Annotated in this window: 51 protein-coding genes (2 of these 51 cut by a window edge); 27 read left to right on the top strand and 24 right to left on the bottom strand. The window is 57.2% G+C overall.

Annotated features, from left to right (window positions below):
• From A6013_RS12780 to A6013_RS12770, 3 genes are all read right to left on the bottom strand, one after another.
• A protein-coding gene (locus A6013_RS12780) for a DMT family transporter (protein WP_069733190.1) crosses the window boundary here: on the bottom strand, positions 1–277 show its start. It extends 683 nt beyond the left edge of the window; the window shows 277 of its 960 coding nt (coding positions 1–277); its start codon is at positions 275–277; its stop codon lies off the left edge, out of view.
• 75 nt (positions 278–352) lie between these two features.
• On the bottom strand, positions 353–1,177 hold the full coding sequence (locus A6013_RS12775) for an AraC family transcriptional regulator (protein ID WP_047366988.1): 825 nt from the start codon (positions 1,175–1,177) through the stop codon (positions 353–355).
• 80 nt (positions 1,178–1,257) lie between these two features.
• Positions 1,258–2,106, bottom strand: coding sequence for an SDR family oxidoreductase (locus tag A6013_RS12770; RefSeq protein ID WP_069733189.1), 849 nt, complete (start codon positions 2,104–2,106; stop codon positions 1,258–1,260).
• Positions 2,107–2,190: 84 nt separating this feature from the next.
• Here A6013_RS12770 and A6013_RS12765 point away from each other — a divergent pair, with 84 nt between their 5' ends.
• Positions 2,191–2,577 carry a helix-turn-helix domain-containing protein gene (locus A6013_RS12765; RefSeq protein WP_028015279.1) on the top strand — a complete coding sequence of 129 codons (387 nt, stop codon included), beginning with the start codon at positions 2,191–2,193 and terminating at the stop codon, positions 2,575–2,577.
• A 40-nt stretch (positions 2,578–2,617) separates the two neighbouring features.
• Here A6013_RS12765 and A6013_RS12760 read toward each other — a convergent pair whose 3' ends face one another.
• Entirely contained in the window at positions 2,618–4,561 is a 1,944-nt protein-coding gene (locus A6013_RS12760) for a bifunctional 2',3'-cyclic-nucleotide 2'-phosphodiesterase/3'-nucleotidase (RefSeq protein ID WP_047366991.1), read from the bottom strand.
• A 190-nt stretch (positions 4,562–4,751) separates the two neighbouring features.
• Here A6013_RS12760 and cysQ point away from each other — a divergent pair, with 190 nt between their 5' ends.
• Positions 4,752–5,492 carry a 3'(2'),5'-bisphosphate nucleotidase CysQ gene (gene cysQ / locus A6013_RS12755; RefSeq protein ID WP_028015281.1) on the top strand — a complete coding sequence of 247 codons (741 nt, stop codon included), beginning with the start codon at positions 4,752–4,754 and terminating at the stop codon, positions 5,490–5,492.
• Here the strand turns inward: cysQ and A6013_RS12750 are convergent.
• The gene (locus A6013_RS12750) at positions 5,486–6,043 is read right to left on the bottom strand and encodes a YtfJ family protein (RefSeq protein WP_028015282.1); all 558 of its coding nucleotides are present in this window, start codon (positions 6,041–6,043) and stop codon (positions 5,486–5,488) included. The genes cysQ and A6013_RS12750 overlap by 7 nt on opposite strands.
• Before the next feature lie 324 nt (positions 6,044–6,367).
• Here A6013_RS12750 and A6013_RS12745 point away from each other — a divergent pair, with 324 nt between their 5' ends.
• Positions 6,368–6,574 (top strand): DUF1107 domain-containing protein, encoded by a 207-nt coding sequence (locus A6013_RS12745; RefSeq protein ID WP_008501430.1) that lies wholly within the window; start codon positions 6,368–6,370, stop codon positions 6,572–6,574.
• 75 nt (positions 6,575–6,649) lie between these two features.
• Here the strand turns inward: A6013_RS12745 and A6013_RS12740 are convergent, their stop codons facing one another.
• Positions 6,650–7,987 (bottom strand): hemolysin family protein, encoded by a 1,338-nt coding sequence (locus A6013_RS12740; protein WP_028015283.1) that lies wholly within the window; start codon positions 7,985–7,987, stop codon positions 6,650–6,652.
• Positions 7,988–8,198: 211 nt separating this feature from the next.
• Complete coding sequence (msrA, locus tag A6013_RS12735; protein WP_028015284.1) at positions 8,199–8,840, bottom strand: peptide-methionine (S)-S-oxide reductase MsrA; 642 nt, start codon at positions 8,838–8,840, stop codon at positions 8,199–8,201.
• Positions 8,841–9,063: 223 nt separating this feature from the next.
• On the opposite strand from msrA, the gene tamA reads away from it, so the two are divergent.
• The 3 genes from tamA to A6013_RS12720 are packed head-to-tail and all read left to right on the top strand — an operon-like array spanning position 9,064 to position 14,917.
• On the top strand, positions 9,064–10,797 hold the full coding sequence (gene tamA, locus A6013_RS12730; protein WP_045259622.1) for an autotransporter assembly complex protein TamA: 1,734 nt from the start codon (positions 9,064–9,066) through the stop codon (positions 10,795–10,797).
• Positions 10,794–14,570 (top strand): autotransporter assembly complex protein TamB, encoded by a 3,777-nt coding sequence (gene tamB, locus A6013_RS12725; RefSeq protein WP_069733188.1) that lies wholly within the window; start codon positions 10,794–10,796, stop codon positions 14,568–14,570. The genes tamA and tamB overlap by 4 nt, the downstream gene beginning before the upstream one ends.
• A gap of 2 nt (positions 14,571–14,572) precedes the next feature.
• The gene (locus tag A6013_RS12720) at positions 14,573–14,917 is read left to right on the top strand and encodes a gamma-glutamylcyclotransferase (protein ID WP_008501424.1); all 345 of its coding nucleotides are present in this window, start codon (positions 14,573–14,575) and stop codon (positions 14,915–14,917) included.
• Positions 14,918–15,231: 314 nt separating this feature from the next.
• Here A6013_RS12720 and A6013_RS12710 read toward each other — a convergent pair whose 3' ends face one another.
• From A6013_RS12710 to ppa, 3 genes are all read right to left on the bottom strand, one after another.
• Complete coding sequence (locus A6013_RS12710) at positions 15,232–15,702, bottom strand: hypothetical protein (protein ID WP_047366994.1); 471 nt, start codon at positions 15,700–15,702, stop codon at positions 15,232–15,234.
• Positions 15,699–16,283 (bottom strand): hypothetical protein, encoded by a 585-nt coding sequence (locus A6013_RS12705; protein WP_028015288.1) that lies wholly within the window; start codon positions 16,281–16,283, stop codon positions 15,699–15,701. The genes A6013_RS12710 and A6013_RS12705 overlap by 4 nt, the downstream gene beginning before the upstream one ends.
• Before the next feature lie 219 nt (positions 16,284–16,502).
• Entirely contained in the window at positions 16,503–17,033 is a 531-nt protein-coding gene (gene ppa / locus A6013_RS12700) for an inorganic diphosphatase (protein WP_041911466.1), read from the bottom strand.
• Between the two features lie 309 nt (positions 17,034–17,342).
• Between ppa and ytfQ the strand changes: the two genes are divergently transcribed.
• From ytfQ to A6013_RS12675, 5 genes are all read left to right on the top strand, one after another.
• Positions 17,343–18,299 (top strand): galactofuranose ABC transporter substrate-binding protein YtfQ, encoded by a 957-nt coding sequence (gene ytfQ / locus A6013_RS12695; protein WP_021240696.1) that lies wholly within the window; start codon positions 17,343–17,345, stop codon positions 18,297–18,299.
• A 65-nt stretch (positions 18,300–18,364) separates the two neighbouring features.
• Positions 18,365–19,867, top strand: coding sequence for a galactofuranose ABC transporter, ATP-binding protein YtfR (gene ytfR, locus A6013_RS12690; RefSeq protein ID WP_069733215.1), 1,503 nt, complete (start codon positions 18,365–18,367; stop codon positions 19,865–19,867).
• A gap of 10 nt (positions 19,868–19,877) precedes the next feature.
• Positions 19,878–20,903 (top strand): galactofuranose ABC transporter, ATP-binding protein YtfT, encoded by a 1,026-nt coding sequence (gene ytfT / locus A6013_RS12685; RefSeq protein ID WP_162196517.1) that lies wholly within the window; start codon positions 19,878–19,880, stop codon positions 20,901–20,903.
• On the top strand, positions 20,890–21,891 hold the full coding sequence (gene yjfF, locus A6013_RS12680; RefSeq protein WP_021240694.1) for a galactofuranose ABC transporter, permease protein YjfF: 1,002 nt from the start codon (positions 20,890–20,892) through the stop codon (positions 21,889–21,891). The genes ytfT and yjfF overlap by 14 nt, the downstream gene beginning before the upstream one ends.
• A 93-nt stretch (positions 21,892–21,984) precedes the next feature.
• Complete coding sequence (locus A6013_RS12675; protein ID WP_045631253.1) at positions 21,985–23,556, top strand: methyl-accepting chemotaxis protein; 1,572 nt, start codon at positions 21,985–21,987, stop codon at positions 23,554–23,556.
• Here A6013_RS12675 and A6013_RS12670 read toward each other — a convergent pair.
• Entirely contained in the window at positions 23,528–23,884 is a 357-nt protein-coding gene (locus A6013_RS12670) for a LysR family transcriptional regulator (protein ID WP_049138563.1), read from the bottom strand. The two genes, A6013_RS12675 and A6013_RS12670, sit on opposite strands and share 29 nt — an antisense overlap.
• Positions 23,885–24,032: 148 nt before the next feature.
• The gene (gene fbp, locus A6013_RS12665) at positions 24,033–25,031 is read right to left on the bottom strand and encodes a class 1 fructose-bisphosphatase (RefSeq protein WP_028015293.1); all 999 of its coding nucleotides are present in this window, start codon (positions 25,029–25,031) and stop codon (positions 24,033–24,035) included.
• 197 nt (positions 25,032–25,228) lie between these two features.
• On the opposite strand from fbp, the gene mpl reads away from it, so the two are divergent.
• On the top strand, positions 25,229–26,602 hold the full coding sequence (gene mpl / locus A6013_RS12660) for a UDP-N-acetylmuramate:L-alanyl-gamma-D-glutamyl-meso-diaminopimelate ligase (protein ID WP_069733187.1): 1,374 nt from the start codon (positions 25,229–25,231) through the stop codon (positions 26,600–26,602).
• A gap of 74 nt (positions 26,603–26,676) precedes the next feature.
• Here the strand turns inward: mpl and yjgA are convergent, their stop codons facing one another.
• Positions 26,677–27,228, bottom strand: a complete 552-nt coding sequence (gene yjgA, locus A6013_RS12655) for a ribosome biogenesis factor YjgA (protein WP_028015295.1) — start codon at positions 27,226–27,228, stop codon at positions 26,677–26,679.
• Between the two features lie 95 nt (positions 27,229–27,323).
• Here yjgA and pmbA point away from each other — a divergent pair, with 95 nt between their 5' ends.
• Both pmbA and cybC read left to right on the top strand, forming a co-directional pair.
• Positions 27,324–28,676, top strand: a complete 1,353-nt coding sequence (pmbA, locus tag A6013_RS12650; RefSeq protein ID WP_032644960.1) for a metalloprotease PmbA — start codon at positions 27,324–27,326, stop codon at positions 28,674–28,676.
• 40 nt (positions 28,677–28,716) lie between these two features.
• Entirely contained in the window at positions 28,717–29,103 is a 387-nt protein-coding gene (gene cybC, locus A6013_RS12645) for a cytochrome b562 (RefSeq protein WP_028015297.1), read from the top strand.
• A gap of 70 nt (positions 29,104–29,173) precedes the next feature.
• Here cybC and A6013_RS12640 read toward each other — a convergent pair whose 3' ends face one another.
• Positions 29,174–29,329 carry a Hok/Gef family protein gene (locus tag A6013_RS12640; RefSeq protein WP_041911460.1) on the bottom strand — a complete coding sequence of 52 codons (156 nt, stop codon included), beginning with the start codon at positions 29,327–29,329 and terminating at the stop codon, positions 29,174–29,176.
• Positions 29,330–29,746: 417 nt separating this feature from the next.
• On the opposite strand from A6013_RS12640, the gene A6013_RS12635 reads away from it, so the two are divergent.
• The 10 genes from A6013_RS12635 to A6013_RS12590 are packed head-to-tail and all read left to right on the top strand — an operon-like array spanning position 29,747 to position 38,321.
• Complete coding sequence (locus A6013_RS12635; protein ID WP_026080657.1) at positions 29,747–30,085, top strand: PRD domain-containing protein; 339 nt, start codon at positions 29,747–29,749, stop codon at positions 30,083–30,085.
• Positions 30,086–30,095: 10 nt separating this feature from the next.
• A complete protein-coding gene (locus A6013_RS12630; RefSeq protein ID WP_023293430.1) occupies positions 30,096–30,458 on the top strand; it encodes an SFCGS family glycine-rich protein in 363 nt (120 codons plus the stop codon).
• 2 nt (positions 30,459–30,460) lie between these two features.
• Complete coding sequence (locus A6013_RS12625) at positions 30,461–30,760, top strand: DUF4312 family protein (RefSeq protein WP_008501409.1); 300 nt, start codon at positions 30,461–30,463, stop codon at positions 30,758–30,760.
• 22 nt (positions 30,761–30,782) lie between these two features.
• Positions 30,783–31,559, top strand: coding sequence for a DUF4311 domain-containing protein (locus A6013_RS12620; protein WP_023310182.1), 777 nt, complete (start codon positions 30,783–30,785; stop codon positions 31,557–31,559).
• A gap of 13 nt (positions 31,560–31,572) precedes the next feature.
• On the top strand, positions 31,573–32,214 hold the full coding sequence (locus tag A6013_RS12615; protein ID WP_003856081.1) for a DUF4310 family protein: 642 nt from the start codon (positions 31,573–31,575) through the stop codon (positions 32,212–32,214).
• Positions 32,215–32,256: 42 nt separating this feature from the next.
• The gene (locus A6013_RS12610) at positions 32,257–33,390 is read left to right on the top strand and encodes an amidohydrolase/deacetylase family metallohydrolase (RefSeq protein WP_069733186.1); all 1,134 of its coding nucleotides are present in this window, start codon (positions 32,257–32,259) and stop codon (positions 33,388–33,390) included.
• The gene (locus A6013_RS12605; RefSeq protein WP_069733185.1) at positions 33,374–34,492 is read left to right on the top strand and encodes a DgaE family pyridoxal phosphate-dependent ammonia lyase; all 1,119 of its coding nucleotides are present in this window, start codon (positions 33,374–33,376) and stop codon (positions 34,490–34,492) included. The genes A6013_RS12610 and A6013_RS12605 overlap by 17 nt, the downstream gene beginning before the upstream one ends.
• Complete coding sequence (locus tag A6013_RS12600; protein WP_041911457.1) at positions 34,489–35,229, top strand: KDGP aldolase family protein; 741 nt, start codon at positions 34,489–34,491, stop codon at positions 35,227–35,229. Before A6013_RS12605 ends, A6013_RS12600 begins: the two co-directional genes overlap by 4 nt.
• Positions 35,230–35,254: 25 nt before the next feature.
• On the top strand, positions 35,255–36,391 hold the full coding sequence (locus A6013_RS12595; protein ID WP_069733184.1) for a lactonase family protein: 1,137 nt from the start codon (positions 35,255–35,257) through the stop codon (positions 36,389–36,391).
• 19 nt (positions 36,392–36,410) lie between these two features.
• Entirely contained in the window at positions 36,411–38,321 is a 1,911-nt protein-coding gene (locus A6013_RS12590) for a transcription antiterminator (protein ID WP_048999489.1), read from the top strand.
• Between the two features lie 31 nt (positions 38,322–38,352).
• On the opposite strand, the gene nrdG is transcribed toward A6013_RS12590, so the two are convergent.
• The 5 genes from nrdG to A6013_RS12565 all read right to left on the bottom strand — a co-directional run bounded on the left by nrdG (position 38,353) and on the right by A6013_RS12565 (position 45,990).
• Positions 38,353–38,817: an anaerobic ribonucleoside-triphosphate reductase-activating protein gene (nrdG, locus tag A6013_RS12585; RefSeq protein WP_059357787.1), complete on the bottom strand. Its 465-nt coding sequence runs from the start codon at positions 38,815–38,817 to the stop codon at positions 38,353–38,355.
• Positions 38,818–38,902: 85 nt separating this feature from the next.
• The gene (gene nrdD, locus A6013_RS12580; RefSeq protein WP_069733183.1) at positions 38,903–41,041 is read right to left on the bottom strand and encodes an anaerobic ribonucleoside-triphosphate reductase; all 2,139 of its coding nucleotides are present in this window, start codon (positions 41,039–41,041) and stop codon (positions 38,903–38,905) included.
• 369 nt (positions 41,042–41,410) lie between these two features.
• Positions 41,411–41,983: a fructose PTS transporter subunit IIA gene (locus A6013_RS12575; protein WP_048960128.1), complete on the bottom strand. Its 573-nt coding sequence runs from the start codon at positions 41,981–41,983 to the stop codon at positions 41,411–41,413.
• 1 nt (position 41,984) lies between these two features.
• Entirely contained in the window at positions 41,985–44,582 is a 2,598-nt protein-coding gene (locus A6013_RS12570) for a glycoside hydrolase family 38 C-terminal domain-containing protein (RefSeq protein WP_069733182.1), read from the bottom strand.
• Between the two features lie 10 nt (positions 44,583–44,592).
• Positions 44,593–45,990: a PTS fructose transporter subunit IIC gene (locus tag A6013_RS12565; protein ID WP_072058717.1), complete on the bottom strand. Its 1,398-nt coding sequence runs from the start codon at positions 45,988–45,990 to the stop codon at positions 44,593–44,595.
• 179 nt (positions 45,991–46,169) lie between these two features.
• On the opposite strand from A6013_RS12565, the gene A6013_RS12560 reads away from it, so the two are divergent.
• Positions 46,170–46,829, top strand: a complete 660-nt coding sequence (locus A6013_RS12560) for a MurR/RpiR family transcriptional regulator (protein WP_069733181.1) — start codon at positions 46,170–46,172, stop codon at positions 46,827–46,829.
• Positions 46,830–46,837: 8 nt separating this feature from the next.
• On the opposite strand, the gene A6013_RS12555 is transcribed toward A6013_RS12560, so the two are convergent.
• From A6013_RS12555 to treR, 4 genes are all read right to left on the bottom strand, one after another.
• Complete coding sequence (locus A6013_RS12555) at positions 46,838–47,584, bottom strand: oligogalacturonate-specific porin KdgM family protein (RefSeq protein WP_069733214.1); 747 nt, start codon at positions 47,582–47,584, stop codon at positions 46,838–46,840.
• Between the two features lie 135 nt (positions 47,585–47,719).
• Positions 47,720–49,375, bottom strand: a complete 1,656-nt coding sequence (gene treC / locus A6013_RS12550) for an alpha,alpha-phosphotrehalase (RefSeq protein ID WP_069733180.1) — start codon at positions 49,373–49,375, stop codon at positions 47,720–47,722.
• 51 nt (positions 49,376–49,426) lie between these two features.
• Entirely contained in the window at positions 49,427–50,845 is a 1,419-nt protein-coding gene (gene treB, locus A6013_RS12545; RefSeq protein ID WP_028015311.1) for a PTS trehalose transporter subunit IIBC, read from the bottom strand.
• 127 nt (positions 50,846–50,972) lie between these two features.
• A complete protein-coding gene (gene treR, locus A6013_RS12540) occupies positions 50,973–51,920 on the bottom strand; it encodes a trehalose operon repressor TreR (protein ID WP_028015312.1) in 948 nt (315 codons plus the stop codon).
• Positions 51,921–52,310: 390 nt separating this feature from the next.
• Between treR and mgtA the strand changes: the two genes are divergently transcribed.
• On the top strand, positions 52,311–55,019 hold the full coding sequence (gene mgtA, locus A6013_RS12535) for a magnesium-translocating P-type ATPase (protein WP_045259608.1): 2,709 nt from the start codon (positions 52,311–52,313) through the stop codon (positions 55,017–55,019).
• A 178-nt stretch (positions 55,020–55,197) separates the two neighbouring features.
• Positions 55,198–57,582, top strand: a complete 2,385-nt coding sequence (locus tag A6013_RS12530; protein ID WP_069733179.1) for a beta-N-acetylhexosaminidase — start codon at positions 55,198–55,200, stop codon at positions 57,580–57,582.
• A gap of 85 nt (positions 57,583–57,667) precedes the next feature.
• Here the strand turns inward: A6013_RS12530 and gbpA are convergent, their stop codons facing one another.
• Positions 57,668–57,671: the final stretch of an N-acetylglucosamine-binding protein GbpA gene (gene gbpA, locus A6013_RS12525; protein ID WP_069733178.1), read on the bottom strand. Its footprint extends 1,448 nt past the window's final position; only the last 4 of its 1,452 coding nucleotides appear in the window; its start codon lies beyond the right edge, outside the window; it ends in the stop codon at positions 57,668–57,670.

The raw sequence follows: 57,671 nt of genomic DNA, 5'->3' as shown, positions 1-57,671 counted from the left end.
CCGGCGCTCCGGTTCGCTGAATGGCGCTTGCCAGGCAGACGTAATAGATGAGATTGCCCATCATGGTCAGCGCCAGCGCGGTGCCCCAGTCGTGACGGCTGAGCTGTCGCAAGCGCGTACGCCCCAGCCATGCCAGAGGAAGGGCAATCAGCCCGAGCGCCAGATAACGTCCGGTAGACTGCAATATCGCCGGGTATTCCGGCACGATCAGAGGGCCGACAAAGATCAGCCCCCACATCAGACCTGCAAGCAGGGCATACAACACGCCGCTAATCATTTTTCCATCCACATTGATTTACTCTGCACTCAGTCTAGAAGGGGGAAACGCGCGCGTATTGTATGAGATTGCGCATTAGCGCCGGGTGACCTGTTTCTGGTAGCGCACGGGCGTAATGCCGTAGCGGCGGGTGAAGGCGCGGGTTAAATGCGACTGGTCGGTCAGCCCCGTTGCGGCGGCGACTTCGGCGGCGGGCATACCGTGGGTGAGAAACGCCTTGGCGCGCCACAGGCGGATGGCCATTAACATCTGGTGCGGCGTAACGTGAAAATGGGCTTTGAACTGGCGCTGGAAATGGTACGGGCTGAGCGAGACAACGTTCGCCAGTTCGTCCAGCGTCAGGGCGTGCATATAGTTGTCGTGCAAATACTCGCGCACGCGCTCGAAACGGTGTGCGCCTTCCTGAACCACCGGCGCGTGATGGGCTAGCGGCTGAAAGGTCTCGATCAGATCCAGCAATAAGCCTTTTTGCGCCAGCGGATCGTCCGTATGCCACAGGCCGTAAATTAGCCTGCCGATCTGCTGAGAGCGCTGCGGGTCGTAACGGGTTACGTCGCTGAACCACCAGTGGCGCAGGCCGGTTACCTCTTCCAGAAGATCGGGTTCGATGTAGACCATCCGGTAGCGCCAGCCGTCTTCGGTCGCGGACTCCCCGGTATGGATCTCGTCCGGGTTCATGGTAACAACGGATTTTTCAGGTGCGAGATGCTGGGTGCCGCGATAGCGAAAGCGTTCGGCGCCGGTTTCGATGGTGCCGATGCCGAAGGCTTCATGGGTGTGGGGCTCAAAGGCGTAGTCAGAGATATGCGCGTGATAGAGTTCAAGGCCCGGCAGCTGCGCCAGATGGCGAAAGCGTGCGCTGTCTCTCTCATCAATAAACTGTTCCGGTACGCCTTGCACGGTGAGCCTCCTCTGGGTCATCGCTTCATTATCAGAGATGACCCGAGGGGATGCCACAAAAAATAACCAATCCGTAACAATTACAGAATGGCTTTGACGCTCTCCGCCAGCGGTGTGGTCGGGCGGCCAATCAGCTTGCTCAGGGTACGGCTGTCGTCAAACAGGCCGCCTTTGGACGCGCCCACGTCGGAGTCCGCCAGCATATCCGCCAGCCCGGCGGGTAAACCCACGCTCTTCAATGCGGCTGCAAAGTCCGCTTCGCTCAGGTTTTGATACGCCACAGGTTTACCGCTCTGCTTGCTCAGTTCCGCCGCCAGCTCGCTCAATGTCCAGCCGTGGTCGCCTGCCAGTTCGTATACCTTGCCCGCATGACCCTCTTCAGCGATCACTTTGGCGGCCGCCGCGGCGTAGTCTGCACGCGTCGCGGAGGCAATTTTGCCTTCGCCTGCGGCACCAATGAATACGCCGTGTTCCAGCGCAGGCGGCGCGCTCGCCAGGTAGTTTTCGGTGTACCAGCCGTTGCGCAGCAGGGCATAAGGAATGCCGGACGCCGCCAGCGCTTTTTCAGTGGCGACATGTTCAACGTGCAGACCCAGCGGTGATTTATCCGCGTGCAGCAGGCTGGTGTAGGCGATAAATTTCACGCCTGCCGCTTTGGCGGCGTTGATAACGTTATGGTGCTGGGTCGCGCGCTGGCCCACTTCGCTGGAGGAGATGAGCAGCAGCTTTTCCACGCCGCTCAGCGCGGCAGTAAAGGCGGCCTTATCGGTGTAATCCGCCTGACGAACCACAATACCCTGATTGCTTAACGCTTCAGCTTTCGCCGGGTTACGAACAATGGCAACAATCTGGTTTGCTGGAACGGTTTTCAGCAGTTCTTCAATAACGTGCTGGCCAAGCTGGCCGGTAGCGCCGGTAATCGCGATCATGATAAATCTCCTTCGTGTTTGTCTGGTGTTGTGGCACACTATCACCATAGCTAACTTTTAGTAAGTACGTACAAAAAGGTAAGTATGAAAAAAACGATCCCAACGCTCAGCGAGCAAATGCGCGATGGCAATCTCTTCGCGGAACAGTGCCCCTCACGGGAGGTGCTTAAACACGTTACCAGCCGCTGGGGCGTGCTGATCCTGCTGGCTCTGCGCGGAGGAACGCACCGTTTTAGCGAGCTGCGCCATAAAATGGGCGGGGTGAGCGAAAAGATGCTGTCCCAGTCGCTTCAGGCGCTGGAGCAGGACGGGTTTGTCGATCGCGTGTCGTATCCGGTCGTGCCGCCGCACGTCGAGTATAGCCTGACACCGATGGGCATCGAGGTGAGCGAGAAAGTCGCCGCGCTGGCGGACTGGATTGAAGTCAATACGCCGAAGGTGATGGCGAATCGGGATGAGCGTGCGGCGTAAAAGCCGGGTGGCGGTTTCGCCTTACCCGGCACAATCACCGCTACCTGCTTAAATCCACCTGATAAATCGCGAACCCGATATCATCCGTCGCAACCTTCTTCATCGGATACTGCGCCTTATCCTTAATAAACGCGGCTGCTTTATCGGACGGTGACGTTTCAAAGCGGATATCCAGTTTCGCATCGCTGTGGATTGGCGCAAGACGCCAGTTGTTATCCACCGCCGGGTGAATTTCGCCCGCCTTCTTCGACTCCGCGCCGATCCACGCCGCCAGCACCGAGCGGTTCTCGTCCGGCGAGGCAAAGGCGATGTGGCTATCTCCCGTACCGGCAAACTTACCGCCGTAGGCACGGTAGTTATTGGTTACCACCAGGAAGGTGGCATTCGGGTCGATCGCCTTGCCGTTGAACGTCAGGTTTTTGATGCGTTCGGCCTGCGGGTTAATCGCCTGGCACTCGCCGTCATATTTCGCCGGCTGGGTGACGTCAATCTGGTAATTTACGCCGTCGATCACGTCGAAGTTGTAGGTGCGGAAGCCGTCCCAGTTAATCAGCGGCTGTGGTTTACTGCTCTTCGGGTCGATCTGGTTAAACTGCCCGGCGGAGCACTCCAGCCACTCCTTCACCTCTTTCCCCGTGGCTTTAACCACCACCAGGGTATTCGGGTAGAGATAGAGATCGGCGGCGTTACGGAAGGTGAGCTGGCCTTTTTCGACCTCAACATAGCTTGCCGGGTCGTTCTTGCGTCCGCCCACTTTGAATGGCGCAGCGGCAGACAGCACCGGCAGTTTTGCCAGATCCGGATCGCCCTGAACAAAGTGTTCGGCATAAGCTTTCTGGGCCATGTTGACTACCTGAACGGTCGGATCGTCCTGCACCAGCGCCAGGAAGCTGTACATGTTGTCGGCGGATTTGCCGATCGGCTTGCTGACGAATTCGCGGGTGGCGTCGTGGTCGTGCTTCAGCACGTCGACCAGCTTTTTATCTTCCGCGGCCAGGGATTTTTTAGCCGCCGCGTCGTAAATCGGGCGCGCTTCGGCTTTTGACTGCGTCACCTTCCAGCTGCCGCTGTCGTTATTTAGCACCAGATCCACCACGCCAAGGTGGTCGCCCCACATGCCCGGCATCACCGACGGCACGCCGTTGAGCGTCCCTTTCTCGATATCCGCCCCTTTAATGCTGGCAAAATCTTTGCCCGGGAAAACGGCGTGAGCGTGGCCGAACAGGATCGCGTCAACGCCCGGGACTTCGCTCAGATAGTAAACGGAGTTCTCCGCCATGGCCTGATACGGATCGGCGGAGAGACCCGAGTGGGCGACAATCACCACCAGATCTGCGCCTTTCGCGCGCATTTCCGGCACGTACTTGCGCGCGGTTTCGGTAATGTCATTAACGGTCACTTTGCCGTCGAGGTTGGCTTTATCCCAGGTCATGATCTGCGGCGGTACGAAGCCGATATAGCCGATTTTCAGCGTCTGCTTTTTACCGTCCCGATCGACAACTTCACTCTCTTTAATCAGGTAAGGGGTAAAGAGCGGCTTTTGCGTCTTAACGTCGATGATATTGGCGTTAACGTACGGGAACTTCGCGCCGGCCAGCGCATCGTGCAGGTATTTCAGGCCGTAGTTGAATTCGTGGTTGCCCAGGTTGCCGACGGCATAGTCCAGCGTGTTCATCGCTTTATAAACCGGATGGATCTCGCCTTTCTTCAGACCTTTCGCCGCCATGTAATCGCCAAGCGGGCTGCCCTGAATGAGATCGCCGTTGTCCACCAGCACGCTATTTTTGACTTCACCCCGCGCGGCGTTGATCAAACTTGCTGTACGTACCAGTCCGAATTTTTCCGTAGGGGTATCTTTGTAGTAATCGAAGTCCATCATATTGCTGTGCAGATCGGTCGTTTCCAGAATACGCAGATCTACCGTCGCCGCCTGCACGCTCGCTGCAATCAGCGTCGCCAGAAGCGTTGCACTAAACTTAATCATCAGAGGAGTCCTTTTTTCGATCCGTTCCACAAAAGAGTATGTATCTATCGTTTGTTGCTTACAGAAATGTGAATCCTGACAGAAAAAAGCGACCTGAAACCGGAATTGCTTCACAGATAGCGGAATTGTTCACATTACGATATAACTAAAACAAAGAGTTAACCTCACTGCGTTAACAAAGAGGTGGAAAATGCTAGATAAGATTTGTCAGCTCGCACGGGATGCGGGAGATGCCATCATGCAGGTGTATGACGGTGTAAAACCGATGGAGGTCGTCAGCAAGGCGGACGACTCCCCGGTCACGGCGGCCGATATCGCGGCGCATAAGGTGATCCTGCAAGGTCTGCAGGCCTTAACGCCGGATATCCCCGTTCTGTCTGAAGAAGCGCCGCAAAGCTGGGACGAGCGCCAGCACTGGCAGCGCTACTGGCTGGTCGATCCGCTGGACGGTACAAAAGAGTTCATCAAGCGCAACGGTGAGTTCACCGTCAATATTGCCCTGATTGAGAAGGGTAAAGCGGTGCTCGGCGTGGTCTACGCGCCGGTAATGAAGGTGATGTATAGCGCTGCAGAAGGGAAGGCCTGGAAGGAGGAGTGCGGCGTACGCAAGCAGATCCAGGTGCGCGATGCCCGTCCACCGCTGGTGGTGATTAGCCGCTCGCACAGCGACAGCGAGCTGGAGGAATACCTGCAACAGCTGGGTGAACACCAGACCACCTCGATTGGCTCGTCGCTGAAATTCTGCCTGGTGGCGGAAGGTCAGGCGCAGCTCTATCCGCGCTTTGGGCCAACCAACGTCTGGGATACCGCGGCAGGCCATGCCGTTGCCGCGGCCGCCGGGGCGCATGTCCATGACTGGCAGGGCAAGCCGCTGGACTATACCCCGCGCGAATCATTCCTCAACCCCGGCTTCCGCGTCTCTCTTTACTGAGCCAGCAGTTTGTGCAGCAGGGCGACAACCTGCTGCACCTCTTCCTGAGTTAACGCGCCGTCTTTCACCCACTGCACGCGGCCGTCCTTATCCAGCACGACAATCGCGGAGCTCTCTTCCTCAAGCTGCCAGGCCTTACGCGTCACGCCGTTGCTGTCGACGATAAACTGCGACCACGGGTAGAGCTTTTTATTGCTCTCAAGGCTTGAGCGCACAAACATCCCGGAGCCAGGAATGGCATCATCGGTGTTCACAATCGTGGTGGTCTGGTAGCGGTCATGAGGGAATTTTGCGGCCTTGATCGCCTCCACCAGGCTGGCATTTTTTTCTTTTGCGGATGTACGACCGGCAATATGTTGTACAACTCTCACTTTGCCCGCGAGCTGCGCGCTATTCCAGGCTTTATAGCTAAACTTATCATTGTCGAGAATCAATTCTCCCCGGTCAGCAATGCCGACTGGCGGTACACGTTGTCCTTTTTCAATGCTGTGAGCGGAAGCCCACAGGGGCAGCAGCAGGCAGGCTGCCGCAAGGATGTTACGTAGGGTCATGGCGTTTCCTTATTGTTTGCAGGTGATCCGACCACTTGGTCATACGCTTTTAATCATAAGTGCGATCAATGTGGTTTTCCCGCAATCCCAGTGCCAGTTTGCGGGTGAACGCACATATCCATGAAAAAACGACGGCTTATACTGCTCTCTATCACGCTTTGCAAAGATTATTCTGAATAATTGTAATCAAACGGTAAATAAACTTATGCACACTGGGTAACACCGTAGTTCTGGTCTATAGTCATTGGGCATCAAAATTTGCGCTCAGGACAGTCGGGCCGATTGTGGCACCGCAAGAGCGTATGATTCGCAGGAGATACAAGAATGAAAATTTTCCAACGCTACAACCCGCTTCAGGTGGCGAAGTACGTGAAGATCCTGTTCCGTGGACGGTTGTACATCAAGGATGTTGGCGCTTTTGAGTTTGATAAGGGCAAGATCCTTGTCCCAAAAGTGAAGGACAAACAGCACCTGTCTGTGATGTCCGAAGTCAACCGTCAGGTTATGCGTCTGCAAACTGAGATGGCTTAACCAACGTGCTATGCAGTAGGTAGTTAAAAAGACGGCTCCCGATGGGAGCCGTTGATGTTTGTGGGGGCAGGAACGTTACGCCGACACCTTCTCTTCCGCGTCCGGCAGCTTCGGCACCAGTACGGTCGGCTTATTGTCAATACGCGTCACCAGCAGCTGGTCGATGCGATAGTTATCAATATCCACCACCTCAAACTTGTAGCCGGAGAACTTCACCGAGTCGGTGCGTTTCGGGATTTTACGCAGCATAAACATCATAAAGCCGCCGATGGTTTCGTAGTTACCGGACTGCGGGAACTCGTCGATATCCAGCACGCGCATGACGTCTTCAATCGGCGTACCGCCGTCGATCAGCCATGAATTATCGTCACGCTGAACAATCTGCTCTTCCAGTCCCTGGCCAACCAGGTCTCCCATCAGCGTGGTCATCACGTCGTTCAGCGTGATGATACCCACAACCAGCGCGTATTCATTCATGATCACCGCGAAGTCTTCCCCGGCGGTTTTGAAACTTTCCAGCGCTTCGGAGAGCGTCAGGGTGTCCGGCACAATCAGGGTATTGCGGATCTGCACGCCGCTGTTGAGCGCCAGGCTCTGGTTTGCCAGCACGCGGTTCAGCAGGTCTTTGGAGTCGACGTAACCGATGATGTGGTCGATATCTTCATTACAGACCAGGAACTTGGAGTGAGGATGCTGCGCTACTTTGTTCTTCAGGCTCTGCTCATCTTCATGTAAATCGAACCAGATAATGTTTTCGCGGCCCGTCATGGAAGAGGGCACGGTACGGGATTCCAGTTCAAATACGTTCTCAATCAGCTCGTGTTCCTGCTTACGCAGCACTCCGGCCAGCGCGCCGGCTTCCACCACCGCATAAATGTCGTCAGAGGTGATGTCGTCTTTACGCACCATTGGCAGCTTAAAGATGCGGAAAATCACGTTCGCCAGGCCGTTGAAGAACCACACCAGCGGACGAAACACGTACAGACAGAAGCGCATCGGGTTGATGATACGCAAAGCTACAGCTTCTGGCGCAATCATACCGATGCGTTTCGGGGTCAGGTCTGCAAAGAGGATGAACAGGCCGGTTACCAGCGAGAAGGAGAGAATAAAGCTCAGCTGTTCGGCAAGCTCAGCGGACATGTATTTGACAAAGAGGCTATAAAACGCTGGAGAAAAGGCCGCATCGCCCACGATACCACCGAGAATGGCGACCGCGTTAAGGCCAATCTGCACCACGGTGAAGAACATGCCGGGGTTTTCCTGCATTTTCAGGATGCGGGTGGCATTGATGTTGCCCTCGTCGGCAAGCAGCTTCAGTTTGATTTTACGGGACGCGGCCAGCGAGATCTCAGATATCGAGAAAAATGCACTGACGGCAATAAGACAAAGTATTACTAAAATACTGTTTAACATAGTTTATCCGGCTTCTCGCCAGATCCTCAGAAGGGGAGTTGATACCATTTGTGTGAAAACACGTAGAACGTCAGCTCGTAGCGTTGAGCCGATTATTTCAGCGGTAGTATAGCGTAAAGAGATGTAAATCTGCCAGAGGTCACATTTTTGGCATAAAACAGACCGGACAGCGTGCGCTGTCCGGTACGGGTGACGATTTAACGGTTAATAATCAGGCCAGCTGTGGCGGCAGGCAGACGCCGATGCCCCCGATGCCGCAGTAGCCGTACGGGTTTTTGTGCAGATACTGCTGATGATCGTCCTCGGCATAGTAGAACGGCTTCGCGGTGGCGATTTCCGTGGTCACCTCGCGCGTATCGCCTGCTTCACGCATGGCCTGCTGGAACCGCTCAAGGCTGGCGCGCGCGGCGGCGTCCTGCTCAGGCGTGAGCGGATAAATGGCCGAGCGATACTGTGTGCCGTGGTCGTTGCCCTGACGCATGCCCTGCGCCGGGTCGTGGTTTTCCCAGAAGACCTGCAGGAGCTGTTCGTAGCTGATGACCGTCGGGTCATATACCACGCGGACCGCTTCCGCATGACCGGTTTCGCCGGAGCAGACTTCGCGGTAGGTTGGATTCGGCGTATAACCGCCCGTGTAGCCGGCCGCGGTGCTGTAAACGCCGGGCAGCTGCCAGAAGAGGCGCTCAACGCCCCAGAAGCAGCCCATGGCGAACAGGGCGATTTCCATTCCATCAGGAACGTTGGTCATTGAATGGTTATTGACGGCGTGTAAGGTCGCCACAGGCATAGGGGTGTTGCGTCCCGGTAATGCATCAGCTTGTGAAACCAGATGCTTCTTGTCGAATAAACTCACGATGGGGCCTCCCGGGGTGCGATGTTTCGGTTAAGGTTGTCACGAAGCGTTTAATTGAACACAATAAATGCGCTGAATGAGACTAGATTTAATCATAAGAAATATTTGGGTGTTACACCCGTTTTCAACCCACGATTTGGGTTTTTGGCTTCCAGGCCGTATTTTGCCGCACGGCGGCGCTTCATTTGCTTCCAGGGTGGAAAAGGGATATTCAGGAGAAAACGTGACAAAAATCCGCCAGTTATGTTTAGTCAGTGTATTGCTGACAAGCGGGGTTGCCAGCGCGGCGAATGTCCGTTTGCAGGTTGAGGGGTTATCCGGGACGCTGGAAAAAAACGTGCGTGCGCAGCTGTCGACCATCCAGAGCGATGAGGTGACGCCGGACCGGCGTTTTCGCGCGCGCGTGGATGACGCGATCCGTGAAGGGCTAAAAGCGCTGGGGTATTACGAACCCACCATTGATTTCGATCTCCGCCCGCCGCCAAAGAAGGGGCGTCAGGTGCTTATTGCCCGCGTCTCGCCGGGCGAGCCGGTGCTGATTGGCGGCACGAACGTCATCCTGCGCGGCGGCGCGCGTACCGACCGCGACTACCTGGACCTGCTCAGCACGCGGCCGAAAATCGGCACCGTGCTCAACCACGGTGACTACGACCACTTCAAAAAAGAGCTGACGAGTGTCTCCCTGCGCAAGGGCTACTTCGACAGCCAGTTCAATAAAAGCCAGCTGGGCATCGCGCTGGAGCGACGTCAGGCCTTCTGGGATATTGACTACGACAGCGGCGAACGCTACCGCTTTGGCGATGTAACGTTTGAAGGTTCGCAAATTCGTGAAGAGTATCTGCAAAACCTCGTGCCGTTTAAAAAAGGCGATTACTACCAGTCGAGCGATCTGGCGGAGCTGAACCGTCGCCTCTCCGCTACCGGCTGGTTTAACTCCGTGGTTGTCGCACCGGAATTTGATAAGTCTCGCAAAACCAAGGTGTTGCCGCTGCATGGCGTTGTCTCGCCGCGCACCGAGAACACCATTGAGACCGGTGTTGGCTACTCGACAGACGTCGGTCCGCGCGTGAAGACCTCCTGGAAAAAGCCGTGGATGAACTCCTACGGCCACAGCCTGACCACCAGCGCCAGCATTTCCGCACCGGAACAGCAGCTTGATTTCAGCTATAAAATTCCGCTGCTGAAAAACCCGCTTGAGCAATATTACCTGGTGCAGGGCGGCTTTAAGCGTACCGATTTGAACGATACCGAGCAGGACTCGACAACGCTTGCGGTTTCACGCTTCTGGGATCTCTCCAGCGGCTGGCAGCGCGCCATTAACCTGCGCTGGAGCCTTGATCACTTTACCCAGGCAAACGTCACCAACACCACTATGCTGCTTTATCCGGGCGTGATGATCAGCCGCACCCGTTCGCGCGGCGGCCTGATGCCAACCTGGGGTGATTCACAGCGTTACTCTATCGACTACTCCAATACGATGTGGGGCTCTGACGTCGACTTCACGGTGGTGCAGGCGCAAAACGTCTGGATCCGCACGCTGTATGACAAACACCGCTTTGTGATGCGCGGCAATCTCGGCTGGATTGAGACGGGTGATTTCGAGCGCGTTCCGCCGGACCTGCGCTTCTTCGCCGGGGGCGACCGCAGCATTCGCGGGTATAAGTACAAATCGATCTCACCTGAAAACGAAAAAGGCCAGCTGACCGGGGCATCCAAACTGGCGACCGGATCGCTGGAGTATCAGTACAACGTCAGCGGCAAGTGGTGGGGCGCCATGTTTGTTGACGGCGGTGAAGCGGTGAACGATATCCGCCGCAGCGACTTTAAAACCGGTGCAGGCGTGGGCGTACGCTGGCAATCACCCGTCGGGCCCATCAAGCTCGATTTCGCCGTGCCGGTGGGCGACAAAGATGAACACGGATTACAGTTTTACATCGGTCTGGGGCCTGAATTATGAGTTTATGGAAGAAAATAAGCCTCGGGGTGCTGATTTTTATCGTGCTGCTGCTCGGTACGGTGGCGTTTCTGGTGGGAACGACGACCGGGCTGCATCTGCTGTTTAACGCCGCGAACCGTTGGGTGCCGGGGCTGGAAATTGGTCAGGTAACGGGCGGCTGGCGAGACCTGCGTCTGAAGAACATCCGCTACGAGCAGCCGGGCGTGGCGGTCAACGCCGGGGAATTCCATCTCGCGGTGAAGCTGGGCTGCCTGCGGGACAGCAAGCTCTGCGTGAACGATCTGTCGCTAAAAGACGTCAACGTGGCGATAGACTCAAAGAAAATGCCGAAGTCTGCGCCGGTTGAGGAAGAGGACAGCGGCCCGCTGAATCTCTCCACGCCGTACCCGATTGCGCTCTATCGGGTGGCGCTCGATAACGTCAATATCAAAATCGACGACACCACCGTTTCGGTGATGGATTTCACCTCCGGCCTGCGCTGGCAGGAGAAAAACCTCACCCTGACGCCAACCTCGCTGCAAGGGTTGCTGATCGCGCTGCCGAAAGTGGCGGACGTGGCGCAGGAAGAGATCGTCGAACCGAAGATCCAGAACCCGCAGCCGGAAGAGAAGCCGCTGGGCGAAACGCTGAAAGAACTCTTCTCGAAGCCTGTCCTGCCTGAAATGACCGACGTGCATCTGCCACTGAACCTCAACATTGAGGAGTTCAAAGGCGAGCAGCTGCGCCTGACCGGCGACACCGATCTGACGGTCTTTAACATGCTGCTGAAAGTCAGCAGCATTGACGGCAACATGAAGCTCGACGCGCTGGATATCGATACCAACCAGGGCTCGGTGAACGCGTCAGGCAACGCCCTGCTGCGCGACAGCTGGCCGGTGGATATCACCCTCAATAGCGCCCTGAATATCGACCCGCTGAAGGGCGAAAAAGTGAAGGTTAAAGTGGGCGGGGCGCTGCGCGAGAAGCTGGATATCGGGGTGAATCTCTCCGGCCCGGTAGACATGGCCCTGCGCGCGCAAACCCAGCTGGCGGAAGCTGGGCTGCCGCTCAATCTGGAGGTTGTCAGCAAGCAGCTTTACTGGCCGTTTACCGGCGAAAAACAGTATCAGGCCGACGATCTGAAGCTGAAGCTGAGCGGCAAGATGACCGACTACACGCTCTCGTTCCGCACTGCGGTGAAGGGGCAGGGCGTGCCGCCCGCGACCATCACGCTGGATGCAAAAGGCAACGAACAGCAGGTTAACCTCGACAAGCTGACCGTCGCGGCGCTGGAAGGCAAAACGGAACTGACCGCGCTGCTCGACTGGCAGCAGGCGATCAGCTGGCGCGGCGAGCTGAAGCTGACGGGAATTAACACCGCCAAAGAGGTGCCGGACTGGCCGTCGAAGCTGGACGGGCTGATCAAAACCCGCGGCAGCCTCTACGGCGGCACGTGGCAGATGGACGTGCCGGAAATCAAGCTCACCGGGAACGTGAAGCAGAACAAGGTGAATGTTGAAGGCTCGGTGAAGGGCAACAGCTACCTGCAGTGGATTATCCCGGGACTGCACGTGGCGCTGGGCCGCAACACGGCGGATATCAAAGGCGAGCTGGGGGTAAAAGATCTCAATCTTGACGCCACCATCGACGCGCCGAATCTGGATAACGCCCTGCCGGGTCTGGGCGGTACGGCGAAAGGACTCCTGAAAGTGCGCGGCACCGTGGACGCGCCGCAGCTGCTGGCAGATATCACCGCCAACAATCTGCGCTGGCAGGAGCTGAGCATTGCCCGCGTCCGCGTGGAAGGGGATGTGAAATCCACCGATCAGATCGGCGGCAACCTGAACCTGCGCGTGGAGCGCATTTCCCAGCCGGACGTGAACATTAGCCTGGTGACTCTGGACGCCAAAGGGAACGAGAAGCAGCACGACCTCCAGCTGCGCGTGCAGGGCGAGCCCGTCTCCGGCCAGCTTCACCTGACCGGCAGCTTCGACCGGAAGGAAACGCGCTGGAAAGGAACGCTGGACAACACCCGCTTCAACACCCCGGTGGGGCCGCTGGCGCTGTCGCGCTCCATTGCGCTGGACTACCGCAACGCCGAGCAGAAGATCAGCATCGGGCCTCACTGCTGGACCAACCCGAACGCGGAGCTGTGCGTGCCGCAGACCATTGATGCGGGGGCGGAAGGGCGCGCGCAGATCAACCTGAACCGCTTCGATCTGGCGATGCTGAAACCGTTTATGCCGGACACCACGCAGGCCAGCGGCGTCTTCAGCGGGAAAGCCGATGTCGCCTGGGATACCACCAAAGAGGGGCTGCCGCAGGGCAGCGTCACGCTTTCCGGGCGCAACGTGAAGGTAACGCAGGAGGTGAACGACGCGCCGCTGCCGGTGGCCTTCGACACCCTGAATGTGAGTGCAGACCTGCATAACAACCGTGCGGAGCTGGGGTGGCTTATCCGTCTGACCAACAACGGCCAGATGGACGGGCAGATACAGATTACCGATCCGCAGGGGCGGCGCAATCTGGGCGGCAACGTCAATATTCGTAACTTCAACCTGGCGATGGTCAACCCGATCTTCGCCCGCGGGGAAAAAGCCGAGGGCATGGTGAATGCCAACCTGCGTCTGGCAGGCAACGCGCAAAGCCCTCAGCTGTTCGGTCAGCTGCGGCTCAGCGGTGTGGATATCGACGGTAACTTCATGCCGTTTGATATGCAGCCCAGCCAGATTGCGATGAACTTCAACGGCATGAGCTCGACGCTGAACGGCTCGGTATTAACTCAGCAGGGGCAAATCAACCTGAGCGGCGACGCGGACTGGAGCCAGCTCGACAACTGGCGCGCCCGTATTGCCGCGAAAGGCAGTAAGGTGCGCATCACCGTACCGCCAATGGTGCGCCTGGACGTCTCGCCGGACGTGGTCTTTGAGGCGACGCCAAGCCTCTTCACCCTGGATGGTCGCGTGGACGTGCCGTGGGCGCGCATCGTGGTTCACGAGGTGCCGGAAAGCGCGGTCGGCGTCTCCAGTGATGAAGTTATGCTCAATGAAAATCTGAAACCTGCCGAAGAGAAGAGCGCTGGTATACCGATTAATAGTAACCTTATCGTGCACGTGGGAAATAACGTGCGGTTGGATGCGTTTGGGCTGAAGGCGAGGCTCACGGGCGACCTGAAAGTGGCGCAGGATAAACAAGGGCTTGGCCTCAATGGGCAGATCAATATTCCTGAAGGGCGTTTCCATGCCTATGGTCAGGATCTGATTGTCCGTAAAGGCGAGCTGCTGTTCTCCGGCCCACCGGATCAACCGCTGTTGAACATCGAAGCGATTCGTAACCCGGAAGCGACGGAAAACGACGTCATTGCTGGCGTACGCGTCACCGGCTCTGCCGACGAACCGAAGGCGGAGATCTTCTCCGACCCGGCGATGTCGCAGCAGGAAGCCCTCTCTTATCTGCTGCGCGGACAAGGTCTGGACAGCGGACAAAGCGACAGTGCGGCGATGACCTCAATGTTGGTCGGTCTGGGGGTTGCACAAAGTGGGCAGGTTGTGGGTAAAATCGGCGAGACGTTCGGCGTAAGCAATCTGGCGCTGGACACCCAGGGCGTGGGTGACTCCTCGCAGGTGGTGGTCAGCGGCTATGTACTGCCGGGTCTGCAGGTAAAATATGGTGTGGGGATCTTTGACTCACTGGCAACACTCACGTTACGCTATCGCCTGATGCCTAAGCTATATCTGGAAGCAGTGTCCGGCGTAGACCAGGCACTTGATCTGCTCTATCAGTTTGAGTTTTAGCAATGCGAATATTTGTCTACGGCAGTTTACGAACCAGGCAAGGCAACAGTCACTGGATGACCAATGCCCAGCTACTGGGGAATTACAATATCGAGAACTACCAGTTGTACAGCCTGGGCCACTATCCAGGCGCGGTTCCCGGCGAAGGAACAGTACAGGGTGAAGTTTATCGTATTGATAATGCTACACTTGCCGAACTTGATGCCTTGCGCACCAGGGGCGGTGAATACGCTCGCCAGTTGATCCAGACACCGTACGGAAGCGCGTGGATGTATGTCTACCAGCGTCCGGTCGACGGGTTAACGCGGATTGTAAGCGGTAACTGGTTAGACAGAGACCAGTACTGAAAAACGACAACGCCACCGTGAGGTGGCGTTGTTTTTTTCACTTTCAATTCTCTTCTGTATCCCTGCGTCGGGTTAAAAAAAGAGGAACGAACAGCATGATGTATGGGGCAATAAGCCATAAAAAACACAAGGCGCGTGAACGGCCATAGTAGTTTATGCACCGCGTATTGCTTGATATGACGGGCAGGAAAAACAGTAAAAACAGCAAAATCGCATAATCGCTTCGATAAGGGATCCATAAGTAAAACAAAAACCAGGCAAGTTGGAATGTCAGGATGCAGAGATACTGCCATTTGCTGTCTTTGCCGTAACAGTCAAACGCCTTTATGTAGCCCATCTTTATGCTTTGAAGAAAGAAACTTAGCATGTATAACGCTCACGATCGCGACGGTCAGAAGCGTGCTCGTCAGCAACGCTCCTAAAAAATAGCTGTGGGTGATATCAGTAGCACCCGAGCTTAAAGTATGTAATTTACTATATCCTCTATCTACTGCAACAAAAAGCGTATATAGCCCGATGTTAATACAGAACTGAAGCAGACAAGAAGTGACAATATTCGCTGGAATTCTTTTTAATAGAGTGAGTAACGTATAAATAATACTTGCTGAAAGAGCGAAGTAAAGCCCGTTAAATAAACTGGATAGTAAGGAGCTGTTTATTTCGCTGAATATTAAATTATCGCTTCCATAATACCATGCCAGATATTGAGTATACGTACTTCTGCCAAAGATAAAGGAGGCAATAATAATGACGAGTAGACTTACGATATGGATTTTCTTACTCATAATTTTGCTCCCTTAGAAAGCAGTTCCTTCATCGTTTTACTGGCCTCCAGCTGATCTTTGATTATGGCAAGGTCACGATTGTTGTGATTATATTTTGCAATAGCGGTTGGCGTTCCTTTACCACCATTGTCCATAAAGAAGACAATATCCTTACGACCATAAAGAAGGACCTGTGGGATGGGATCACGCCCATAGCTCACCGCCTGAGGAAGGGAGTGAATAGACTCTGTCGTGAGGAAGCGAGGAATATTTTCATGCTCAATATTGCCTAAAGGTGTAGTGGCTACAAGAGAGCCGATAAAATCAGTCGTATACACTAACGTATCTGTATCTTTGGTCGTTACTTTCGAGCCCGTAAGATATTTTATCTGTTGCCAAAGTGTAATATCTTTTGGGGTAACCTTAACACCATCCATAAACATATCTTGCTTGCGTTTTAGCTGAATGACAGTGCGGTGTACCTGTGTCAAAGAGGGGCTGATTTCCCCAACGGAAGGCATAAGTCCATCGCGGGAATATAGCCTTTCAATAATAAAGTAAATTCCAGTTGGGCGGGCAACATCAATGTTAATGGATGACACATGAATCCTGTAATCAATGGGGATTAATGCTCATTATGACAGTATGTGATTAATTGACAGCCTATTCAACCACTCCCACCATAAATGAGAGGGTGTCTTTGTTGTATTAACATGAAAGCCAAATGGAATGGGATTTATCTTAAAAGCTAATGTATGCTGCTTTTAACAAAGATAAAAAAAGCCCCAGTATGCGGGGCTTTCATCAATCGACAGTAAGAATTACTTCTTAGCAGCGCGTTCGAAGGAGGCGATGATTTCTGCTTTCGCCGCTTCTGCGTTGTCCCAGCCGTCAACCTTAACCCATTTACCTTTTTCGAGGTCTTTGTAGTGCTCGAAGAAGTGGGCGATCTGCGCTTTCAGCAGCTCTGGCAGGTCATTCACATCTTTAATGTGATCGTACTCTTTGCTCAGCTTGGTGTGCGGTACCGCAACCAGCTTCGCATCTTCACCCGCTTCGTCAGTCATCTTCAGCACGCCAACAGGACGGCAGCGAATGACGGAGCCTGGCTGCAGTGGGTATGGCGTTGGAACCAGCACGTCAACCGGGTCACCGTCCAGAGACAGGGTGTGGTTGATGTAGCCGTAGTTGCACGGATAGAACATGGCGGTAGACATGAAACGGTCAACGAACAGCGCACCGGTGTCTTTGTCGATTTCGTATTTGATTGGATCTGCATTGGCCGGGATTTCAATAACAACGTAGATGTCTTCTGGCAGTTCTTTACCCGCTGGGACGTTGAGTAAGCTCATGTCGGTGTCCTTTAAAATGGATGGTAAACAAGTGGCAGGTATTATAGCCAACTCACGCTGAATGTCTCCGCCTCTTTTCGCTTTCTCTCCCCGCAAGACCCACTTTTCAGACCGTTTCCATGACAGGAAAATCCATAAACACAGCCGCATTTTTAATGGTGAAATGAAAGCGATTACAAACTTGTGATTAACATTTTATTCACTTTCCTGAAGTGTGATGTAACGCAATTCGTTACATATTTCATTGGCTATAGTCATTTCGCAGAACATCTTTTAACCAACAATAAACACCCCTACGAGGACGCTCATATGTGGAAGCGCTTACTTCTTGTCACAGCAGTTTCGGCAGCCATGTCGTCTATGGCGATGGCCGCTCCCTTAACCGTAGGTTTTTCGCAAGTTGGCTCTGAATCCGGCTGGCGTGCGGCGGAAACCAACGTTGCGAAAAGCGAGGCTCAGAAACGCGGCATTACCCTGAAAATCGCCGATGGTCAGCAAAAGCAGGAAAACCAGATCAAAGCCGTGCGCTCGTTTATCGCCCAGGGCGTGGATGCCATCTTTATTGCGCCAGTGGTGGCGACCGGCTGGGAACCGGTTCTGAAGGAAGCGAAAGACGCTGAAATTCCGGTCTTCCTGCTCGACCGTTCCATCGATGTTAAAGACAAATCTCTCTATATGACCACCGTCACCGCGAATAACGTGCTTGAAGGGCAGTTAATTGGCGACTGGCTGATTAAACAGGTCGACGGCAAGCCGTGTAACGTCGTTGAACTGCAGGGCACCGTCGGCGCGAGCGTGGCCATCGACCGTAAGAAAGGGTTTGCTGAGGCTATTGCCAAAGCGCCAAACATCAAGATTATCCGCTCCCAGTCCGGCGACTTTACCCGCAGTAAGGGTAAAGAGGTTATGGAGAGCTTTATCAAGGCTGAAAACAACGGCAAGAATATCTGTATGGTTTACGCCCACAACGATGACATGGCGATCGGTGCGATTCAGGCGATTAAAGAAGCGGGCCTGAAGCCGGGCAAAGATATCCTCACCGGCTCTATCGACGGCGTGCCGGACATCTACAAAGCGATGATCGACGGTGAAGCCAATGCCAGCGTCGAGCTGACGCCGAACATGGCGGGCCCGGCATTCGACGCGCTGGAGAAATTCAAGAAAGACGGAACGATGCCTGAGAAGGTGACCGTCACCAAGTCCACGCTCTACCTGCCTGATACAGCGAAAGAAGAGTTAGAGAAGAAGAAAAATATGGGCTACTGATCCAGTGAAATTGCCGGGTGGCGCTGCGCTTACCCGGCCTACGGGAACGTGCCGGGGACATGAATATGAAAACTGAACAACACCAGGAAATCCTCCGCACAGAGGGCTTGAGTAAATTCTTCCCCGGCGTAAAGGCGCTGGATAGCGTTGATTTCAGCCTGCGGCGCGGTGAGATCATGGCGCTGCTGGGCGAGAACGGCGCGGGAAAATCGACGCTGATTAAATCGCTGACCGGCGTTTATTACGCCGATCGCGGCACCATCTGGCTGGAAGGCAACGCCATTTCGCCAAAAAATACCGCCCACGCCCAGCAGCTGGGGATCGGGACGGTTTACCAGGAAGTGAACCTGCTGCCGAATATGTCGGTGGCGGACAACCTGTTTATTGGCCGCGAGCCACGCCGCTTTGGCCTGCTGCGCCGCAAAGAGATGGAGGCGCGCGCCACGAAGCTGATGGAGTCCTACGGCTTCTCCCTCGACGTTCGTGAGCCGCTGAACCGCTTTTCCGTGGCGATGCAGCAGATCGTCGCCATCTGTCGCGCGATCGATCTCTCTGCGAAGGTGCTGATCCTCGATGAACCCACCGCCAGCCTCGATACCCAGGAAGTGGAGATGCTCTTCACCCTGATGCGCCAGCTGCGCGATCAGGGCGTGAGCCTGATCTTCGTCACGCACTTTCTCGATCAGGTGTATGAGGTGAGCGACCGCATTACGGTGCTGCGCAACGGCAGCTTTGTCGGCTGCCGCGAAACCCGCGAGCTGCCGCAGATCGAGCTGGTGAAAATGATGCTGGGCCGCGAGCTGGAAACCAACGCGCTCCAGCGCGCGGGCCGCACGTTGCTGAGCGAAAAACCGGTTGCCGCGTTCAGCGATTACGGCAAGAAAGGCGTGATATCGCCGTTTAACCTTGAGGTGCGTCCCGGCGAAATTGTCGGGCTGGCGGGCCTGCTAGGCTCGGGCCGAACCGAAACCGCCGAGGTGATCTTCGGGATCAAGCCTGCCGACAGCGGCACCGCGCTGATCAAGGGCAAACCGCAAACCCTGCGATCGCCGCATCAGGCCTCCTGTCTGGGCGTTGGCTTCTGCCCGGAAGACCGGAAAACGGACGGCATCATTGCCGCCGCCTCGGTGCGGGAAAATATCATCCTGGCCCTGCAGGCCCAGCGCGGCTGGCTACGCCCGATCCCTCGTAAAGAGCAAAACGCCATCGCCGAGCGCTTTATTCGCCAGCTCGGCATCCGCACCCCGAGTGCGGAACAGCCGATTGAATTTCTCTCCGGCGGTAACCAGCAGAAGGTGCTGCTCTCCCGCTGGCTACTGACCAAACCGCAGTTCCTGATCCTTGACGAGCCGACGCGCGGTATCGACGTGGGCGCGCACGCCGAAATTATCCGGCTTATCGAAACGCTCTGTGCGGACGGGCTGGCCCTGCTGGTTATCTCATCCGAGCTGGAGGAGCTGGTGGGCTATGCCGATCGCGTCATCATTATGCGCGATCGCAAACAGGTGGCAGAGATCCCGCTGGATAAACTGTCCGTTCCGGCAATCATGAATGCCATCGCGGCGTAAGGAGTGAATCGTGATGTCCCGTTCGCTTTCGCAAACCGGTGAGTCAAAGCGCCGCTTTAGCTGGCCAACCGGCACGCCGCAAATTGCAGCGCTGCTGGTGGTGCTGCTGGTAGATAGCCTTGTCGCACCGCATTTCTTCCAGATTATTGTTCAGGATGGCCGCCTGTTTGGCAGCCCGATCGATATTTTAAACCGCGCCGCGCCCGTGGCGCTGCTGGCGATTGGGATGACGCTGGTGATCGCCACCGGCGGAATAGATCTCTCCGTCGGCGCGGTGATGGCTATCGCCGGGGCCACGGCAGCCTCAATGACCGTGGCCGGTCACAGCCTGCCGGTGGTACTGCTGGCGGCCTTAGGCACCGGCGTGCTGGCCGGACTATGGAACGGCATTCTGGTGGCGGTGCTGAAAATTCAGCCCTTTGTCGCTACGCTGATCCTGATGGTGGCCGGGCGCGGGGTCGCACAGCTGATCACCTCGGGGCAGATTGTTACCTTCAACTCTCCGAGCCTGGCATGGCTTGGCAGCGGCAACCTTCTGTTCTTCCCGACGCCAGTGATTATTGCCCTGGTCACGCTTGTTGTCTTTTGGCTCTTCACCCGCAAAACGGCACTCGGCATGTTTATTGAGGCGGTGGGGATCAACATTCGCGCCGCGCGCAACGCCGGGGTCAACACCCGCCTGATGGTGATGCTGACCTACGTGCTGAGCGGCGTCTGCGCCGCCATTGCTGGTGTCATCGTCGCCGCCGATATTCGCGGGGCCGATGCCAATAACGCCGGGCTCTGGCTGGAGCTGGATGCGATCCTCGCGGTGGTGATCGGCGGCGGGTCGCTGATGGGCGGGCGCTTTAACCTGCTGCTCTCGGTGATCGGCGCGCTGATCATTCAGGGCATGAACACCGGGATCCTGCTCTCGGGATTCCAGCCGGAACTCAACCAGGTGGTAAAGGCGGTAGTTGTACTCTGCGTGCTGATCGTCCAGTCGCCGCGCTTTGTCAGCATCATTAAGGGGATCCGTGGCCATGATAAAACGTAATTTACCGTTAATGATCACGCTGGGCGTGTTTGTGCTGGGGTATCTCTACTGCCTCACGCAGTTCCCCGGTTTTGCCTCAACGCGCGTGATCTGCAACATTCTGACGGACAACGCCTTTTTAGGCATTATCGCCGTCGGCATGACCTTTGTGATCCTCTCCGGCGGGATCGATCTCTCAGTTGGCTCGGTGATCGCGTTCACGGGGGTATTCCTTGCGAAGGCGATCGGCTTTTGGGGCATCTCGCCGCTGGTGGCATTTCCGCTGGTGCTGGTGATGGGCTGCGCGTTTGGCGCCTTTATGGGGCTGCTGATCGACGCGCTGAAAATTCCGGCCTTTATCATCACGCTGGCCGGGATGTTTTTCCTGCGCGGCGTAAGTTATCTGGTTTCTGAGGAGTCGATTCCGATTAACCATCCGGTGTATGACACGCTCTCCAGCCTGGCGTGGAAAATTCCCGGCGGCGGGCGTTTAAGTGCGATGGGGCTGCTGATGCTGGGCGTGGTGGTGATTGGTATTTTCCTTGCCCACCGCACCCGGTTCGGCAATCAGGTATACGCCATTGGCGGCAACGCCACGTCGGCCAACCTGATGGGGATCTCAACCCGCAGCACCACCATCCGCATCTATATGCTTTCGACCGGCCTGGCAACGCTGGCGGGTATTGTCTTCTCGGTGTATACCCAGGCGGGCTATGCCCTTGCAGGCGTCGGCGTGGAACTGGATGCGATTGCCTCGGTGGTTATCGGCGGCACGCTGCTCAGCGGCGGGGTAGGGACGGTGCTGGGGACGCTGTTCGGCGTCGCGATTCAGGGGCTGATACAAACCTATATCAACTTTGACGGCACGCTCAGCTCGTGGTGGACGAAGATCGCCATCGGCATTCTGCTGTTTATTTTTATTGCCCTGCAGCGGGGGCTGACGGTGCTCTGGGAGAACCGTCAAAGCTCGCCTGTTACCCGCGTAAACACATCGGTAACAGAGCGATAACACACTGAATTTGCTTAAAGTCTAAACATTTTCCGGTAGCGGCCGATAATCTTCTTTTATGCCCAGAAATATCTCGCTACCGGAAATAATATCATGCTTAAAACGCTATCGATTCGTACCGGCTTGCTCTCTTTACTGGCCGTTATGACCCTTCTGCTGCTGATTGTCAGCGGCATCGGCATTTATGCCCTCACACAGAGTTCTTCCTCACTGCAGCGCATTAATCACCTTCAGGGTGAGCAGATGGTGCAGCTGAACACCGGCTATACGCTGATCCTGCGCGCACGCAATGAGGCGGGTCAGGCCGTCCGCATGATGGAAATCGGCATGCTGGACGATGCGGCCAAAGCGGTAAAAAACATCAATCAGGAAGTCGCCCTGGCCCGGAAAACGTTAAAAGGCGTGATTGACGGCGGCGTGGCTGACGAACAGGGGCAGCAGCTCCTCGACAAAGTCGCGGCCAGCCTGGCGACGTATAACCAGCAGGGGATCGGCCCGATGCTGAAAACCCTGAATGACCAGAGCGCGGACAGCTATTACGATCTGCTGGAGAACACGCTGATTCCGGTGGCGAAGCAGTTCGATAACGACATGCAGGCGTTTCAGAAATGGAGCGAAGCGCGAGGTCAGGCGGAAGTGAGCGCCGTGCAGGCGAGTAAAACCCGCGTGCTGATCCTGATTATTGTCGCCGCGCTGCTGACGGCGGGCATTATCGCGCTCGCCTGGCTGGCGCTGCGCCATATGCTGCTCAAGCCGCTGTCGGCCTCCATTGCGCAGCTGGAGAACGTGGCGGCGGGCGATTTAACCCACACGCTGAATGCCCCGGCGAGCCAGGAGTTTAACCGCCTCAACGCGGCGATAGAGGAGATGCGTCAGTCGCTGATGAGCTCGGTTCTGCGGGTTCGCGATGCCAGCTCGCAAATTGATACCGGCAGCCGAGAGTTGACGGCGGGGAACCGGGATCTTGCCGAGCGCACCGAATCCACCGCCACGTCGCTGGAGCAGACCGCCGCCAGCATGGAGCAGATCACCGCCACGGTGAAGCTTAACGCCGACAACGCCGAGCAGGCGCACCAGCTGGCGAAGTCTGTTTCCGACACCGCCGATCACGGCAGCGAAATGGTCTGCTACGTGATTGAAAAAATGCGCGATATCTCCGGCAGTTCGGCGCGCATCGCCGACATCCTGAGCGTGATTGACGGTATTGCCTTCCAGACCAACATTCTGGCGCTTAACGCCTCCGTGGAAGCGGCGCGCGCGGGCGAGCAGGGGCGCGGGTTTGCCGTGGTCGCGGGTGAAGTCCGCAACCTTGCCAGCCGCAGCGCCGACGCGGCGAAAGAGATCCGCTCTCTGATCGGCGATTCGCAGGCCCACGTTAACGAGGGCAGCGAGCTGGCCCAGCAGGCGGGTGAAACGATGGATGAGATTGCCACCGAAGTGCTGCGCATGACCAAACTGATGCGCGAAATTGCCACCGCGTCTCAGGAGCAGAGCCGCGGCATCGAGCAGGTGAATATTGCGGTGAACCAGATGGATGAAACCGCGCAGCAGAATGCGGCGCTAGTGCAGCAATCCTCCGCCGCGACCCGCTCCCTTGAGGAGCAGTCGCGTCAGCTGATGGAAGCCATGTCATCATTTAAAGTGACGGCTCAGACTGCGGCTTAATATTTCCCAGCCCCGATGCGTTCTGTGCCGGGGCTTTATTTCTCGCGGAATTTACCGCCGCAATATTATCGTGAATATCACCCATTAATAATTCCAGCGAGCTGGTTAACGCTAACGCTTTTTCAGTCGGCTCGAGATATAAACCTTTGCGGAAAAATAACGGCTCATCAAACAGTTGATTAAAACGCTTCAACGCCAGGCTCACCGCAGGACGTGACATCTCCAGGCGCAAAGAGGCTTTTGCCATACTGCCGCAGCGGACGACTTCAATAAATACAGGGATAAGATTTAAATCAATGCCGGTATTAGCCCGGGAATAATTTTTCATTGCAATTCTGCTCCAGGAAATAAATGTCAAACTGTTATGGAAATAATGCAGGAGCAGGGGTGAAGATTAAAGCGTGATTTTTATAAACACTTATACGGTAAAATATATAAATGTGTTGGGGAGCCAGACTGGCTCCCCGGGAGAGATATTACGCGTCCGGATACTCACGGATAAAACGTTCAACGTCTTCAACCATATGGTTGTTGCCAACGAAGAACGAACGACGCTGGTGAAGGCTTTCCGGCACGATGTCCAGAATACGCTGTTTACCGTCGCTCGCCTTGCCGCCCGCCTGTTCGGCCAGGAACGCCATCGGGTTGCATTCGTACAGCAGGCGCAGCTTCCCGTCCGGGTGGCTGGCGGTGCTTGGGTAGAGGTAGATACCGCCCTTCAGCAGGTTACGGTGGAAATCCGCGACCAGAGAGCCAATGTAGCGGGACGTGTAAGGGCGCTGGGTCGCTTTATCTTCTTCCTGGCAGAATTTGATGTACTTCTTCACGCCGTTCGGGAACTTGATGTAGTTGCCTTCGTTGATGGAGTAAGTGCTGCCTTTCTCCGGGAAGCGCATACGTTCCTGGCACAGGCAGAAGACGCCCAGCGACGGATCGTAGGTAAAGGCGTGAACCCCGCATCCGGTGGTGTAGACCAGCATGGTGGACGAGCCATAAACGACGTAACCGGCCGCAACCTGGTTACTGCCTGGCTGCAGGAAATCTTCCTCGGTTACCGGCGTACCAACAGGCGTGACGCGGCGGTAGATGGAGAAAATGGTACCGACAGAAACGTTAACGTCGATGTTGGAGGAGCCGTCGAGCGGATCCATCAGTACGACGTATTTCGCGTGTTCACACCCTTCGAATACAACAATTTCATCTTCTTCTTCGGAGGCGATACCCGCAACGATGTCGCGCGCGCGCAGTGCAGCTTTCAGTTTTTCATTTGCGAACAGATCGAGTTTCTGCTGAACCTCGCCCTGAACGTTCTCGGCACCGCTGGCACCCAGGATATCGACCAGACCGGCCTTGTTGATATCACGGTGGATGATCTTAGCGCCCAGCTTTATTGCCGACAGCAAAGCAGTGAGTTCACCCGTAGCATGAGAGAACTCGTGCTGCTTTTCGACAATAAATTCACCTAACGTTTTCATAACACTTTCCCTGCATCTTTGTGAGTAGAGCGATTGTATGTTCACTAAAACGACTAAAGCCCAACAATCTTAACAAATATTCAAATAGTAGCGCAGAGGTGAATCGCGCCAGCAACATACGGATTTACCTGAAATGCGTTTCACAGCCGCTAACATGTGAGTAAAATGTGCGCCACATTAAAGAAGGATAGTGACGTATGCGCATTCATATATTGGGGATTTGTGGCACTTTCATGGGCGGACTGGCAATGCTGGCGCGCTCGCTGGGCCATGAAGTGACAGGTTCGGACGCCAATGTGTATCCGCCGATGAGCACGCTTCTGGAGAAACAGGGCATCTCTTTAATTCAGGGCTACGATGCCAGCCAGCTGGATCCCGAGCCGGATCTGGTCATCATTGGCAACGCCATGACCCGCGGTAACCCGTGCGTTGAAGCGGTGCTGGAACGCAATATTCCGTTCATGTCCGGCCCACAGTGGCTGCATGATTTCGTGCTGCGCGACCGCTGGGTGGTTGCCGTAGCCGGTACCCACGGCAAAACCACCACCGCCGGCATGGCGACCTGGATCCTCGAAGCCTGCGGCTACAAGCCGGGCTTCGTGATCGGCGGCGTGCCGGGTAACTTCGACGTCTCTGCGCGTCTCGGCGACAGCCCGTTCTTTGTGATTGAAGCGGATGAATACGACTGCGCATTCTTCGACAAGCGTTCCAAATTCGTGCACTACTGCCCGCGCACGCTGATCCTCAACAACCTTGAGTTTGACCACGCGGATATCTTTGACGACCTGAAAGCCATTCAGAAACAGTTCCACCACCTGGTGCGCATTGTTCCGGGCCAGGGCCGCATTATCCTGCCGGAGAACGACATCAACCTGAAGCAGACCATGGCGATGGGCTGCTGGAGCGAGCAGGAGCTGGTGGGCGAGCAGGGCCACTGGCAGGCGAAAAAACTCAACGCGGATGCCTCCGAGTGGGAAGTACTGCTCGACGGTGAGAAAGTGGGCGAGGTGAAGTGGGGCCTGGTGGGCGAGCACAACATGCACAACGGCCTGATGGCGATCGCCGCGGCGCGCCACGTGGGCGTGCTGCCTGCGGATGCGGCCAATGCGCTGGGGACGTTTATCAACGCCCGCCGCCGCCTGGAGCTGCGCGGCGAAGCGAACGGCGTGACGGTGTATGACGATTTCGCGCACCACCCAACGGCCATTCTGGCGACGCTTGCCGCCCTGCGTGGCAAGGTTGGCGGCACCGCGCGCATTCTGGCGGTGCTGGAACCGCGCTCGAACACCATGAAAATGGGCATCTGCAAAGACGACCTCGCGCCGTCCCTGGGACGTGCCGACGAAGTCTTCCTGCTGCAGCCGCAGCATATTCCGTGGCAGGTGGCTGAAGTGGCCGACGCCTGCATTCAGCCTGCGCACTGGAGCGCGGACGTGGATGTCTTAGCGGATATGGTGGTGAAAGCCGCACAGCCTGGCGACCACATTCTGGTGATGAGCAACGGCGGGTTCGGTGGGATCCATCAGAAGCTGCTGGACGGTCTGGCGAAGAAAGCCGCGGCCACAGAGTAAAAAAAAGCCCGGTGGCGCTAGCGCTTACCGGGCTTACATTATCTCTTCTCCCTCTCCCCTTTGGGGTGAGGGGATTACTCTGCGTTCTCAGACAGCTCGCGCAGATACTGGAAAATCAGACGCGCGGATTTCGGCGGCTTATTCCCCTCTTTCTCTTTCTTCGCGTTGCGGATCAAAGAACGCAGCTGCTGGCGGTCGGCATCCGGCCACAGGTTCAGCACTTCCGGTACCGCATCATCACCCTGTTCAATCAGACGATCGCGGATCTGCTCCAGCTTATGGAACAGCGCAACCTGCTGGTTGTGGCGGTTTTTCAGCTTGTCCAGCGCCTGACGGATCGGATCCACGTCGCGCTGACGCAGCATTTTACCGATAAGCTGAAGCTGGCGACGACGGCCTTCTTTCTTGATTTTCTGTGCCAGTTCAATGGCATCACGCAGATCCTGGTCGAGCGGGATCTTATCCAGCGCGTTTTTACCCAGTTCTACCATTTCTGCGCCAAGCTGTTTTAACTCTTCGGCGTCACGTTTAATTTCACTTTTACTGACCCAGATGATCTCATCATCTTCGTCTTCGATGTCATCACCGGGAACGTCGTCGAGCCAGTCTTCGGGCTGCTTAGTCATGTCAGGCTCCTTAAAAAAAGAGGCTAATGTTACCAGTTAAGACGCGCACTGAAAAACGGTTCTCTGTTAGACTTCACTTAACTCTCTCTTACAGTATGGCATTTGCGATGAAAGTAACCTCACAAGTTGAAGCGCAGCGTAAGATTCTGGAAGAAGCCGTCTCCACCGCGCTGACGCTCGCTTCAGGTAAATCAGATGGCGCCGAAGTGGCGGTCAGCAAAACCACCGGCATTAGCGTGAGCACCCGCTATGGCGAAGTGGAGAATGTAGAATTTAACAGCGATGGCGCGCTTGGGATCACGGTGTATCACCAGAACCGCAAAGGCAGCGCGTCGTCCACCGATCTCAGCCCGGATGCCATCGCCCGCACGGTGCAGGCGGCGCTGGATATCGCCCGTTACACCTCTCCGGATCCTTACGCAGGCGTGGCGGATAAAGATCTGCTGGCGTTTGACGCGCCGGATCTCGATCTGTTCCACCCGGCTGAAGTCACGCCGGATGAAGCGATTGAGCTGGCCGCGCGCGCCGAGCAGGCGTCTTTGCAGGCTGACAAGCGCATCACGAATACCGAAGGCGGCAGCTTCAACAGCCACTACGGCATCAAAGTTTTCGGCAACAGCCACGGCATGCTGCAGGGCTACTGCTCCACCCGTCACTCGCTTTCAAGCTGCGTAATTGCCGAAGAGAACGGCGACATGGAGCGTGACTACGCCTACACCATTGGCCGCGCGCTGGGGGATTTGCAGTCTCCTGAGTGGGTGGGCAAAGAGTGTGCCGAACGCACGCTGTCTCGCCTGTCGCCGCGTAAACTCTCCACCATGAAGGCCCCGGTCATTTTTGCCAATGAAGTGGCGACCGGCCTGTTTGGTCATCTGGTGGGCGCTATCGCGGGCGGCTCGGTGTACCGTAAATCGACCTTCCTGCTCGACTCGCTGGGCAAGCAGATCCTGCCGGAGTGGCTGACTATCGAAGAACATCCGCACCTGCTGAAAGGGCTGGCCTCCACGCCATTCGACAGCGAAGGCGTGCGCACGGAACGCCGCGATATTGTTAAAGACGGCATTCTGACCCAGTGGCTGCTGACCAACTACTCCGCGCGCAAGCTGGGGCTGAAAAGCACCGGACATGCGGGCGGGATCCACAACTGGCGCATTGCCGGTCAGGGCCTGAACTTCGAGCAGATGCTGAAAGAGATGGGCACTGGTCTGGTGGTCACCGAGCTGATGGGCCAGGGCGTAAGCGGCATCACCGGCGACTACTCTCGCGGTGCGGCAGGCTTCTGGGTCGAAAACGGCGAAATTCAGTATCCGGTGAGCGAAATTACCATCGCCGGAAACCTGAAGGACATGTGGCGCAATATCGTTACGGTCGGTAACGATATTGAAACACGTAGCAATATACAGTGTGGTTCTGTATTACTGCCGGAAATGAAAATCGCCGGCCAGTAATACCCGAAAAGCGTTTTAATAATAAAAAAGGAAGTGAGCAATGCGTAAACACCTGTTAGCGATCGTCGCGGCTTCAACGCTGGTTCTTGGCTCTTCTGCGTTTGCTGCCGATCTCGAAGACAACATGGACATACTCAGTCAAAACCTGAAGGTAGTGCAGAAAACGGACAATGCGGCGGAAATGAAAGGCGCACTGACCAAAATGCGTGAAGCGGCGCTGGACGCGCAAAAAGCGACGCCGCCAAAGCTGGAAAGCAAAGCGGCAGACAGCGCAGAAATGAAAGACTATCGCCACGGCTTTGACGTGCTGGTCGGTCAGATCGACGGCGCGCTGAAGCTGGCTAACGAAGGCAAAGTGAAGGAAGCCCAGGCGGCGGCCGACCAGTTTGTGGCGACGCGCAACACGTACCACAAGAAATACCGTTAATTGGGTGCCTGAGCTGTACGTCCTTCCTCCGTATGCGGAGGCGCACTAAGCGCCCCCGCATCCTTGCTCCCTACTGGCCGGAGCGACAATCCATCCGCGCTGTCACTTCAAGCGAGCCGTTTCGAAAACGGATCTCGCACAGTGTTTTCCTCGTCACCAGCGTTAAGATGATTATTGTCAAAGCAACAATCATCGAAACCCGGATAATTGGGGATTGGCGTTTCATGGATGCCTCCTTGCTTTAAAGCGGGCGAGGTAGCGAACTCCACGGTCGTGACGTGTCGTTTCGAGCCCCCGCCCTGATTTTCTATCAGGCGGGGCTTTCCACTTTCCGTCCCATGCCTGAGACGGTCAGTCTCAAGCACCCGCTGCCACTCTAGCGAATCCCCATAAGAAAACCTTATCTACGTCACATTTCTACGAGCCTGCTCGTAAACTTTTCCACTCCGCTTACCTGTTTAGTGCCGCTTAATAGCGTGATATTCATCACGTAAATGCGGCCGTTAATCCAGATTCACCATATTTATGTGGAACAGATCACTGCTGCGGCTCGCCTTTCCACTTCGAAGTGGAAAACAACTCGCTACAAACCCTTCACGCCCAACGTTAGTTTTATTCCAGAGCCATTAACGGGGTAAGACGAGTGATTAACGGAGCGGTAATGAACGACGTTGGGGAACAGGCGGTGCAAACAGAACAGCTCGCGAACACCATGCTGCAGCAGGTTTATGCCCTGCTGGCCCGGCACAACATCATCCCCAATGCGGTACAGGAGCAGATGCTCACCTCCCACGTTCGCGCAATGGCGCACCGGTCCGTGACCGGCGAGCCACTGCCGGAGGTTGAAGCAGAGCTGTTCGACGAAATTTCACCAGATTCAATGCAGCTTGCCCGTGAAGTGGTGGCGCAGTTTGGCAACCTTCCTGATGAAGAGGCCTGGCTGCTCTCCGTTCACTTTGAAGTCGCGAAAGACAACCTTTAAGGAGCAACACATGGAACAGATTACAGTCGTGATTGGCGATCGCCTGGGTAAAGGTCAGAAAGTGGCTGCGGGTGTGGAAAAAGCAGGTGGACGCGCAGTGGTTGTGCCGGGCATGGCGGCGGACATGAAGCTCGGCGACGTAATGAAAGCGGAAAACGCCACCTTCGGCATCTCCTTCTGCGGCAGCGGCGGCGCGGGTGCCATCACCGCCCAAACCAAATATGGCTACAAGGCCAAATACGGCATGCGTTCCGTGGAAGAGGGCGTGACCGCCATCAACGAAGGCTGCAACGTGCTGGGCTTTGGCTTTATGGATAAAGAAGAGCTGGGCGAGCGTCTGGTGCAGGCGTGGCAGAAGAAATACGGCGCATAAGCATGAAAGAACAGTTCACAACCACGGTGAGAGTGAAGGGGAAGGGCGACGCCAAAGCGCGCGCCTTTGCCGATGCCCTCAACCACGTTCAGGCAGCGGTGATGAAAGCCTCACCGCATATCTTACTGCGTATTGAGCCACAGGATGTGCAGGTTGTTCAGGCGCAAGAAGCGGTGCGTAAAGAAGCGTTTCTGTTCTTCTTTTTGCGCCGGGAAAGACGCACCTACAGCGTGGAGCTGGATGTGACCGTCAACGTGACCGCCATCAATCTTGACCGGGTGGATTTCGTCACGCAACGCTGATTATTCATAAAAGGGCAGACTGATGTTCTTAATTATATTAATAAAATCGCTCATCATTGGCGGCCTGGTTGGCGTCGGTGTCGGAGCCGGGGCTGCACGCATGTTTCATGCGCCTACCACTCAGGGTATGGGCGCGTTTCGTACCTTGGGGGAACTGAACTCCTGTGAAGGGGATCCGGCGTCCCACTTCTCCTTTGGGTTAGGTTTCTTCTTTAACGCCTGGGCCTCTTCCGTGGCTGCAGGTGCCTTCACACAGGACGTTGACCACCGCATCATCCCGAACTGGGGTGCTGCTGCACTGATGATCAAAAACCGTAACGTCGGCGAAACGCTGCACGATCCCCGCAAAATGGCGATTGCCTGCGGCGTGATTGGCATGCTCGTCGTCACCTTCCTGAACCTGACCGCCTCCTCCGTGCCGGCAGCGCTGCAGGTCACCGCCGTGAAGGTGCTGGTGCCTGCCGCGAACCTGCTGGTTAACACCGTGATGCCGGTGATCTTCTGGCTGGCGGCCATCGACGCGGGTAAAAAATCGGGCTTCTGGGCCACCATCTTCGGCGGCGCGGCGCAGCTGATCATGGGGAACGCCGTACCGGGTCTGGTTCTCGGCATCCTGATCGGTAAAGGCGTGGAAGAGAGCGGCTGGAACCACGTCACCAAAGTGATGATGGCGGCGATCGTGCTGCTGTTCGTGTTGAGCGGCTTCTTCCGCGGCTTCGACATGAAGATGATCGAATCCTTCCATCTGACCGTGCCGAACTGGCTCGACATGATCCACAACTCGCTCAGCGGTAAATAACAGGAGCCTCTACATGGAACAGAATAAAGGTTTTTGGTATGCCGACTGGTCGTTCCCGATCTTCGTTGGCCTGCTTTCCTCCGGCGTCTTCGCCGGGACGCACATGTACTACCTCTACGGCATCGGCGCGTTTAACGAAGTGGCCTTCGTGGCGATGCTGAAAGCGGGCATCGATACCGGTGTCTACGGCGCGGTGGCGGCGTTCGGCGCGAGCTTCCTGTTCGCCCGCATTATTGAAGGGTCGCTGGTGGGTATTCTCGACATCGGTGGGGCGATCCAAACCGGCGTGGGCCTCGGCGTACCGGCGCTGTTGCTGGGCGCGGGGATCATGTTCCCGGTGACCAACTTCATTGCCTCGCTGATTACCGGCCTGGTGATTGGTCTGGCGATTGGCTACGTCATCATCCTGGCGCGTAAGTTCACCATCAACCAGAGCAACTCCACCTACGGCGCAGACGTGATGATGGGCGCGGGTAACGCCTCCGGCCGCTTCCTCGGGCCGCTGATTATCCTCAGCGCGATGACTGCCTCCATTCCAATCGGCGTCGGTTCGCTGGTAGGCGCGCTGCTGTTCTACATCTGGCAGAAGCCGATTACCGGTGGCGCCATCCTCGGCGCAATGATTTTGGGCTGGCTGTTCCCGGTCGCCCTTTAATACCCGCGGGCGCATCTGCGCCCGCCCTATCAGGAGATCCTCATGTTTGATTTACTCCTGCGCCGTGCGCGCCTCGCCGACGATACCCTGACCGATATCGCCATTCAGGACGGGAAGATCGCCGCGACGGGCGAAATTGACGCTCCGTCCCGTAAAACGGTTGAGCTTAACGGTGACGTGTACGTTAGCGCGGGCTGGATTGACTCCCACGTTCACTGCTACCCGAACTCACCGATTTACCACGACGAGCCGGACAGCGTGGGTATTGCCACCGGCGTCACTACCGTGGTGGACGCGGGCAGTACCGGGGCCGACGACGTGGACGATTTTTATGAAATCACCCGCAAAGCCTCCACCGACGTCTTTGCCCTGCTGAATATCTCCCGCGTGGGGCTGATTGCCCAGAACGAACTGGCCAACATGGCAAACATTGACGCCGATGCGGTGAAGCAGGCGGTGAAGCGCCACCCTGATTTTATTGTCGGCCTGAAGGCGCGCATGAGCAGCAGCGTGGTCGGTGAAAACGGCATCACGCCGCTGGAGCGCGCCAAAGCCATCCAGAAAGAGAATGGCGATTTGCCGCTGATGGTACACATCGGCAATAACCCGCCGAACCTCGACGAAATCGCCGAGCTGTTAAGCTCCGGCGACATCATTACCCACTGCTATAACGGGAAGCCTAACCGCATTCTGACGCCGTCCGGCGAGCTGCGCGCCTCCATCACCTCCGCCCTTAAGCGCGGCGTGCGTCTGGACGTCGGCCACGGCACGGCGAGCTTCAGCTTTGAGGTGGCGAAACGCGCCATCGCGATGGGCATTCTGCCGCACACCATCAGCTCGGATATCTACTGCCGCAACCGCATCAACGGCCCGGTTGGCTCGCTGGCAAGCGTGATGTCGAAGTTTCTCGCCATCGGCATGTCATTGCCGCAGGTGATTGACTGCGTGACCTCGAACGCCGCCGACGGCCTGCGCCTGACGCGCAAGGGCCGCATTCAGCCGGGTCTCGACGCCGACCTGACGCTGTTCACGATTAAACGCCAGCCAACGGTGCTGACGGACGCTGAAAACGACAGCCTGCAGGCTGAACACATTCTGGTGCCGCTTGCCGCGATCCGCGCGGGCAAGGGCTACATGACCGAACAAGGGAGCACGGAACATGCCTTCGATTTATGAGAAGTATAATTTAAAGCAGGTTATCAACACCTCTGGCCGCATGACGGCGCTGGGCGTCTCCACGCCGCGCCCGGAAGTAGTGCAGGCGGCGATGGACGGCATGAATCATTACTTCGAGATGAAGGATCTGGTCAATAAAACCGGGGAATACATCGCGAAGCTGCTGGATGTGGAAGGCGCGACGGTGGTCTCCTGCGCGTCGGCGGGCATCGCCCAGTCCGTGGCGGCGGTGCTGGTAAAAGACAGCGACTGGCTGCTGGAAAACCTGCACGTCACCCCAATCGAGAACAATGAAATCGTCCTGCCGAAAGGCCACAACGTTAACTTTGGCGCGCCGGTCGGCACCATGGTGGCGCTGGGCGGCGGCAAGCTGGTGGAAGCGGGTTACGCCAACGAATGTTCCGCCGATCAGCTGGCGGCGGCCATCACCCCGCGCACGGCGGCGATCCTCTACATCAAATCGCACCACTGCGTGCAGAAAAGCATGCTCAGCGTCGAGCAGGCGGCAGTCGTCGCACGTAAACACTCCCTGCCGCTGATCGTTGATGCCGCGGCGGAAGAAGATCTGCACGTGTACTACCGCTCCGGCGCGGATCTGGTGATTTACAGCGGCGCGAAGGCGATCGAGGGGCCAACCAGCGGCCTGGTGATCGGCAAAACCCAGTACGTTGAGTGGGTGAAGCGCCAGACGGCGGGCATTGGCCGCGCCATGAAGGTGGGTAAAGAGGGGATCCTCGGCCTGACCTGCGCCATCGAATACTACCTGACGGCCACCAAAGAGAGCGGTGCCGAGATGGTGGCGAAGATGACGCCGTTTATCGACGCGCTCAACACCCTGAACGGCGTCACCGCCCGCGTGGTCTGGGACAGCGCGGGTCGCGATATCGCCCGCACCGAAATTAAGTTCGACGAAGCCACCACAGGCGTCGGCACGGGTGACCTGGTGATCGCGCTCAAGCAGGGCGAATACGCCATCTATTTCCGTGGCTACAAGGCCAACGAAGGGATTATCGAAGCGGACGTGCGCAGCGTAAGTGCTGACCAGCTGAACATTGTCTACCGCCGCATTGGCGAAGTATTAGGACAGGAGAAAAACGCATGAAACTGACCCCCAATTTTTACCGTGACCGCGTCTGCCTGAACGTGCTGGCCGGCTCGAAAGCCAACGCCAGCGCCATTTACGAGGCGGCGGAAGGTCACGTGCTGGTGGGCGTGCTCTCCAAAAATTACCCGGACGTGGCGAGCGCGGTCGCGGATATGCGTGAATACGCGGCGCTGATTGATAACGCGCTCTCCGTGGGGCTGGGCGCGGGCGATCCGAACCAGTCGGCGATGGTGAGCGAGATCTCCCGCCAGGTGCAGCCGCAGCACGTTAATCAGGTCTTCACCGGCGTGGCAGCGAGCCGCGCGCTGCTGGGGCAGAATGAATCGGTGGTCAATGGCCTGGTCTCTCCGACCGGTACCGTCGGCATGGTGAAAATCTCCACCGGCCCGCTGAGCAGCAAAGCGCCGGACGGCATCGTGCCGGTTGAAACGGCGATTGCCCTGCTGAAAGACTTCGGCGGCAGCTCGATTAAGTACTTCCCGATGGGCGGCCTCAAGTGCCGTGACGAATACCAGGCGGTGGCGGAAGCCTGCGCCCGTCACGACTTCTGGCTGGAGCCGACGGGGGGTATCGATCTGGAGAACTATGAGGCGATCCTGCAGATCGCCCTCGACGCGGGCGTGAGCAAAATCATCCCGCACATCTACAGTTCAATTATCGACAAAGCCAGCGGCGATACGCGTCCCGAAGATGTGCGTACGCTGCTGGCGATGACGAAGAAGCTGGTGAAGTAGAACTCACACATATAAAGGAGCCACCATGCACACCCGTAACCTGCTTGTCGCTTCACTCTCAATGCTCGCCACCGCCGCCATCGCCCAGACGCAATACGCCTGGGTGGGCACCTATAATCCGAACGGTGAAGGGCTGTACCGTTTTACCATCGACCCGCAAACCGGCGCGCTCGATAACAAAACGCTGGTGAGCAAACTGCCGAACGCGGCGCAGTTGACCCTTTCGCAAGACGGTAAAACGCTGTATCTGGCAAGCGAAGTGGAGCAGGGCGTGGTGCAGGCGCTGCGCGTCGGCGATAACGGTGAGCTGAGCGAGCTGAATCAGGTGGCCTCCGGTGGCGCCGGGCCGGTGTATCTTTCGCTAACGCCAAACGGCAAGCATCTGCTGGTGGCGAACTACGTCAGCGGATCGATTGCCGTTTTGCCCGTCAACGCGGACGGCAGCCTGGGTGACGCGACGGACAGACATCAGGACCAGGGCGAACCGGGCGCGGCGAAGCCGGAAGCGGCTGTCGAAGGTAGCTTTGCCATCAGCGATCACAACGGCCCGCATGCGCACATGATCGCCGCCGATCCGAGCGGGAAATACGTTTTTTCCACCGATCTTGGGCTGGATCGTATCTATCAGTACCGCTTTGACGATCGAACCGGAAAGCTAACGCCGAACGATCCGCCGTTTATCAGCGCCTCTTCGAAAGGTGCCGGTCCGCGCCACTTCGTCTTTACGCCGAAAGGCGATGCCCTGTGGCTGATTAACGAAGAGGCGTCGACGCTCACCCATTATGCGCTGGACAGCAACGGCAGGCTGAAAGAGGGCAAAACGGTCTCTGCCCTGCCGGACGGCTATAAAGGCACCAGTTTTGCTGCCGGGCTGGCGCTAAGCGCCGATGGTAAACAGCTGTATGTGGCGAACCGTTTGCATAACAGCATCGGGCACTTTACCGTAACAGCGGAGGGCACGCTGACGCATCAGGAGGATGTCTGGACGCGCGGCGACTACCCGCGCACCCTGACGCTCGATAAGCAGGGACGCTGGCTGTACGTCATGAACCAGCGCAGCGACAACATTACCCGTTTCCGCGTGGCGCCGGACGGCAAGCTGAGCGCCGAGCCAGACTATACCCCGGTCGGCAGCCCATCCCAGATGGTCATTTCACCCTGAGCAGTAAGAGGACAACGACGTGCGATTTCCGAACCAACGTTTAGCGCAACTTTTCGATCTGTTGCAAAACGAGACGCTGCCGCAGGACGAGCTGGCGCAGCGGCTGTCGGTCTCCACGCGAACCGTCCGCGCAGATATCACCGCCCTGAACGCGCTGCTGGCGAGCCACGGCGCGCAGTTTATTCTGAGCCGGGGTAACGGCTACCAGCTTAAAATTGACGATGCCGAGCGCTATCAGCAGCTTCAGGCATCGCACCCGCGCGCGCTGCGTATTCCCCGAACGGGACCGGAGCGCGTGCACTATCTGGTGGTGCGTTTCCTGACGTCGGCGTTTTCACTTAAGCTTGAAGATCTGGCCGACGAGTGGTTTGTCAGCCGCGCCACCTTGCAGAGCGACATGGTGGAAGTGCGCGAGTGGTTCCAGCGCTATAACCTGACGCTGGAAACCCGCCCGCGCCACGGCATGAAGCTGTTTGGCAGCGAGATGTCGGTCCGCGCCTGCCTGACCGATCTTCTGTGGGAGCTGGCGCAGCAGGACAGCCTTAACCCGCTGGTGACGGAGGTCGCGCTCAACGCCGGGGTACCGGAGCAGATGGTGGTCGTGCTTCACGACGCGCTCACCCGCCATCACATTCGTCTGACCGACGAAGGCGAACTGTTCCTGCGCCTGTACTGCGCGGTGTCGGTGCGGCGCATCAGCGAGGGGTATCCGCTGCCGGAATTCCACGCGGAAGACGTGGAAGAGAACGTGCGCGAGGCGGCGAAGGATATCGCGGTGGCCATTCAGGAGCTGGCGGGCAAGGCGCTTGCGCCATCGGAAGAGAGCTGGCTGTGCGTCCACATCGCGGCGCGGCAGATTCAGGAGATTGCCCCCAGCGCGATTAACGCCGACGACGACGAAGCGCTGGTCAACTATATCCTGCGCTACATCAACACCCACTATAACTACAACCTGCTCAGCGACGCGCAGCTGCACGCCGATCTGCTCACGCACATCAAAACCATGATCACCCGCGTGCGCTATCAAATCATGATCCCCAATCCGCTGCTGGACAACATCAAGCAGCACTATCCGATGGCGTGGGATATGACTCTCGCGGCGGTGTCGAGCTGGGGGAAATACACCCCGTATGCGATCAGCGAAAACGAGATTGGTTTTCTGGTGCTGCACATCGGCGTGGGGCTTGAGCGCCACTACAACATCGGCTACCAGCGCCAGCCGCGCGTGCTGCTGGTGTGCGACGCCGGTAATGCGATGGTGCGCATGATCGAGGCGGTGCTCCAGCGCAAATACCCGCAGATCGAGGTGACGCGCACGCTCACTCTGCGCGAATACGAGCTGGCGGATGCCATCGGCGAAGACTTTGTCATCTCCACCGCCCGCGTGAGTGAAAAATCTAAACCGGTGGTGACGATCGCCCCGTTCCCGACCGATTATCAATTGGAGCAGATCGGCAAGCTGGTGCTGGTGGACCGCACCCGCCCGTGGATGCTGGAGAAATACTTCGACGCGGCCCATTTTCGCATTCTCGACAAGCCTGTTGACCAGCAAACGCTGTTCCGCGAGCTGTGTGAACAGCTTGAGGCCGAAGGCTTTGTCGGCGCGGAGTTTCTGGATTCGGTCGTTGAGCGTGAAGCTATCGTCAGCACCATGCTCGGCGACGGCATCGCGCTGCCGCACTCCCTCGGCCTGCTGGCACAGAAAACGGTGGTCTATACGGTGCTGGCTCCGCAGGGTATTCAGTGGGGGGATGAAACGGCGCACGTCATCTTCCTGCTCGCCATCAGCAAAAGCGAGTACGAAGAGGCGATGGCGATTTACGACATCTTCGTCACTTTCCTGCGAGAACGCGCAATGACGCGCCTGTGCCAGTGCGAGGATTTTGCGGCGTTTAAGGCTGAGGCGATGGAGAGTTTGAGCCGGTTTTGAGGCCAGGCGGATAGAGGTTATCCGCCTTCATTCACCGCAAATGATGCACAACCTGGTTGCTGCTGCCGCGCCAGATCAGGGCCGGATCTTTTAAATCCTGCACGAACTTGCCGTCCACCAGCACGTTAATTAAATCCACAACTTCCTTCTGAGCTGCATTCAGCTCATCCAGCTTATATCCCGTCCAGACCCAGATATCTTTTCCCGCACACTCGCGGCGGATGCGCTTCACCAGCTTCAGGATCTCCGGCACGTTTTGCGGATGGAGCGGATCGCCGCCGGAGAGCGAAATCCCCTGGCGTTTGATGCGCGTGTCGTTCAGGTCGTCGATGATGCGGTCTTCCATTTCGGCGGTAAACGGCATGCCGGAATTTACGCGCCAGGTGCTTTTGTTGTAGCAGCCGGGGCACTCGTGAACGCAACCTGAAACGAACAGGGTGCAGCGGGTGCCGGGGCCGTTGACAATATCGACGGGGTAGTACTGATGGTAGTTCATAGCGGTTAACCAAGCCGGGTACAGTGTGAGTGCGGATTGTAGGCCCGGTAAGCGTAGCGCCACCGGGCATAAATGTGGCAGTGGCTCAACCGATCTGCCCATTCCCCAGATGTTTCACCCGGCGCTTCACCTCTTCCTGCTTGCCGGCGTTAAACGGACGGGCATCCGGGCTGCCGAGATAGCCGCACACGCGACGGGTCACGGAGACACGGGCTGCATCGTGGTTGCCGCATTTCGGGCAGGTAAAGCCTTTGCTCGTACACTCGAACTCACCGGTAAAGCCACACTCGTAGCATTCGTCGATTGGCGTATTGGTCCCGTAATACGGCACGTGCTGATAGCTATAATCCCACACGTCTTCCAGCGCCTTCAGGTTGTGCTGGATGTTCGGGTACTCGCCGTAGCAGATGAAGCCGCCGCTGGCGATGGGCGGATAGGCCGCTTCGAAGTCGATCTTGTCGTACGGGTTTACCTTTTTCTCCACGTCGAGGTGGAAGCTGTTGGTGTAGTACCCTTTGTCGGTCACGCCTTCCACAATCCCGAACGCGGCGGTGTCCAGACGGCAGAAGCGGTCGCACAGGTTCTCGCTCGGCGTACTGTAGAGGCTAAACCCGTAGCCAGTTTCCTCTTTCCACTGGTCAACCGCGTCGCGCAGGCGCTGGACAATCGCAATGCCTTTTTCGCGCAGGGCCTCGCTGTCGTACATATGCGCGTCGCCAGACAGGGCGTTGATGGTTTCGTGGATGCCGATATAGCCCAGCGAAATCGACGCGCGGCCGTTTTTGAAGATCTCGGACACGTCATCGTCCGCCTTCAGGCGCACGCCGCAGGCCCCTTCCATATAGAGGATGGGCGCCACGCGGGCTTTCACCCCTTCAAGGCGTGCGATACGGGTCATCAGCGCCTTACGCGCCAGCTGCAGGCGCTTATCCAGCAGTTTCCAGAATTCAGCTTCATTGCCTTTGGCCTCCAGCGCGATGCGCGGCAGGTTCAGGCTGATGACGCCCAGGTTGTTACGCCCGTCGTGGATCTGCTCGCCGTTTTCATCCTCGTACACCCCGAGGAAACTGCGGCAGCCCATAGGCGTTTTAAACGAGCCGGTGACTTTTACCACCTGGTCGTAGTTCAGAATGTCCGGGTACATGCGCTTGCTCGCGCACTCCAGCGCCAGTTGTTTGATGTCGTAGTTCGGATCGCCAAACTTGTGGTTCAGGCCGTCGCGGATGGCGAACACCAGTTTCGGGAACACCGCGGTTTTGCGGTTCTTGCCGAGGCCGGAAATACGGTTGCGCAGAATGGACTGCTGGATCAGGCGTGATTCCCAGCTGGTGCCCAGGCCAAAACCGAAGGTCACAAACGGCGTCTGCCCGTTGGCGGTATGCAGCGTGTTCACTTCATATTCCAGCGACTGGAACGCGTCGTAGCACTCTTTTTCGGTACGGGAGCGCGCATAGCCGTCCGCGTCCGGGATCTGCCACTCTTCGGCAGTTTTCCGATGCTTGTTGAAGCTCGCCGTCACGAACGGGGCCAGCACTTCGTCAATGCGGTTTATGGTGGTCCCGCCATAAATGTGGCTCGCCACCTGAGCGATGATCTGTGCCGTTACCGCTGTCGCCGTGGAGATCGACTTAGGCGGTTCAATCTCGGCGTTACCCATTTTAAAGCCCTGGGTCAGCATGCCTTTCAGGTCGATCAGCATGCAGTTGAACATCGGGAAGAACGGCGAGTAATCGAGGTCGTGATAGTGGATCTCGCCGCGCTCGTGTGCCGAGACCACGTCGCGCGGCAGCAGATGCTGGCGGGCATAGTGTTTGGCGACGATACCGGCCAGCAGATCGCGCTGGGTCGGGATCACTTTGCTGTCTTTGTTGGCGTTTTCATTGAGCAGGGCAGAGTTGGTCTGCTCCACCAGGCCACGGATCTCCTGATTCAGGCGACCGCGCTTCTCACGCTGCACGTCGCGATCGTGGCGATACTCAATGTAGGCGCGGGCTAACTGTTTGTAGGGGCCAGCCATCAGCTGGTTTTCAACCGCGGTCTGGATCTCGTTGATATCGACCTGGCTGCGTTCAGTCATCTGGCTGCTAACGACTTCTGCGACGGTGGCGCAGTAATCTGCGTCATCGACTCCCGCTGCTTTAGCTGCACGCAGAATGGCTTCCTGGATGCGCTCTGATTTAAACGGCACTTTACAGCCATCACGTTTCATCACATGCGGTGTCATGATCACTCCATTTTTAAAAACAGGTTATCCACAGAGGTGGAGAAGTATTCACCGGACGTATTCCCCGCCAGGCCAAAGACTTCCCCCGTTCCCAGCTCGTGTTATCCACAATTCCGGCCAGCGTAAGCGCCGTCTTGTTGTTGGAATAGTAGACGATTAATACAAGATGTTGGGTCGGCGTGCATTTTAAGTTCTACATATAGTGATTTGCATCAAACAAGTTTGCGATTTATTTGACGCAGAACAAAGTAAAAAGACGAGAGTACAAACGGCGGGCGCTTCAGCCTTTGTAAAGACGCGAAGGAAAAATCTGATTAATTATTCAACAAAAACAAGCGCTCAACGTGGTACATGCTGAGCGCCGTTCGGTTAATTCATCGCGCAGGCCCAGCTCAATCCTGCCTGTAAAAAGGCTGCGGTAGCGATACTGCCCAGTATCACCGGAATGAGAAGGGAGCGGTCAGGGGCCGCATCCTGTTTTTGAGGTTCTTCAGCACTCAGGGCGGACATCGCCTCTTCCCGGGTGCGCGCCGCCAGAAGCTGCGCGCGCACTCGATCTTCTGTCAATAAACTGGTCAGCGTCGTCAGCAGTTGCATGTGGGTACTGCCTGCTTCCGCGGGCGGAATGGCGAGCAGGAAAACCATTCTGACCTCTTCATCACCGTCCAGCCCCGGCCAGCGTATCGGGTCGTCAAAGAGTGCCACACAAAACGCCGCCTGCTGCACCGCCTCGGTTTTACCGTGCGGAACGGCGAGCGCTTCACCCAGCGCGGTAGGGCCTTCGCTTTCGCGCTGTAACACGCTCTGGATGAATGTTTCTTCATCGCAGATGATTTTTCGCCTGGCGAGCGGTTCGGCGAGCCAGCGGATCAGCGCTTCAGGCGTACGGTGCGGCGGGTTGATAAAAACAAGATCGGGGTGCGTCAATGCAAGCAAGTTCATATTAAGCCTCCATCAAAAAATCGCAGGTTGCGAAAGGGGGGATTGCCGTTACCGGCGGCACAGGCTCTTCCAGATAGTTGATCTGACGTAGCCCCGCCAGACTTTCCGGGACGGGAACCGGTTGCGTCCCGGCGTTAAACACCCGGACGACGGTGCCATTCGACCGTTGCGCATGGGGCATGGCAGAAAGGACTAGCGGCTCCGGCAGGGTCAATAATGAAAATTGTGCCGGAAGCTGATGCTCGGGCAGACGCAACGCAAAGCGTTCAAGGCGGTGATCGAGCGTATGTAGCGTTTGCCGCTGATAGGTGAAAGGCTGTCCCGCAGCCTGGTTTTCCAGCTGGCGAAGCGTGAGATGGTCGGCGTTGTCGGCCAGCGCGACGGTAAATGAAAAGTGCAGCGGTTTCAGTAACTGGGCGTCGGGGGTCTCAACCACCGTATTATTAATGCCGGACGCCCGGCCCGGTCGCCAGTCGAGATCGTTGCGCCCGAGCACGCCCGTCGCTTTAAATAACGTCAGGGCAATCGTCGCGGGTTCGCTGCCGATAATCTGAAATTCCTTCATACCGCGACTATTCACCACCAGCGCTTTGCCCGCTTCCGCGACAGCAATAATGCCTTCGGTGGTTTCGATATCCACGGGCATCTCGCGATAGCGCTCCTGCCAGTTTTCACTCTCACACCCCGTATCGCGCTGGATTATCGCGAAGGGCTGGGAGGCGATAGCGTGACGGGTGCGAATATCGCTGCCGATCAGTAAACGTAGCCGGTGATCGCAGTGGTTGTTTTCCAGCGAAGCCTCGATGTACAGGTTCGGATCGTCTTCGCGTAATGTGCACTCCAGACGAATGGATAACGGCGTTCGGGCAGTATCCTGGCGTCCGGCGAGATCTGGCGGAAGAAGCAGGGTGGCTTCAACGATCAGCTTTTCGACAAGCGGCGTTTTCAGGCAGCCGACGAGCGTGAAATGGTCGCATCGCGTCGGCGTATCGCCCGCAAGCGGTGAGAAATCGTAGCTGTCGCCCGCATCTGCACAGTCTTCAAGGGTAAAGAACGAGGGGATGCATCTGCCGCTGCGTTTGTCGTGCAGGGTTAGCGTTCCGTCGTCCAGCGTTAATCGATACTGTGCATTCTCTATCTCGCTGCCCGTTGTCTGTTCAGGCTGCCGGAAAGGCGCCGGGTCATCTTCAACGTTAACGCTGAGATAGCCGACCGGCGGCAGAACCGGTGTTTTCACAGCAACGTGCCAGCGGTAATAAGGGGGAAGGGGCGTTTCACACTCGCCTTCGGCGTTAAGGGAGATCGCCGTTCCGCCGGGCAACACGTCTCTTTTCAGGACGTCGAAGGGGATAGCCTGCCCCTGATACGTCAGGGCGATATTTTCAGCGCGGCTATAGAGAGTGGTTTTCACCACGCGCTGCGTTTGCGTGGCCAGCGGGTTAAAAATCAGCAGATCGCCTTCCCGAGCGCAGCCGGCGGCCAGCGTTTTTACCACCAGGTTCCACAGGCTGTGGCACAGCTGTTCGGTTTGCTCCAGTCGATGCAAAATATCGCGGTTGGTGGCATCGCTGTTACAGCCGCCGATGGAGTCATGGGCATGGCTTCGCAACAGCTTCTTCCAGAGCGTATCGACCACCGAGAGGTTGACCGGGAGCGCCTGATGACGCGCCATGGCGATTGTCGGCTCCAGCTGCCGCAGGATGAACTGCTCAACTGCATCATTTTTCTTTTTAATGTCGTAGCGCACGGAGCCGATCGTTTTATGGATGCGGGTGTAGCGCGGCGATTTCAGCTCTCCTTCCCAGCGTTCAAACTGCTCACGCTGCGCGCGCAGAATGTCGACGTAGCGCTCCAGCGAACTGATGACGTACCGGTCCTCATCCGGGGAGCGTGCGCTGGCGACCTGCAGGATTTTCGGCAGCGCCGGGTCGATGCTGACCTGATCGCCGCCGCAGGGCAGCAGCAGGTCATTTATTCCGGCCCGCGAGCGCAGGAGATTGACCATCGGATAGATTTTTCCCTGCAAATGGCTCGCGTCTGAAGAGATGTTTTTAGCCGCGCCATAACCGAGCGCCATCGCGCAGGCGATAACGGTCGCCCCTGACGGCGCGCGCCAGAGGAACTGGCTGCTTTTCGCCTGTCTGTCGTGATCGATGCCGCGCCAGAAGACGATATTGTCGATATTGCAGCCCTGCAAAATCGTGGGCATCTGCGCATTGTGGCCGAAGGTATCCGGAAGATACCCAACCTGCATGGCGTGCCCCAGCGTCCGGGCAGAAAAGATGCCGTATTTGAGGTTGCGGATAATGGATTCGCCATGCACGTTGTAGGTGTCCGTCTGGGTATACCACGGCCCCACAAAAATCCTTTTCGCTCTGACCAGCGTCTCCAGCCTGGTGCGATACTCGGGATTGATGGCGAGAAAGTCCTCTACCACCGCCATCTGTCCATCAAGGTGATAGCAGCTGTAAGCCGGGTCGTGCTCCAGCGTGTCGATGACGTCCGCAAAGTTATATGACGCCAGCACCATGCTGTCCTGACGGGTGAAATACCACTCCTGATCCCAGTGCGTATGGGCAATGACGTGGATCTGATTCATGACCTTCCCCTTAGCTGGCGTTCTTTGGGCTGACGTAAAGCACGCCCAGGGCGCAAATCAGTGCGCCAATAAAGACGCTCGCCAGGTAGCCCGCCACGTTGGTTGCCAGCGGCCAGCCCCAGATGGCCGGCAGCGGCAGCGTCTGCTTCACGCCGAGTGCAATGGCGACCAGCGCGCCGGCGACGGCACCGGTCATGAACACCGGGATCAGACGTGGGTTTTTCAGGATGAACGGGATCGCGCCTTCGGAGATCCCAATCACGCCCAGCAGCAACGAGGTGCTGCCAACGGTTTTCTCTTCCCGGCTAAAAACATCCGGTAATCCAAAGCGGCCGTTGAGGAACGCGGCAAAGCCGACGCCAATAGAGGGGATCACGATGGAGAGTTCGCGGGCGGTGAGATCAAACGTTTCGCTCATGCCATTCAGGCCGAGCGCGACTGAGCCTGCCGCCTTGTTGACCGGGCCGCCCAGGTCGAACGCGGTGCCTGCGGCGATCATCGCGGAATAGAATCCGCGCCCGGTGTCACCTGCCGAGGTAAAAAAGACCACCATCAGCTGGTTAAGCGAGCCGAAAATCGGGTTAATCAAATATTCCATGACCATCACCAGCGTAATGCCGGTGATGAGCGGGACGACCAGCATGGTCTTGATGGTCGTGAGCTGCTGGCGGACGTGAATGGAATCATTCAGCCAGCGCACCAGATAGCCCACAAAAAAGCCAATGCCGATCGCGCCGAAAAAGCCGGACGGCATAAAGCCTTCGATATCAAAGAAGCGCTTATAGACCTCGTCTGACATGATGCCGCCGATAAGTCCGGGGATCAGCGCCGGTTTGCCGGCAATGGAAAACGCCAGATACATGGCGAAAACCGGATACATGAACTTAATGGTCATAAAGCCCACTTTATCCAGCACGCTGAACGGCGAATGGTCGATGTTAATAAACTGGCCGGTAATTTTGGCCGTTGCCATCATCAGCCCGCCCATGACCACCACCGGCAGCATATAGCTGATGGCCGCCATGATATGGCCAATAAAAATCTGGTAAGCCGAAGGCTGGAGTTCGTCTTCATGTACGACAGTCGTGACGTTTTTTTCCATGGCAAGCGCCTGACGCAGATAGCGATCGGTATGCTTGATCAGCTCTTGCGTGCGGGTCTGAAGGTGGGGAATGTTTTCAAAGCGCTCGGCATCCTGAATGGGGACGTCGGTTGCCAGAATAATGGCCGTGGCGGAGGCAATATCCTGCTTCGTTAAGCGGTTTTTAACGCCGTCGCTGCCCTGCGTTTCGACCTTAACCTCAATATTGTGCTCTTTAGCCCATGCAATAATTTTATTCGCCGCCATAAAGGTATGTGCAATGCCCGTCGGGCAGGCCGTTACCGCGACAACTTTCTGTTTCGTCATTGTCATAATTCCCTGGATGTGAAAACAGGGAAAGTATAAAGAGAACCTAAAACAGTTTTTAACGTTTGCTAATACTAATTACGTATCGTGATACGCGTAAATGCAATGTGTGAAGCGCCTTCCAGAGACTATTTCTCTGTTGTGTTAATATCATGCCGGGATTAAACAGGGTGTAATATATGAATTCATTCCAGGGAAGTGAACGCTTGATATTTGAATACATTCAGCATCACGCGTGTAATATTTCTAATATTTCGGCAAAAGAGATTGCCCGTGATACCTTTACAACGACAACATCCGTGAATCGTGTGTGTAAAAAAATGGGGTATAAAAGCTATACCGAACTTCGGTATCGTTTTTTACGCGATCATTTTACCACTGCGCCTGCAGTGCCCGACGCGGGTCCGCACGCGGACGACATTGTGGCGGAGGTGTCCAGGCTGCTCATCCATTCCAGCCATATCTATCTGTACGCACGCGGCGCCTCGCTTACCAGCCTCAACTACCTGTCGCGCTTTTTATCGCTGGCGAGCCTGCCGCATCTTATTTTGAATGACATGCACCAGCTGACACGGGTATCGAAGGGGACGCTGGTGCTGATCAGCAAATCCGGGGAGACACAGTCGCTGATAGAAATGGCGCGAAACGCGCTGCGCAAGGGCCTAAAGATTATTGCAATTACCCGTCAGGGGGCGACGCTGGCGTCGATCTCAACGCTATGCTGGCCGTTATCGATCGACATTAACGCGGTATCGCTGTATCAGCGGGAGGGACAGCTTGAACTGTTAAGCGCCGTGGACCGTATCGGCTGCAGGCTGCTGCAGCACGATACGGTGTAGTCAGGCCGTCAGAGCTGCTTCACTATCCCCAGACGTACGGCATAATCATTTTCATGGTTGCCGTCATTGTTGATATAGGTTTTATCCAGTGACACCAGCTCGACGTAAGGCGTCCAGCCATCGTCGAGTTGGTAGTTGAACGCAACGGTATGCTCCCAGTAGGTATCATCCCCGGTTCCCTGATCGACATTATCCTGCCAGCGGAAGCGCGGGTTGTAGGACATACCGAATTTGCCAATGTTGTACGCGAACCAAATGTCGAACTGGTGTGACTGACGGCGGGTATAGCCGCTGCCGTCGAGTTCTTTGTCGCTGTGCGCGTCATTGATGGTGTTATAACGGTAACGGGCGGAAAGATTCAGACCGTTATCAAACACTTTCCAGCCCTGAATGAAGGGGCGATAGTGGGTATTACTGGGGGTGAAAACCGTCACCATGCCAGGCGCAACGGCAAAGCCATTGCCCAGATTGAAGCGCCAGCGCGTTTCAATCTCCTGTGCCGCCTCCGTTAATCCTTTGTCATCGGGATTATTTCGGTCGGTATCACCAAAAAAGGTGTCGTTATGGTTTTGTGCGGCTTCAACGGAGAAGTAAAAACCGTTATCCGCCTGATGCATAACCTTAATACGAGAATCATTTACGTCAGAGTGCGTATTATGGCCAAAGCGAAGGTCGACGGACGTATTTCCGCACCATCCCTGTGTGCTCAATAATAATGCGCTAATACACGTTACTTTAATAATTGTCTTTTTCATCATGTCCTGCCGAGGTTATTTAATTGGCAGGACTATTTTTATTTTCGGTACGCCGTGATGTAAAAGTTATCGTCGTACATTTAGCGTATCGCTAAACATAAAAAAGGAGATACAGCATGCTGTATCTCATGACGTTTATTCCTGCACCCACCAGATGGCTTCAAATGGGCGCAGTTGCAGCGTATCGGGACGAGAGGGAACGTCCTCATAGTTGCTGAGTGCGACCTGCCATGCGTCCTGTACCGGGTCCGGCTGCCACTGCTGGCGCTCTCGGCTCAGGTTCGCCACCACCATCAGCGTCTGGCTCTGCCACTGGCGGCGATAGCACCACAGGGAAGGGTGTTCCGGCAGGAGATCTTCATAATCTCCCCACGTCAGCACCGGGAGGGTTTTGCGCAGACGAATCAGCGACTGATAGGTGTAGAACACTGAATCCGGGTCGTCCAGCGCCGTACGGGCATTCACGGTTTCATAGTTATCGCAGACCCCAATCCACGGCTCGCCCTCGGTAAAGCCCGCATTGTGCGACGCGTCCCACTGCATTGGGGTTCGCCCGTTATCGCGGGATTTACTCGCCAGAATCGCCAGTAATTCATCCGGCTCACGGCCATTGGCCCGCAGTTCGGCGAACATGTTCAGGCTTTCCACGTCGCGGTAGTCGGTGATGCGGCTGAAGTGCGGGTTGGTCATGCCCAGCTCTTCACCCTGGTAGATATACGGCGTGCCCTGCATGCCGTGCAGCACCATGCCGAGCATCTTTGCAGCGTGAACGCGGTATTCCCCTTCGTCGCCAAAGCGCGACACGATGCGCGGCTGGTCGTGGTTACACCAGAACAGCGCGTTCCAGGCTTTGTTGTGCATGCCCTGCTGCCAGTGACGGAAGAGGGTTTTCAGCGCCACAAAGTCCGGCTTTGCCTTCGTCCACTTTTCGCCGCCGGGGTAGTCCACCTTCAGGTGGTGGAAGTTAAAGGTCATCGACAGCTCGCGCCCGTCGAGCGACGCGTACTGCTGGCAGTTCTCCAGCGAGGTTGACGACATCTCGCCCACCGTCATCAGGTTGCGCGGGGTGAAGACGTCGCGGCTCATCTCCTGGAGATATTCGTGGATGCGCGGGCCGTCAGTGTAGAAGCGGCGACCGTCGCCAATGGTGTCGTCCGGGAAATCCTGATCTTTAGAGATGAGGTTAATCACGTCCAGACGCAAGCCGTCCACGCCGCGATCGGCCCAGAACTCGCATACCTTTTTCAGCTCGGCGCGCACCGCCGGGTTTTCCCAGTTGAGATCTGCCTGCTCGGGCGCGAAAAGGTGAAGATAATACTGCTCGCTCTCGGCGTGCCAGCGCCAGGCGTTGCCGCCAAACTTGGAGCGCCAGTTGTTGGGGAGCTGCTCCGGCGTGCCGTCGCGCCAGATGTAGAACTGGCGGTACGGGCTCGCTTTGTTCAGCGACTCGCGGAACCAGGCGTGCTGCGTGGAGGTATGGTTAAACACCATATCCAGCACGATGCGAATGCCGCGTTCGTGCGCTTCGGCAACCAGCTCGTCAAAGTCATCCAGCGTGCCAAAGGACGGGTCGATGGCGGTGTAATTCGCCACGTCGTAGCCGTTATCCACCTGCGGGGAAATATAAAACGGCGTCAGCCAGATGGCGTCGATGCCGAGGGTTTTCAGGTAATCCAGCCGCTGCGTCACGCCGCGCAGATCGCCGGTGCCGCTGCCGGTGGTGTCCTGAAAACTCTTTGGGTAAATCTGGTAGATGACGCCGTTCTGCCACCAGTGAGGAAGGGTATTCATAATGCGTTCCTGCAAATGCGAAGGGGCGCAACTGCGCCCCGAAAGATGAAGTTAAACAATCTGCAGCGTGCCCTGACGGAACTTACGCTGGTAAACCACGGTGGTGAGCGCCATGGGGACGATAATCGCCACCGCCATGGCCAGGGCAAACACTTGCCAGAAAGTAGGCTGGATGGAGAGGATCCCCGGCAGGCCGCCGACGCCAATCCCGTTCGCCATCACGCCGTTCAGGCCGCACAGCAGGCCCGCCAGGCCGGAGCCGATCATCGCGCAGAGCATCGGGAAGCGGTACTTCAGGTTGATGCCGTACATCGCCGGTTCGGTGACGCCGAGATAGGCGGAGATGGCCGCCGGAACGGAGATCTCACGCTCGTTGTGCTTACGGCTAACGATAATGATGCCGGTCACCGCAGAGGCCTGTGCGATGTTAGAGAGGGCGATAATCGGCCAGACCGGGGTACCGCCGAGGCTCTGGATCATCTGCATATCGATGGCCAGCGTGGTCTGGTGCACGCCGGTGATCACCAGCGGGGCATACAGGAAGCCAAACAGCGCGGCACCGATTGGCGCGAAACTGCCGGTCATCAGATGACGCACCGCGAAGGCCACGCCGTCGCCGATCATGCGGCCAAACGGACCGATAAAAGCGTGCGCCAGGAAGACGGCCAGGATCAGCGAGCAGACCGGCACCACCACCAGGTAGAGGTAATCCGGCACGATGCGCTTCAGACGCGTCTCAATAAAGCCCAGCGCCAGACCCGCCAGCAGGGCCGGAATGACCTGCGCCTGATAGCCCACCTTGGCGATGGTAAACAGGCCGAAGTTCCACACTTCCGGCACCTGCTGACCAAGTAAGTAAGCGTTCATTAACTGCGGAGAGACCAGCGTGACGCCCAGTACGATACCGAGAATTGGCGTACCGCCCATCTTGCGCACCGCGGACCAGCAAATCCCCACCGGCAGATAGAAGAAAATCGCCTCGCCAATCAGCCACAGGAAGTCATAGATGCTTTGCAGCGCCGGGTACATCTGCGCCAGGGTTTTACCGTCGCTCATTGGCACATCGCCGATGACGTTACGGAAGCCCAAAATTAAGCCCCCGCTGATCAGCGCCGGCAGCAGCGGGAAGAAGATTTCTGCAAAGTGGGAAATCAGCTGCTCGTGCCACTTCATATTCTGGCGCGCCGCCTTCTTCGCCTGCTCTTTATCGGCAGAAGAGTGTCCGGTGGTCGCCAGCAGAGCCTGATAGTAATCGCCCACTTCGGTACCAATCACCACCTGGAACTGTCCGGCGTTGGTGAAGCAGCCTTTCACCATGGAAAGCTCTTCAATCGCCTTCGGGTTGGCCCTGGCCGGATCGTTCAGCACGAAGCGCAGGCGGGTAATGCAATGGCTGACGGTGGCGATGTTCTCGCGGCCGCCGACCAGGACGATCAGCCGATCGATATCTGCTTGTTTGACTTTACTCATCATGAAACCTCATGACAGATGTTGAGGGGGGTAATGACCTGAGCGCAAGCCTACTCCTTCAGCGTGACGGCGAAAATGGGAACGTTCCCGAAATCGGGCGAAGATCACAATAAACGATTCAGGGGGGTTATGAGAGACGGGCAGGAATAACGATCTGGCGCGGCTCGCTCCGCCCGTTGATCTGCTCGATCAGCTGCGCGGCGGCCTGTCTGCCGGACTCGGCGTAGCCCGGATCGACGGTGATAATTTCAGGGTGCAGGAACTTCATCAGCGGCGTGCTGCCGACGCTCGCCACCTGCAGGTTATCAATGCGCTGCTCCTGCAGATACTTGCTGGCACCCAGCGCAAGGGTGTCCGTGGCGCACACCAGCGCGGTGGTCTGCGGCGTCAGGACGCTGGCGACCTGCTCGTAGCCCTGCTTCATGCCCAGCCCCGGCAGGGAGGCCACGGCAGGGAGATTGTGCTTTTTGCAAAAGGCCAGATAGGCCTCGTGGCGGCGCTTGCCGGTGGTAACGTCCGCGTGCGGCACGCCCAGATAGCTGATGTGGCGGTGGCCTTCTTCGTACAGGCGCTGCATCAGGGTGATAATCGCCCCCTCATCGTCATAACAGACGGAGGCAAAACCGTGGGCATCGCGCGCCAGCAGCACCAGCGACGGCTGCCAGTGTTTCAGCATCTCCTCGTCAATGCCGGTAAAACCAAACAGCACCACGCCGTCAATGTTACGGCGCTGGAGCATGCCGAGATGTTCTTCCACCAGCTGTGGCGAGAACTGGCTCTCCATCATGATCGGATCATAGCCCTGCTCGTAGAAGGCAGGCAGCATGGTCTGAACGGCGAGGTTTTCGGAGAGGGAATCCAGACGCGAAACGATGATCGCAACCACTTTATCGCTCTGCCCGCGCATAGCGCGCGCGGAGCGGGAAGGGGAAAAACCGTGCTGATTCATGACCGCCTCAACGCGCTCGCGGGTGCGTTCGCTGACGCCGCTTTCGTTGTTCAGCACGCGTGAGACGGTTGATTTCCCCACGCCGCTTAAACGCGCGATGTCTTTAATTGTAAGGCGGTTCTGCATGCTGTTTTCCCTGTAACAACGACAAAATGGTCAATTGAGCCTAATGCTATAGCGCGATTTCGCTATGGGCAAAGTCTGGTTTACGTACTGTTTATTTGCAGGCGCGTATAATACCGCCCGAATCGTCACAAAGGGTACGCTTAAATCTTTATACTGCGCGGCGACACCCTGTTTTTTTACTTACCGGAGGCTTTATGGATCCCGATCCCGCACCTCTCCTGAACGGGAGAATTTGTTCTTTCCGGTAAGCCAGCTTTTGCTGTCTCACCGGTAATGTGAGGCAGCAACGTCCCAAACGTTCCTGCTTGAAAAATTGAGTGCCTGACAGGTACGGCTTTGCCACGCCTGAAGGGAATGCTGCGTCCGCCTGGCGGATGCGGAGGAATGTCTATGTTTAAAAATATCACCCGGCAGCTGCAGGCGCTGCTGAGCCGCCATCTGCCACACCGTCTTGTTCAGCGCGATCCGCTGCCCAATGCCAAAAACATGGCGGGAGCGGCGATCCCGGCGTCCCTGACCGAACGCTGCCTGAACGTGGCGGCGATGGATGAAAACGAAGTCTGGCGCGCCTTTGGCGGCCATCCGGAAGGGCTGAACGCGTCTGAAGTGGAAAAAATCCGCGCCGTGCACGGCGATAACCAGATCCCGGCGCAGAAGCCCTCTCCGTGGTGGGTGCACCTGTGGCTCTGCTACCGCAACCCGTTCAACCTGCTGCTGACCGTGCTCGGCATCATCTCTTACGCGACGGAAGATCTCTTTGCCGCGGGCGTGATTGCCCTGATGGTGGGTATCTCTACGCTGCTGAACTTCATTCAGGAAGCCCGCTCCACCAAAGCGGCAGACGCCCTGAAGGCGATGGTCAGCAACACCGCGACCGTCTCGCGCGTGATTAACGACCTCGGCGAAAACGCCTGGGTGGAACTGCCCATTGACCAGCTGGTGCCGGGCGACCTGGTGAAGCTGGCGGCGGGAGACATGATCCCGGCGGATTTACGCATCATCCAGGCGCGGGATCTGTTCGTGGCGCAGGCCTCCCTGACCGGCGAGTCCCTGCCCGTTGAGAAGGTATCGCGCAGCCGCGACCCGCAGCAGATGAACCCGCTCGAGTGCGACACCCTGTGCTTTATGGGCACCACGGTGGTCAGCGGCACGGCGCAGGCAATTGTCACCGCCACCGGCGGCAATACCTGGTTTGGACAGCTTGCCGGGCGCGTCAGCGAGCAGGAGAGCGAGCCGAACGCGTTCCAGAAAGGGATTGGCCGCGTCAGCATGCTGCTGATCCGCTTTATGATGGTCATGACGCCGATTGTCCTGCTGATCAACGGCTACACCAAGGGCGACTGGTGGGAGGCGGCGCTGTTTGCGCTCTCCGTGGCCGTTGGCCTGACGCCGGAAATGCTGCCGATGATCGTCACCTCCACGCTGGCGCGCGGGGCGGTCAAACTCTCTAAACAAAAGGTGATCGTCAAACACCTCGACGCTATTCAGAACTTTGGCGCGATGGACATTCTCTGCACCGATAAAACCGGCACCCTGACGCAGGATAAAATCGTGCTGGAGAACCACACCGACATCGCCGGTAAAACCAGCGAGCGCGTGCTCCACAGCGCGTGGCTGAACAGCCACTACCAGACCGGGCTGAAAAACCTGCTCGACGTGGCGGTGCTGGAAGGCGTGGACGAGGAGGCCGCCCGTACGCTCTCCGGCCGCTGGCAGAAGGTGGACGAAATCCCGTTCGACTTCGAGCGCCGCCGCATGTCGGTGGTGGTCAGCGAGCAGCCGGACGTGCACCAGCTGATCTGCAAAGGCGCGCTGCAGGAGATCCTGAACGTCTCCACGCAGGTGCGCCATAACGGGGAGATCGTGCCGCTGGACGACACCATGCTGCGCCGCATCAAGCGCGTCACCGACAACCTGAACCGTCAGGGGCTGCGCGTGGTGGCGGTGGCGAGCAAATTCCTGCCCGCGCGGGAGGGGGACTATCAGCGTATCGACGAATCCGATTTGATCCTCGAGGGTTACATCGCATTCCTCGATCCGCCGAAAGAGACCACCGCACCGGCGCTGAAGGCGCTGAAGGCGAGCGGCATCACCGTCAAAATTCTCACCGGTGACAGCGAGCTGGTGGCGGCCAAAGTGTGTCACGAAGTGGGGCTGGACGCAGGCGACGTGGTGGTGGGGAGCGACATTGAGCACCTCACCGACGACGAACTGGCGCAGCTTGCCCAGCGCACGACGCTGTTTGCCCGCCTGACGCCGATGCACAAAGAGCGCATTGTGACGCTGCTGCGTCGTGAAGGGCACGTGGTGGGCTTTATGGGCGACGGCATCAACGATGCGCCCGCGCTGCGTGCGGCGGACATTGGCATCTCCGTGGACGGCGCGGTGGATATCGCCCGTGAAGCGGCGGATATCATCCTGCTGGAAAAGAGCCTGATGGTGCTGGAGGAGGGCGTCATTGAAGGGCGTCGTACCTTCGCCAACATGCTCAAATACATCAAAATGACCGCCAGCTCCAACTTCGGTAACGTCTTCAGCGTGCTGGTGGCGAGCGCGTTTCTGCCGTTCCTGCCGATGCTGCCGCTGCACCTGCTGATCCAGAACCTGATGTACGATGTCTCTCAGGTAGCGATCCCGTTTGATAACGTTGACGACGAGCAGATCCAGAAGCCGCAGCGCTGGAACCCCGCCGATCTGGGCCGCTTCATGCTGTTCTTTGGGCCGATCAGCTCCATCTTCGACATTCTGACCTTCTGCCTGATGTGGTTTGTGTTCCACGCCAACACCCCGGAACACCAGACGCTGTTCCAGTCCGGCTGGTTCGTGGTAGGTCTGCTGTCCCAGACGCTGATTGTGCATATGATCCGCACGCGCCGCATTCCGTTCATCCAGAGCCGTGCCGCGTGGCCGCTGATTGTGATGACGGGCATTGTGATGGCGCTCGGGATTGCGCTGCCGTTCTCGCCTCTTGCAGGTTACCTGCAACTTCAGGCGCTGCCGCTGAGCTACTTCCCGTGGCTAGTGGCGATCCTTGCGGGCTATATGGTGCTGACGCAGATGGTGAAAGGATTCTATGCGCGTCGATATGGGTGGCAGTAAGCTCATTTTGCCACAATCCAAACGTAGGCCGGGTAAGGCGAAGCCGCCACCCGGCATCTGGCTTTCCTCCCAAATTCAACAACCTGTGATCTCCGTCGGCGCATTCGCTTGACGACAATTTGTACGCATGTTAACAGAATGTTTTGCCTGTATTTGGCCCGTCAGATAAGGAACATTCATGTTACGGTACAGTCTCTTAACCGCCGGGCTTATGCTCGGCGCCTCCGCTTTTGCCGCGCCGGCAGGCGACCTTCCCCTGATGCCCTGGCCTGCGAAGGTTGAACGCCCGACGACGCAGGGCGCGCTGGTGCTTAACAATCAACTCTCCGTGAGCGTCAGCGGCGACGATCTGGGGGACGCGGTCAACCGCCTGCGCCAGCGCATTGCGCTGCAAACCGGCTGGACGCTACAGCCACAGGCCGAAAAACCTGACAAGCCGACCATCCGTATCGCCATCGCTAAAAAGGTGAAGCCGCAGCCGCTGCCGGACAGCGATGAGAGCTACAAACTCATAGTGGATGCCAACGGCGTGAACATCTCCGCTAACACCCGCTTTGGCGCATTGCGCGCAATGGAAACCTTGCTCCAGCTGATGCAGAACGGTGCCGAAAACACCTCGATTCCGTGGGTTACCATCGAAGATTCGCCGCGCTTCCCGTGGCGCGGGCTGCTGCTCGATTCGGCGCGCCATTTCATCCCGTTACCCGATATCAAGCGTCAGATCGACGGCATGGCTGCGGCCAAGCTCAACGTCCTGCACTGGCATCTGACTGACGATCAGGGCTGGCGCTTTACCTCGAAGCGTTATCCAAAATTAACCCAGCTTGCCAGCGACGGGCTGTTCTACACCCCTGAGCAGATGCGTGAGATTGTGCGTTACGCAGCCGAACGCGGCATACGCGTGGTGCCGGAAATCGATATGCCGGGCCACGCCTCAGCGATTGCCGTCGCCTATCCAGAGCTGATGAGCGCGCCGGGGCCGTACGCTATGGAGCGCCACTGGGGCGTACTAAAGCCTGTGCTGGATCCCACCAAAGAGGCGACCTACACCTTCGCCGACGCGATGGTCAGCGAACTGGCGGCGATCTTCCCCGATCCGTATCTGCATATCGGCGGCGATGAGGTGGACGACAGCCAGTGGAAGGCAAACGCGGCGATCCAGAGATTTATGCGCGACAACAAACTGGCGGACAACCACGCGCTGCAGGCGTATTTCAACCGCAAGCTGGAGACGATCCTTGAGAAGCACCACCGGCAGATGGTCGGCTGGGATGAGATCTACCATCCCGATCTGCCGAAAAGCATTCTGATCCAGTCCTGGCAGGGACAGGACGCGCTGGGGCAGGTGGCGCAGAACGGCTATAAGGGCATTCTCTCAACCGGCTTCTACCTCGACCAGCCCCAGTCCACCGCCTATCACTACCGCAACGAAATCGTGCCGCAGGGGCTGAATGGCGTGGACGTGATAGCGGACACCGACAGCGTTCAGAGCTGGGCTTTCTCCATGCCGCGCCTGAAGGGCAAGCCGGTAGAGGGAAGTTTTACGCTGGTGAAAGGCGACGCCGGCTGGCGCGGATTTATTGATTTTGCCGGGAAATCGCGTCGGGCGGTGAATAACATTCAGTGGCGCGACGACAACCAGGTGACCTTTACCGTCGACACCTGGATGGGTGAAACGCGCCCGGTGGTCAACGTTGATAACGACAAACTCACCGGCTATTTCCTGGTGGGAAACACCCGCTACCCGATTAGCGGCACGCGTCTGGACGACGTGCCGAAAGGTACCCCTCCGGTCGTGCCGGACGTGGCGAATCAGGCCAACCTGCTCGGCGGCGAAGCCGCGCTGTGGGCGGAAAACGTGGTCGCGCCGGTGCTGGACATCCGCCTGTGGCCGCGCGCCTTTGCGGTGGCGGAGCGGCTGTGGTCCGCGCAGGATGTCAACGACGTCGATAATATGTATACCCGCCTGCAGGCGATGGACAGCTGGTCGACGGTGTCCGTCGGGCTGCAGCAGCATACCCAGCAGCAGGTGCAGTTCACGCGCCTCGCTAACAGTGCCGACACCCTGCCGCTGCAAATCCTCGCTCAGGCGCTCGAGCCGGCCCAGTATTACACCCGCCAGCACCTGAAGTTCCAGGCCGGAAACTACCATCAGTTTGAGCCGCTTAACAGACTTGCAGATGCGTTGAACGCCGAAAGCGCCACCGTGCGCCAGATGCACAAGTGGGCGGACCGCCTGGTGAGCGACGCGGAAGACACGGAGAGCGCCGAGGCGCTGCGCCACGTCTTTAACCGCTGGCAGAACAACACCAGCGACGTGCTGGCCTTGAGCGAAAACAGCTATCAGCTGAAGGCCATTAAGCCGGTCATTCTGGAGGTGGATAAGCTGGCCTCGATTGGCCTGAGGCTGACGGATCTGGTGGCGCGTCAGGGGACGCTGGACGACAAAGAGATCGCGTCGATCCAGAGCGAGCTGGACAGCGCGGCGAAGGTGCAGGATGAGGTGGTGATTGCGGCGGTCTATCCGCTGGAGACGCTGCTACGCGCCACGCGAAATCAGTAACACACATGCCCGGTGGCGCTGCGCTTACCGGGCCTACGTGGTGTGTAGGCCCGGCAAACGCAGTGCCGCCGGGCGTAAAGGCCACTCAG

The sequence above is a fragment of the Enterobacter sp. IF2SW-B1 genome (genome assembly GCF_001743375.1).
GTDB classification, from domain to species: Bacteria; Pseudomonadota; Gammaproteobacteria; order Enterobacterales; family Enterobacteriaceae; genus Enterobacter; species Enterobacter bugandensis.
The sequence above is the reverse complement of the archived record's forward strand: the minus strand, read 5'-3'. Positions and strand labels throughout refer to the sequence as shown.

Bases quoted from the DNA above. Each gene is read 5' to 3' on its own strand.
- A6013_RS12770 (WP_069733189.1), bottom strand. From the start codon at position 2,106: ATGATCGCGATTACCGGCGCTACCGGCCAGCTTGGCCAGCACGTTATT.
- A6013_RS12765 (WP_028015279.1), top strand. From the start codon at position 2,191: ATGAAAAAAACGATCCCAACGCTCAGCGAGCAAATGCGCGATGGCAAT.
- A6013_RS12760 (WP_047366991.1), bottom strand. From the start codon at position 4,561: ATGATTAAGTTTAGTGCAACGCTTCTGGCGACGCTGATTGCAGCGAGC.
- cysQ (WP_028015281.1), top strand. From the start codon at position 4,752: ATGCTAGATAAGATTTGTCAGCTCGCACGGGATGCGGGAGATGCCATC.
- A6013_RS12750 (WP_028015282.1), bottom strand. From the start codon at position 6,043: ATGACCCTACGTAACATCCTTGCGGCAGCCTGCCTGCTGCTGCCCCTG.
- A6013_RS12745 (WP_008501430.1), top strand. From the start codon at position 6,368: ATGAAAATTTTCCAACGCTACAACCCGCTTCAGGTGGCGAAGTACGTG.
- A6013_RS12740 (WP_028015283.1), bottom strand. From the start codon at position 7,987: ATGTTAAACAGTATTTTAGTAATACTTTGTCTTATTGCCGTCAGTGCA.
- tamB (WP_069733188.1), top strand. From the start codon at position 10,794: ATGAGTTTATGGAAGAAAATAAGCCTCGGGGTGCTGATTTTTATCGTG.
- A6013_RS12720 (WP_008501424.1), top strand. From the start codon at position 14,573: ATGCGAATATTTGTCTACGGCAGTTTACGAACCAGGCAAGGCAACAGT.
- A6013_RS12710 (WP_047366994.1), bottom strand. From the start codon at position 15,702: ATGAGTAAGAAAATCCATATCGTAAGTCTACTCGTCATTATTATTGCC.
- ppa (WP_041911466.1), bottom strand. From the start codon at position 17,033: ATGAGCTTACTCAACGTCCCAGCGGGTAAAGAACTGCCAGAAGACATC.
- ytfQ (WP_021240696.1), top strand. From the start codon at position 17,343: ATGTGGAAGCGCTTACTTCTTGTCACAGCAGTTTCGGCAGCCATGTCG.
- ytfR (WP_069733215.1), top strand. From the start codon at position 18,365: ATGAAAACTGAACAACACCAGGAAATCCTCCGCACAGAGGGCTTGAGT.
- yjfF (WP_021240694.1), top strand. From the start codon at position 20,890: ATGATAAAACGTAATTTACCGTTAATGATCACGCTGGGCGTGTTTGTG.
- A6013_RS12675 (WP_045631253.1), top strand. From the start codon at position 21,985: ATGCTTAAAACGCTATCGATTCGTACCGGCTTGCTCTCTTTACTGGCC.
- A6013_RS12670 (WP_049138563.1), bottom strand. From the start codon at position 23,884: ATGAAAAATTATTCCCGGGCTAATACCGGCATTGATTTAAATCTTATC.
- fbp (WP_028015293.1), bottom strand. From the start codon at position 25,031: ATGAAAACGTTAGGTGAATTTATTGTCGAAAAGCAGCACGAGTTCTCT.
- mpl (WP_069733187.1), top strand. From the start codon at position 25,229: ATGCGCATTCATATATTGGGGATTTGTGGCACTTTCATGGGCGGACTG.
- yjgA (WP_028015295.1), bottom strand. From the start codon at position 27,228: ATGACTAAGCAGCCCGAAGACTGGCTCGACGACGTTCCCGGTGATGAC.
- pmbA (WP_032644960.1), top strand. From the start codon at position 27,324: ATGGCATTTGCGATGAAAGTAACCTCACAAGTTGAAGCGCAGCGTAAG.
- cybC (WP_028015297.1), top strand. From the start codon at position 28,717: ATGCGTAAACACCTGTTAGCGATCGTCGCGGCTTCAACGCTGGTTCTT.
- A6013_RS12640 (WP_041911460.1), bottom strand. From the start codon at position 29,329: ATGAAACGCCAATCCCCAATTATCCGGGTTTCGATGATTGTTGCTTTG.
- A6013_RS12630 (WP_023293430.1), top strand. From the start codon at position 30,096: ATGGAACAGATTACAGTCGTGATTGGCGATCGCCTGGGTAAAGGTCAG.
- A6013_RS12625 (WP_008501409.1), top strand. From the start codon at position 30,461: ATGAAAGAACAGTTCACAACCACGGTGAGAGTGAAGGGGAAGGGCGAC.
- A6013_RS12620 (WP_023310182.1), top strand. From the start codon at position 30,783: ATGTTCTTAATTATATTAATAAAATCGCTCATCATTGGCGGCCTGGTT.
- A6013_RS12615 (WP_003856081.1), top strand. From the start codon at position 31,573: ATGGAACAGAATAAAGGTTTTTGGTATGCCGACTGGTCGTTCCCGATC.
- A6013_RS12610 (WP_069733186.1), top strand. From the start codon at position 32,257: ATGTTTGATTTACTCCTGCGCCGTGCGCGCCTCGCCGACGATACCCTG.
- A6013_RS12605 (WP_069733185.1), top strand. From the start codon at position 33,374: ATGCCTTCGATTTATGAGAAGTATAATTTAAAGCAGGTTATCAACACC.
- A6013_RS12600 (WP_041911457.1), top strand. From the start codon at position 34,489: ATGAAACTGACCCCCAATTTTTACCGTGACCGCGTCTGCCTGAACGTG.
- A6013_RS12595 (WP_069733184.1), top strand. From the start codon at position 35,255: ATGCACACCCGTAACCTGCTTGTCGCTTCACTCTCAATGCTCGCCACC.
- nrdG (WP_059357787.1), bottom strand. From the start codon at position 38,817: ATGAACTACCATCAGTACTACCCCGTCGATATTGTCAACGGCCCCGGC.
- nrdD (WP_069733183.1), bottom strand. From the start codon at position 41,041: ATGACACCGCATGTGATGAAACGTGATGGCTGTAAAGTGCCGTTTAAA.
- A6013_RS12575 (WP_048960128.1), bottom strand. From the start codon at position 41,983: ATGAACTTGCTTGCATTGACGCACCCCGATCTTGTTTTTATCAACCCG.
- A6013_RS12570 (WP_069733182.1), bottom strand. From the start codon at position 44,582: ATGAATCAGATCCACGTCATTGCCCATACGCACTGGGATCAGGAGTGG.
- A6013_RS12565 (WP_072058717.1), bottom strand. From the start codon at position 45,990: ATGACGAAACAGAAAGTTGTCGCGGTAACGGCCTGCCCGACGGGCATT.
- A6013_RS12560 (WP_069733181.1), top strand. From the start codon at position 46,170: ATGAATTCATTCCAGGGAAGTGAACGCTTGATATTTGAATACATTCAG.
- A6013_RS12555 (WP_069733214.1), bottom strand. From the start codon at position 47,584: ATGAAAAAGACAATTATTAAAGTAACGTGTATTAGCGCATTATTATTG.
- treC (WP_069733180.1), bottom strand. From the start codon at position 49,375: ATGAATACCCTTCCTCACTGGTGGCAGAACGGCGTCATCTACCAGATT.
- treB (WP_028015311.1), bottom strand. From the start codon at position 50,845: ATGAGTAAAGTCAAACAAGCAGATATCGATCGGCTGATCGTCCTGGTC.
- treR (WP_028015312.1), bottom strand. From the start codon at position 51,920: ATGCAGAACCGCCTTACAATTAAAGACATCGCGCGTTTAAGCGGCGTG.
- mgtA (WP_045259608.1), top strand. From the start codon at position 52,311: ATGTTTAAAAATATCACCCGGCAGCTGCAGGCGCTGCTGAGCCGCCAT.
- A6013_RS12530 (WP_069733179.1), top strand. From the start codon at position 55,198: ATGTTACGGTACAGTCTCTTAACCGCCGGGCTTATGCTCGGCGCCTCC.